This is a genomic window from Vibrio sp. 1F255 (assembly GCF_041439145.1).
Taxonomy (GTDB): Bacteria; Pseudomonadota; Gammaproteobacteria; order Enterobacterales; family Vibrionaceae; genus Vibrio; species Vibrio crassostreae_C.
The window spans coordinates 1-57,671 of record NZ_JBGONQ010000007.1; the positions used below are offsets into that span (position 1 = coordinate 1).

Annotated in this window: 51 protein-coding genes; 15 read left to right on the plus strand and 36 right to left on the minus strand. The window is 44.7% G+C overall.

The window, feature by feature from the left end:
* Window positions 1-109: 109 nt before the first annotated feature.
* Both ACED41_RS06075 and ACED41_RS06080 read right to left on the minus strand, forming a co-directional pair.
* Window positions 110-1,414 (minus strand): inosine/guanosine kinase, encoded by a 1,305-nt coding sequence (locus ACED41_RS06075; RefSeq protein ID WP_017060261.1) that lies wholly within the window; start codon window positions 1,412-1,414, stop codon window positions 110-112.
* Window positions 1,415-1,516: 102 nt separating this feature from the next.
* Window positions 1,517-1,786 carry a hypothetical protein gene (locus tag ACED41_RS06080; RefSeq protein WP_010439986.1) on the minus strand — a complete coding sequence of 90 codons (270 nt, stop codon included), beginning with the start codon at window positions 1,784-1,786 and terminating at the stop codon, window positions 1,517-1,519.
* A 204-nt stretch (window positions 1,787-1,990) separates the two neighbouring features.
* Between ACED41_RS06080 and mnmA the strand changes: the two genes are divergently transcribed.
* The 3 genes from mnmA (at window position 1,991) to purB (ending at window position 5,302) form a co-directional block, all read left to right on the plus strand.
* Window positions 1,991-3,127 (plus strand): tRNA 2-thiouridine(34) synthase MnmA, encoded by a 1,137-nt coding sequence (mnmA, locus tag ACED41_RS06085; protein ID WP_371724654.1) that lies wholly within the window; start codon window positions 1,991-1,993, stop codon window positions 3,125-3,127.
* Window positions 3,128-3,170: 43 nt separating this feature from the next.
* A complete protein-coding gene (gene hflD / locus ACED41_RS06090; protein ID WP_146491851.1) occupies window positions 3,171-3,788 on the plus strand; it encodes a high frequency lysogenization protein HflD in 618 nt (205 codons plus the stop codon).
* 143 nt (window positions 3,789-3,931) lie between these two features.
* Window positions 3,932-5,302, plus strand: a complete 1,371-nt coding sequence (gene purB, locus ACED41_RS06095) for an adenylosuccinate lyase (protein WP_017068077.1) — start codon at window positions 3,932-3,934, stop codon at window positions 5,300-5,302.
* Window positions 5,303-5,616: 314 nt separating this feature from the next.
* Here the strand turns inward: purB and htpX are convergent, their stop codons facing one another.
* The gene (htpX, locus tag ACED41_RS06100; protein ID WP_029235495.1) at window positions 5,617-6,480 is read right to left on the minus strand and encodes a protease HtpX; all 864 of its coding nucleotides are present in this window, start codon (window positions 6,478-6,480) and stop codon (window positions 5,617-5,619) included.
* A 276-nt stretch (window positions 6,481-6,756) separates the two neighbouring features.
* Here htpX and ACED41_RS06105 point away from each other — a divergent pair, with 276 nt between their 5' ends.
* Window positions 6,757-6,924 carry a hypothetical protein gene (locus ACED41_RS06105; RefSeq protein WP_017060256.1) on the plus strand — a complete coding sequence of 56 codons (168 nt, stop codon included), beginning with the start codon at window positions 6,757-6,759 and terminating at the stop codon, window positions 6,922-6,924.
* Window positions 6,925-7,038: 114 nt separating this feature from the next.
* Here the strand turns inward: ACED41_RS06105 and bioD are convergent, their stop codons facing one another.
* The 4 genes from bioD to bioB are packed head-to-tail and all read right to left on the minus strand — an operon-like array spanning window position 7,039 to window position 10,773.
* A complete protein-coding gene (gene bioD / locus ACED41_RS06110; RefSeq protein ID WP_017065314.1) occupies window positions 7,039-7,722 on the minus strand; it encodes a dethiobiotin synthase in 684 nt (227 codons plus the stop codon).
* On the minus strand, window positions 7,719-8,522 hold the full coding sequence (bioC, locus tag ACED41_RS06115; RefSeq protein ID WP_371724655.1) for a malonyl-ACP O-methyltransferase BioC: 804 nt from the start codon (window positions 8,520-8,522) through the stop codon (window positions 7,719-7,721). The genes bioD and bioC overlap by 4 nt, the downstream gene beginning before the upstream one ends.
* Entirely contained in the window at window positions 8,523-9,734 is a 1,212-nt protein-coding gene (gene bioF, locus ACED41_RS06120; RefSeq protein ID WP_017060253.1) for an 8-amino-7-oxononanoate synthase, read from the minus strand. It lies immediately after the preceding gene.
* A complete protein-coding gene (bioB, locus tag ACED41_RS06125; RefSeq protein ID WP_136974658.1) occupies window positions 9,721-10,773 on the minus strand; it encodes a biotin synthase BioB in 1,053 nt (350 codons plus the stop codon). Before bioB ends, bioF begins: the two co-directional genes overlap by 14 nt.
* Before the next feature lie 159 nt (window positions 10,774-10,932).
* On the opposite strand from bioB, the gene bioA reads away from it, so the two are divergent.
* Complete coding sequence (gene bioA, locus ACED41_RS06130; RefSeq protein WP_371724656.1) at window positions 10,933-12,210, plus strand: adenosylmethionine--8-amino-7-oxononanoate transaminase; 1,278 nt, start codon at window positions 10,933-10,935, stop codon at window positions 12,208-12,210.
* A 124-nt stretch (window positions 12,211-12,334) separates the two neighbouring features.
* On the opposite strand, the gene ACED41_RS06135 is transcribed toward bioA, so the two are convergent.
* From ACED41_RS06135 to lrp, 6 genes are all read right to left on the minus strand, one after another.
* Window positions 12,335-12,601, minus strand: coding sequence for a DksA/TraR family C4-type zinc finger protein (locus ACED41_RS06135; RefSeq protein ID WP_017060251.1), 267 nt, complete (start codon window positions 12,599-12,601; stop codon window positions 12,335-12,337).
* A gap of 221 nt (window positions 12,602-12,822) precedes the next feature.
* Window positions 12,823-14,130, minus strand: a complete 1,308-nt coding sequence (gene serS, locus ACED41_RS06140; protein WP_017060250.1) for a serine--tRNA ligase — start codon at window positions 14,128-14,130, stop codon at window positions 12,823-12,825.
* Between the two features lie 142 nt (window positions 14,131-14,272).
* Window positions 14,273-15,628 carry a replication-associated recombination protein A gene (locus ACED41_RS06145; protein WP_017060249.1) on the minus strand — a complete coding sequence of 452 codons (1,356 nt, stop codon included), beginning with the start codon at window positions 15,626-15,628 and terminating at the stop codon, window positions 14,273-14,275.
* 64 nt (window positions 15,629-15,692) lie between these two features.
* The gene (lolA, locus tag ACED41_RS06150; RefSeq protein ID WP_017060248.1) at window positions 15,693-16,289 is read right to left on the minus strand and encodes an outer membrane lipoprotein chaperone LolA; all 597 of its coding nucleotides are present in this window, start codon (window positions 16,287-16,289) and stop codon (window positions 15,693-15,695) included.
* 75 nt (window positions 16,290-16,364) lie between these two features.
* Window positions 16,365-19,535, minus strand: a complete 3,171-nt coding sequence (locus ACED41_RS06155) for a DNA translocase FtsK (RefSeq protein ID WP_171732194.1) — start codon at window positions 19,533-19,535, stop codon at window positions 16,365-16,367.
* 163 nt (window positions 19,536-19,698) lie between these two features.
* Window positions 19,699-20,193, minus strand: coding sequence for a leucine-responsive transcriptional regulator Lrp (gene lrp, locus ACED41_RS06160; RefSeq protein WP_004734558.1), 495 nt, complete (start codon window positions 20,191-20,193; stop codon window positions 19,699-19,701).
* Window positions 20,194-20,349: 156 nt separating this feature from the next.
* Between lrp and ald the strand changes: the two genes are divergently transcribed.
* The gene (gene ald / locus ACED41_RS06165; RefSeq protein ID WP_017060246.1) at window positions 20,350-21,474 is read left to right on the plus strand and encodes an alanine dehydrogenase; all 1,125 of its coding nucleotides are present in this window, start codon (window positions 20,350-20,352) and stop codon (window positions 21,472-21,474) included.
* A 155-nt stretch (window positions 21,475-21,629) separates the two neighbouring features.
* Here ald and ACED41_RS06170 read toward each other — a convergent pair whose 3' ends face one another.
* The gene (locus tag ACED41_RS06170; RefSeq protein ID WP_102393838.1) at window positions 21,630-22,832 is read right to left on the minus strand and encodes a methyltransferase; all 1,203 of its coding nucleotides are present in this window, start codon (window positions 22,830-22,832) and stop codon (window positions 21,630-21,632) included.
* Window positions 22,833-22,972: 140 nt separating this feature from the next.
* On the minus strand, window positions 22,973-23,947 hold the full coding sequence (cysB, locus tag ACED41_RS06175; protein WP_017060244.1) for an HTH-type transcriptional regulator CysB: 975 nt from the start codon (window positions 23,945-23,947) through the stop codon (window positions 22,973-22,975).
* A 322-nt stretch (window positions 23,948-24,269) separates the two neighbouring features.
* Here cysB and ACED41_RS06180 point away from each other — a divergent pair, with 322 nt between their 5' ends.
* A complete protein-coding gene (locus ACED41_RS06180; protein WP_102332954.1) occupies window positions 24,270-25,034 on the plus strand; it encodes a DNA repair protein in 765 nt (254 codons plus the stop codon).
* Between the two features lie 143 nt (window positions 25,035-25,177).
* Window positions 25,178-25,933, plus strand: coding sequence for a tRNA-(ms[2]io[6]A)-hydroxylase (locus tag ACED41_RS06185; protein WP_017060242.1), 756 nt, complete (start codon window positions 25,178-25,180; stop codon window positions 25,931-25,933).
* Between the two features lie 104 nt (window positions 25,934-26,037).
* Here the strand turns inward: ACED41_RS06185 and pyrF are convergent, their stop codons facing one another.
* The 11 genes from pyrF to ACED41_RS06240 all read right to left on the minus strand — a co-directional run bounded on the left by pyrF (window position 26,038) and on the right by ACED41_RS06240 (window position 37,641).
* Window positions 26,038-26,733, minus strand: coding sequence for an orotidine-5'-phosphate decarboxylase (pyrF, locus tag ACED41_RS06190; RefSeq protein ID WP_017060241.1), 696 nt, complete (start codon window positions 26,731-26,733; stop codon window positions 26,038-26,040).
* Window positions 26,734-26,857: 124 nt separating this feature from the next.
* Window positions 26,858-28,033 (minus strand): lipopolysaccharide assembly protein LapB, encoded by a 1,176-nt coding sequence (lapB, locus tag ACED41_RS06195; RefSeq protein ID WP_017060240.1) that lies wholly within the window; start codon window positions 28,031-28,033, stop codon window positions 26,858-26,860.
* A gap of 12 nt (window positions 28,034-28,045) precedes the next feature.
* On the minus strand, window positions 28,046-28,318 hold the full coding sequence (locus ACED41_RS06200; protein ID WP_017060239.1) for a LapA family protein: 273 nt from the start codon (window positions 28,316-28,318) through the stop codon (window positions 28,046-28,048).
* 129 nt (window positions 28,319-28,447) lie between these two features.
* Window positions 28,448-28,732 carry an integration host factor subunit beta gene (ihfB, locus tag ACED41_RS06205; RefSeq protein ID WP_017060238.1) on the minus strand — a complete coding sequence of 95 codons (285 nt, stop codon included), beginning with the start codon at window positions 28,730-28,732 and terminating at the stop codon, window positions 28,448-28,450.
* A 121-nt stretch (window positions 28,733-28,853) separates the two neighbouring features.
* Window positions 28,854-30,524, minus strand: coding sequence for a 30S ribosomal protein S1 (gene rpsA, locus ACED41_RS06210; RefSeq protein WP_010439921.1), 1,671 nt, complete (start codon window positions 30,522-30,524; stop codon window positions 28,854-28,856).
* 106 nt (window positions 30,525-30,630) lie between these two features.
* On the minus strand, window positions 30,631-31,311 hold the full coding sequence (gene cmk / locus ACED41_RS06215; protein ID WP_371724657.1) for a (d)CMP kinase: 681 nt from the start codon (window positions 31,309-31,311) through the stop codon (window positions 30,631-30,633).
* A 292-nt stretch (window positions 31,312-31,603) separates the two neighbouring features.
* Window positions 31,604-32,350 (minus strand): 3-deoxy-manno-octulosonate cytidylyltransferase, encoded by a 747-nt coding sequence (kdsB, locus tag ACED41_RS06220; RefSeq protein ID WP_017060236.1) that lies wholly within the window; start codon window positions 32,348-32,350, stop codon window positions 31,604-31,606.
* The gene (locus tag ACED41_RS06225) at window positions 32,350-32,529 is read right to left on the minus strand and encodes a Trm112 family protein (protein ID WP_004736429.1); all 180 of its coding nucleotides are present in this window, start codon (window positions 32,527-32,529) and stop codon (window positions 32,350-32,352) included. The genes kdsB and ACED41_RS06225 overlap by 1 nt, the downstream gene beginning before the upstream one ends.
* On the minus strand, window positions 32,510-33,517 hold the full coding sequence (gene lpxK, locus ACED41_RS06230) for a tetraacyldisaccharide 4'-kinase (RefSeq protein WP_029235494.1): 1,008 nt from the start codon (window positions 33,515-33,517) through the stop codon (window positions 32,510-32,512). The genes ACED41_RS06225 and lpxK overlap by 20 nt, the downstream gene beginning before the upstream one ends.
* A gap of 13 nt (window positions 33,518-33,530) precedes the next feature.
* Window positions 33,531-35,279, minus strand: coding sequence for a lipid A ABC transporter ATP-binding protein/permease MsbA (gene msbA / locus ACED41_RS06235; protein ID WP_017060234.1), 1,749 nt, complete (start codon window positions 35,277-35,279; stop codon window positions 33,531-33,533).
* A 31-nt stretch (window positions 35,280-35,310) separates the two neighbouring features.
* Entirely contained in the window at window positions 35,311-37,641 is a 2,331-nt protein-coding gene (locus tag ACED41_RS06240) for a DNA internalization-related competence protein ComEC/Rec2 (protein ID WP_102332956.1), read from the minus strand.
* Window positions 37,642-37,658: 17 nt separating this feature from the next.
* Between ACED41_RS06240 and ACED41_RS06245 the strand changes: the two genes are divergently transcribed.
* Complete coding sequence (locus ACED41_RS06245) at window positions 37,659-38,171, plus strand: DUF2062 domain-containing protein (protein ID WP_017060232.1); 513 nt, start codon at window positions 37,659-37,661, stop codon at window positions 38,169-38,171.
* A 205-nt stretch (window positions 38,172-38,376) separates the two neighbouring features.
* On the opposite strand, the gene lolE is transcribed toward ACED41_RS06245, so the two are convergent.
* From lolE to lolC, 3 genes are read right to left on the minus strand one after another with little or no spacing between them, the layout of a single operon-like run.
* A complete protein-coding gene (gene lolE / locus ACED41_RS06250; protein WP_371724658.1) occupies window positions 38,377-39,621 on the minus strand; it encodes a lipoprotein-releasing ABC transporter permease subunit LolE in 1,245 nt (414 codons plus the stop codon).
* Window positions 39,622-40,314 (minus strand): lipoprotein-releasing ABC transporter ATP-binding protein LolD, encoded by a 693-nt coding sequence (gene lolD / locus ACED41_RS06255; protein WP_017060230.1) that lies wholly within the window; start codon window positions 40,312-40,314, stop codon window positions 39,622-39,624. It lies immediately after the preceding gene.
* On the minus strand, window positions 40,307-41,515 hold the full coding sequence (gene lolC / locus ACED41_RS06260) for a lipoprotein-releasing ABC transporter permease subunit LolC (protein WP_102429154.1): 1,209 nt from the start codon (window positions 41,513-41,515) through the stop codon (window positions 40,307-40,309). Before lolC ends, lolD begins: the two co-directional genes overlap by 8 nt.
* Window positions 41,516-41,742: 227 nt before the next feature.
* On the opposite strand from lolC, the gene ACED41_RS06265 reads away from it, so the two are divergent.
* The 4 genes from ACED41_RS06265 to ACED41_RS06280 all read left to right on the plus strand — a co-directional run bounded on the left by ACED41_RS06265 (window position 41,743) and on the right by ACED41_RS06280 (window position 47,294).
* On the plus strand, window positions 41,743-42,312 hold the full coding sequence (locus ACED41_RS06265) for a hypothetical protein (RefSeq protein WP_017065300.1): 570 nt from the start codon (window positions 41,743-41,745) through the stop codon (window positions 42,310-42,312).
* A gap of 6 nt (window positions 42,313-42,318) precedes the next feature.
* Window positions 42,319-45,780 (plus strand): transcription-repair coupling factor, encoded by a 3,462-nt coding sequence (mfd, locus tag ACED41_RS06270; protein WP_017066779.1) that lies wholly within the window; start codon window positions 42,319-42,321, stop codon window positions 45,778-45,780.
* Between the two features lie 63 nt (window positions 45,781-45,843).
* Window positions 45,844-46,611 (plus strand): peptidoglycan binding protein CsiV, encoded by a 768-nt coding sequence (locus tag ACED41_RS06275; RefSeq protein ID WP_017065298.1) that lies wholly within the window; start codon window positions 45,844-45,846, stop codon window positions 46,609-46,611.
* 137 nt (window positions 46,612-46,748) lie between these two features.
* Window positions 46,749-47,294: a GNAT family N-acetyltransferase gene (locus ACED41_RS06280; RefSeq protein WP_017060225.1), complete on the plus strand. Its 546-nt coding sequence runs from the start codon at window positions 46,749-46,751 to the stop codon at window positions 47,292-47,294.
* Between the two features lie 111 nt (window positions 47,295-47,405).
* Here the strand turns inward: ACED41_RS06280 and ACED41_RS06285 are convergent, their stop codons facing one another.
* The 7 genes from ACED41_RS06285 to hinT form a co-directional block, all read right to left on the minus strand.
* Window positions 47,406-48,695, minus strand: coding sequence for an NAD(P)/FAD-dependent oxidoreductase (locus ACED41_RS06285; RefSeq protein WP_009847154.1), 1,290 nt, complete (start codon window positions 48,693-48,695; stop codon window positions 47,406-47,408).
* A gap of 512 nt (window positions 48,696-49,207) precedes the next feature.
* A complete protein-coding gene (gene ycfP, locus ACED41_RS06290; protein WP_009847155.1) occupies window positions 49,208-49,747 on the minus strand; it encodes an alpha/beta hydrolase YcfP in 540 nt (179 codons plus the stop codon).
* Window positions 49,748-49,855: 108 nt separating this feature from the next.
* Window positions 49,856-50,710 carry a phosphotransferase gene (locus tag ACED41_RS06295; RefSeq protein ID WP_371724659.1) on the minus strand — a complete coding sequence of 285 codons (855 nt, stop codon included), beginning with the start codon at window positions 50,708-50,710 and terminating at the stop codon, window positions 49,856-49,858.
* 205 nt (window positions 50,711-50,915) lie between these two features.
* A complete protein-coding gene (gene lpoB / locus ACED41_RS06300; RefSeq protein WP_004736264.1) occupies window positions 50,916-51,506 on the minus strand; it encodes a penicillin-binding protein activator LpoB in 591 nt (196 codons plus the stop codon).
* 86 nt (window positions 51,507-51,592) lie between these two features.
* Window positions 51,593-51,976, minus strand: a complete 384-nt coding sequence (locus tag ACED41_RS06305; protein ID WP_017060222.1) for a YcfL family protein — start codon at window positions 51,974-51,976, stop codon at window positions 51,593-51,595.
* Window positions 51,976-53,367 carry a COG3014 family protein gene (locus ACED41_RS06310; protein WP_371720824.1) on the minus strand — a complete coding sequence of 464 codons (1,392 nt, stop codon included), beginning with the start codon at window positions 53,365-53,367 and terminating at the stop codon, window positions 51,976-51,978. The genes ACED41_RS06305 and ACED41_RS06310 overlap by 1 nt, the downstream gene beginning before the upstream one ends.
* A 296-nt stretch (window positions 53,368-53,663) precedes the next feature.
* On the minus strand, window positions 53,664-54,014 hold the full coding sequence (hinT, locus tag ACED41_RS06315; RefSeq protein ID WP_017065295.1) for a purine nucleoside phosphoramidase: 351 nt from the start codon (window positions 54,012-54,014) through the stop codon (window positions 53,664-53,666).
* Window positions 54,015-54,291: 277 nt separating this feature from the next.
* On the opposite strand from hinT, the gene ACED41_RS06320 reads away from it, so the two are divergent.
* On the plus strand, window positions 54,292-56,283 hold the full coding sequence (locus ACED41_RS06320) for a methyl-accepting chemotaxis protein (RefSeq protein ID WP_371724660.1): 1,992 nt from the start codon (window positions 54,292-54,294) through the stop codon (window positions 56,281-56,283).
* A 197-nt stretch (window positions 56,284-56,480) separates the two neighbouring features.
* Window positions 56,481-57,647 carry a DUF1887 family protein gene (locus ACED41_RS06325; RefSeq protein WP_017065293.1) on the plus strand — a complete coding sequence of 389 codons (1,167 nt, stop codon included), beginning with the start codon at window positions 56,481-56,483 and terminating at the stop codon, window positions 57,645-57,647.
* Window positions 57,648-57,671 lie beyond the last annotated feature (24 nt).

The following is a 57,671-nucleotide window of genomic DNA, read 5'->3' on the forward strand; positions in this document are numbered from 1 at the left end:
GATTAGTCAAATATGGCGTCGTTGAACCTCAAGCTGATTTGATCAACAACGCCCTATCAGTATTAGAAACCAACTGATACTGATAGTACTACTGATTAAAGAAAGTAACTTATCTTTCCCAGTACGCTTCTTCTAGGCTATCTTCTCTTTCAGGAAGGCCACGAGATAAACGTGGAGAGTGTTGAACCAACACTTCATAGCTAGCACGGTTAGAATATTTACAAACTTGTGAGAACGAAGAGTACGTCAAGAATGAATGTTGGTGTTTACTTGAGTTTGGCACGTTTTCTTTGTGGTACTTATTAGCAGCCATATCATGTAATAAAGCTGATAACGCAGCATCACCTGCACCATTGGTATTTTTGATCTTTTCTGGTCCACCCATGTATGGCGCAATGTGCGAATACACTTTAGTTGGGTTTTCACATAAATCTTTATGCGCAGGACGGCTAAATTCAAAACGGTTGAATTCCGCAATTGAACCTGGAAGTAAAGGCAGTGACGTTTCACGCTTAGCTGCATCTTCTGTATAACCAGCCATAAATAGGCCAACAGGTCCCGCAGTACATAGAACAAGGTCTACCCAGTCTAGCGCTTTATCTGATGCAGCCAGTGGATCGCTTTCACCCGTTAACGCTTCAGCTTCGTCTTCATTCATTGCAACAACCGTTACGTGTTGCTCAAGGAAATCTTTCCAGAATTCTGGATCATCTTGAATAACGAACTTAGTACCTAGTGTAAGAACGACTGGCACATCGTATTTCTTCGCGTATTCGATCGCTTTCATTGTTGCTTCAGGCATCGGGTCGCCTGGCTTACAGCGAACTAAATAAGCCGTTAAAACTAAAGCAGAAGCACTTTTGAAGATTTTTTCAGGAATGCTTTCTGGTTTTAATTGGTTCATTTGTCCTTCGCTAATTGCGAAAGTACGTTCACCGTCTTCTGTAATTAATGCAAAGCAGCGACCAATTGCGCCATCTACCCCTTGTAAATGGTTCAGATCCATTCTGCTTGATGTATTACATAAATAGCGATAACCGTAACTACCAATCTTAATATCTTGGCTCATTACACCTAACAGTGTAGAACGGTCATCCGCTAGCACTGAATAGTTGTGTAATGTGTTACCAATTGTGCCACCAGCGTATTCATTGGTAATCAGGCACTGCTCTTTTAATTCTTGATACAAAGATTCAGCGGCTGCGTCGCCAATAACCAGTGAATGTCCCTTGCTCAAACCATACTTCTCAATAAGTTCAGAACTCACCTTTGCTTCAATATCCACCAATGTTTGGTCAATACCGATAATATGAGTGCGTGACATTCTTTTACTGCTTTGAGCTTGGCTCACTAGAGGATCACGAGCGTGAACCGGAAAGTAGTGCTTTGATTTACGTTGTCCAGGGAATTTCATAGGGCTAGTCTAAGTCAAGGGGAAATAGGTGGCGGATTCTACCGCGCTATATTTAACGCGGCAATCTTTCAAACTATAGCAAACGTTTGCTGAAGGTTTTTTTTATTCGCCTTCCATAAAGCTTAAATCAGGCAGCATGCCCAAATGCTCTGCGTAACGTTTTTGATTAAACTCCGCGCCGTTTTTCATAACGTCAAATACTTCAATTGCCAGTGCACATGCCATAGCCGCAATTGCTTCTTCACGTGGAGTGCCTGTCATCATTAAACGCATCAACGTCTCTTTCACTTTCACTGGTTCGCCATCTTCAAGCTGGTTCTCGATGATCTCAATCAGCTCTTCTTCTTGCATAAATTCATTTTGTTCAGACATTTTTTTATCTCAGGTCTTGGATTTCGAGCGACTATGCCACATATACTTCTGACATCCTAGCGACTCACCTCGCTCTCATGCGATTCTCTAACAAAGTCAGCGCACTATTTGTGCAAATGAAACTGTGATTCCGGTCTCGGATCTGTCACGGCGTTTCTCTTTCTGTTAGAATCTGCGACCAAGTAATAGTAACGGTGTTTAGACATGTCAGATATCAGCTCTGGAAACAGCGAAAAGAAAGTAATTGTCGGTATGTCCGGCGGTGTAGATTCGTCAGTATCGGCGTATCTTCTTCAGCAACAAGGCTATCAGGTAGAAGGCCTTTTCATGAAAAACTGGGAAGAAGACGATAACGAAGAATACTGCACGGCAGCTGAAGATCTTGCTGATGCTCAAGCGGTATGTGACAAACTAGGTATCCACCTTCACACTATCAACTTTGCTGCAGAATACTGGGACAACGTATTCGAATACTTCCTTGAAGAGTACAAAGCAGGTCGTACACCTAACCCAGATATTCTTTGTAACAAAGAAATCAAATTTAAAGCATTCTTAGAGTTTGCGGATGAAGTGCTAGACGCAGACTACATTGCGATGGGTCACTACGTTCGTCGTACTTTCCCAACTCAAGAAGAGCTTGATGCTGGCGTAAAACCAGAAATGCTACGCGGTCTAGACAGCAACAAAGACCAAAGTTATTTCCTATACACGCTAAGCTCAGATCAAGTGGCACGCAGCCTATTCCCTGTCGGTGAATTAGAGAAGCCAGAAGTGCGATGTATTGCTGAAGAGCAAGACTTGATCACAGCTAAGAAGAAAGATTCAACAGGCATCTGCTTTATCGGTGAGCGCAAGTTCACTGAGTTCCTAGGCAAATACCTACCAGCACAACCGGGTAACATCGAAACACCTGAAGGCCAAGTGATTGGTCAACACCAAGGTTTGATGTACCACACGCTAGGTCAGCGTAAAGGCCTTCATATTGGCGGCACTAAAGGTGGTGGCGGTAACGAAGAACCATGGTTTGTTGGTGAAAAAGATCTGAAGCGTAATGTTCTGATCGCAGTACAAGGTAAAGATCACCCTCTTCTAAAATCAGAAGGTTTGATCGCTTCTCAGCTTCACTGGGTAAATCGCACACCAATTACTGAAGTTATGACATGCACGGTAAAAACACGTTACCGTCAAACCGATATTCCTTGTACAATCATCCCAATTGATGATGAGAACATTAAGGTTATTTTTGATGAGCCACAGATTGCTGTGACCCCTGGTCAATCGGCAGTGTTCTACCTAGACGACGTTTGTCTTGGTGGTGGTATCATCGAAAAGCGCATCTAATCAATCAAACGATAAACGATAGAAGACAACTAGGAGTTACTACGTGGCTAATACACTTTATGACCGTACTATTGCTTTCGCCGGAATTTGCCAAGCTGTGGCTTTGGTTCAACAAGTAGCGAAAGACGGCCATTGTGATAAAGATGCCTTCGAAGCTTCACTCAGTGCCATTTTAAATACCAACCCAGCGAATACCGTGGGCGTGTTTGGACGTGAAGCGAACCTAAAGCTTGGCCTGGAGTGCTTAGTAAAAGGTATCGATAGTACTCCAGCAGGTAGCGATATCACTCGTTACATCATCAGCTTGATGGCGCTTGAGCGTAAGCTGTCTTCTCGCAACGATTCTATGTCTCAGCTTGGTGATCGCATTCAAACTGCAGAGCGCCAAACTGAACACTTTGATCTGTTTGACGAGCAAATGATCAGCAACCTTGCGAGTATCTACCTTGATGTCGTCAGCCCTATCGGCCCTCGCATTCAGGTTTCTGGTACTCCGTCTGTACTTCAGCAGACATCGAGCCAACATAAGGTTCGCGCACTGCTTCTATCAGGGATTCGAAGCGCTGTGTTATGGCGTCAAGTTGGCGGTAAACGTCGCCACCTTATCTTCGGTCGTAAGAAGATGATCGAGCAGGCTCAAATCCTACTAGCTCGAATGTAGTTTATTAGCTCGCGCCTCGTCGCGAGCTTGTTTTTTGTATCAACACAACTCTCACGCAAACGATTGCGCAATGTGCGTGACAATTGAGATTGTTACTGGTATAAACCTCTCAAAATTTAGAAAACTCAATTCAGGAGAACACCATGGAACTGTCAGCATTGACTGCTGTTTCACCAGTAGACGGCCGTTACGGAAGTAAGACTATTGCATTACGCAGCATCTTTAGTGAGTTTGGACTACTAAAGTACCGCTCTATCGTTGAAATTCGTTGGTTACAAAAGCTTGCAGCAACTGATGCAATCAAAGAAGTACCAGCGTTCAGTGCAGAAGCTAACCAGTTTCTTGATGAACTAGCCGCTAACTTCAGCGAAGAAGATGCTCTACGTATCAAAGAGATCGAGCGCACGACTAACCACGACGTTAAAGCGGTTGAGTACTTCTTGAAAGAGAAAGTTGCTGGCGTTCCTGAACTTCACGCTGTAAACGAATTTATTCACTTTGCATGTACTTCTGAAGACATCAACAACACCTCTCACGCGCTTATGCTTAAAGAAGCTCGTGACACCGTGATTCTTCCAGAAATCCGTAACGTAATTGATGCTATCAAAGCACTTGCGAACGAGTACCGTGATATTCCATTACTGTCTCGTACACACGGTCAGCCAGCTTCTCCTTCTACTATGGGTAAAGAGATGGCTAACGTTGCGTACCGTATGGAACGTCAATACAAGCAAATCGAAAACGTTGAGATCCTAGCGAAAATCAACGGTGCTGTAGGTAACTACAACGCACACCTTTCTGCATACCCAGAAGTTGAATGGCACCAGTTTAGCGAAGAGTTCATCACTGAATCTCTTGGCGTAACTTGGAACCCGTACACAACTCAAATCGAACCTCACGATTACATCGCTGAGCTATTCGATGCAATTGCTCGTTTCAACACTATCCTTCTAGACTTCGACCGTGACGTTTGGGGCTACATCGCTCTTGGTCACTTCAAGCAGAAGACTATTGCTGGCGAAATCGGTTCTTCGACAATGCCGCATAAAGTTAACCCAATTGACTTCGAAAACTCTGAAGGCAACCTTGGTCTAGCGAACGCAGTATTCAGCCACCTTGCACAAAAACTTCCAGTTTCTCGCTGGCAGCGTGACCTTACTGACTCTACGGTTCTTCGTAACCTAGGTGTGGGTGTTGGCTACGCAATCATTGCATACACTTCGACTCTGAAAGGTATTAGCAAGCTTGAAGTTAACCGCGCTGCGCTACTTGCTGAACTAGACAAGAACTGGGAAGTATTGGCTGAACCAGTACAAACAGTAATGCGTCGTTACGGCATCGAAAAACCATACGAGAAGCTAAAAGAGCTAACTCGTGGTAAACGTGTAGATGGCGAAGGCATGCGTGCATTCATCGATGGTCTTGAGATCCCTGAAGACGAGAAAGTTCGCCTGAAAGAGATGACTCCAGCGAACTACATCGGCCAAGCAATCGAGCTAACTGACAAACTGTAAGGTTCGAATTTCGAATCACAGAATAGACTAAGGCTTCCCATGTGGAAGCCTTTTTGTTGAGCGGAACAAAGTGTATTGAGCACAAGAGACGTCAGCAAAATAATACAAAGCAACCCAGTATCATTACCCTACTCATCTCAATCCGTGCGATATCAACCAATCAATATCGTAATGCTTCATCACCAGTAACCCTCTATCGCCAGACACCTATTCCTCGAATACTTACTGTCTTAGATGCCAAGATCAAAAAAGACCTCCCGAAGGAAGCCTTTCAAATGTATCTTGTCGATTAGCGACTGAAGAATACGTAGCGATTACATGTTACGTAGAGAAGCAATACGCTTGTCTAGCGGCGGGTGGCTCATTAGAAGCTCTGTTAGAGACTTCTTACCGTTGATACCAAATGCCATCATAGAACCTTCTAGTTGTGGCTCATGGCTCACCTTTAGGCGCTCTAGCGCTGCAATCATCTTCTCTTTACCTACTAGGTTCGCTGCACCTGCATCGGCATGGAATTCACGATGACGGCTGTACCACATCGTAATGAAGCTTGCTAAGAAACCAAATACCAATTCCAACACCATAGACACACCGAAGTACACCATCATGTTGCTGCCACCCTCTTCTTCGTTGTCATTCGACGCAACAATGTTGGCGATGAAACGAGATAGGAAGATAACGAACGTGTTCACTACACCTTGCATTAACGTCATGGTCACCATATCACCGTTCGCGATGTGGCTCACTTCATGCGCTAATACTGCTTCAGCTTCATCACGCGTCATGTTGTGCAGCAGGCCTGTTGATACTGCTACCAATGAATCGTCACGCTTAGCACCTGTCGCGAATGCGTTGATGTCTGGCGAGTCGTAGATCGCCACTGTTGGCATACCAATACCAACTTGTTGAGATTGACGGCTTACCGTCTCCATCAACCAATGTTCTGTTTCGTTACGTGGGCTTTCAATGACCATGCCGCCTACCGAGCGTAGCGCCATTTTCTTCGACATCATTAATGAAATGAATGAGCCGCCAAAACCAAATACCGCAGCCATCACCAATAAACCTGAGAGGCTACCGGGTTGCATACCTGTAACTGCGTATACAACATTAAGAACAACACTTAGTACCAATACAACCGCTAGGTTAGTTGCAAGGAACAACATTACTCGCTTCATTACTTATCTCCGCATGAAAGCTGTTTTTATAAACTTATTGTTATAGACAAGGTAGACAGCAATAGATTCCAACCTTGAAGACTTATACTTACTTATACATATAGTCTTAGATTAAGAAAACAAGGTTAAGCATTAAATTGCAACATTTGATTACGAGACCATATCCGAATTAAATCCACTCTATTAGACCTAAGTCGTATGGTGTCGATATAACAATCCGTTTACAGTGACTTCAGATGATTTATTGGCTAGTCCATGTACAAAAAGGAAAGGATCATGGTTGAAGGTACTAACACTCAAATGGCTATCGATTTACTGTGCTGTCACCTAGGGATTACTGAAGAAGAAGCGAAAAAGCAGGTTGGAATCCTAACACCGCAAACGGCACAGACAAAAATCACAGAAACTCAGCAAGCTTTAATGGGACTGACTAAAGAACATTAGTTCTAAGCTTGTTTATTAAAAGACCGGTTGTTTATCAACTCAAGGTCTAAAGGCTTAAAATAGCAAAAGGGCTGCAATCGCAGCCCTTTTCTTATTTAGTACATAACGTGGTAATTAAAGCTCAAGCAATGGCTGTACATTAATGTACTTGCCAATATTCTTAGACTTCGCTTTTGGTACGTAAGGGATCTCACCTAACTTTGGTGCACCTAGCTTATCTTCAAGCATCGCAATAATATCAGCGTAATGTTCAGTGCCTGGATTAATACGGTTTGCTACCCAACCAACTAAGTTTAGTCCGTCAGCACGAATCGCTTCAGCAGTTAGCAGTGCGTGGCTCAAACAACCAAGCTTAATACCCACAGTCAGTACCACTGGAAGCTGCTCTTTTTTAACCCAGCTAGACAAGTATTCATCATCTGAAACCGGTACACGCCAACCACCAGCACCTTCAACTAACACGATGTCAGAGTTTTGCTTATGCTCTTCCAGCTTTGCAGATAATACGGCTTCATCAATCACCACGCCGTCATGCTTAGCAGCGATGTGAGGCGATGATGGTAGCAACAACGCGTATGGATTGACGTCTTCGTAAGCAATATCTTGCGTCGCCGCTTCTTGAAGATGCAGTGCATCACTATTACGTAGTCCTTCAGGGGATTTTTCACTCCCTGCAGCAACTGGCTTGTAACCAATTGTTGATAAATCTTGTGCGGCCAAAGCTTGAAGAATCGCTTTTGAAACCACAGTTTTTCCCACTTCGGTATCCGTACCTGCAATGAATAATGCATCAATCATAATTGAATAACCCCTAAACAAACTTGATATGTTGCTGGTAAGAAACCTTGATGGTTCTTAAACTCTCGATATTCCCGATCAACAAGCTGCAACATGCGACGACTTGTTAAACCTTGTGAGCGACCACTTACGTGATTAGCGCCGATACCTTTAAGGTCGCGCATCAGTTCAAACGCAGTGTCGTACCAAACGGTGATGGTGGGCAAGTCTAGTTGATGAACGGTACAGCTAGATTGCGCTAACGCAATTTTTACCTTATTGATTGTAATAAAATGGTTAACGTGTTGATGTGCGTCAATTTTGGACCACGACTTTTTCAGTTCAAACAGCGACCCATCAAGCAAAGTTGAGAAAATAACACGCCCACTAGCCGCTGTAACACGCTTCATCTCTCTCAAAGGCGACGACAAATCGTCACACCATTGCAACGCAAGGCTAGAGAAAACGATGTCAAAGCACCCATCTTCAAACGGCAATTGTTCGGCATCGGCTTGTTGATATAAAGATACAGATGCACCACACCGCTTCTCTGCTGTTGCTAGCATTCCAACAGAAAGATCAGCGCAAACCACTTCGGCGCCTCGTTTTACAAGTTGCTCGGAGAAATAGCCAGTACCACAACCTAGATCCAGCACCTTAAAGCCTGACAGATCGCTGGGTAATTTATCCAGTAATCGGTGGCCAACATCGCGTTGAAATTCAGCGTGTTTGTCATAGGTTGTTGCCGCTTTACCAAAGGCTTCGGCAATCGCACTCTTATCTTGGCCAACGTAATTATGCACTACTGCTTCTTGTGACATTTACTGAGCCTCTTTATTTGATTCAAAGCTTGGATGGATACCCGGTTCAGTGCTTAAGTCGATGTTTCGTTCAATGGCTTGATGCAACGACCTGGTTAACTGGAGAATCTGTTTTGGGCTATGGTTAGCTGTTAACGTGATTCGTAATCGAGCAGTTCCAGCAGGTATGGCTGGCGGCCTTATTGCGGTCACCCAAACTTGGTTTTGCTTTAACTCTTCAGCTATTGATAATGCCGCTTGTGCTTCACCTATCACAAATGGCTTAATCGGAGTCTGAGTATCCACAAAGCCTTTCAAGCCGCTCACCTGCTCTGCATAGAGAGACCCTAACTCAGTCAGCTTTTCTCGGCGCCACTCTTGAGTTTGAGTCATCTTACAGGCATGAGATAAAGCCACCGCTTGTGAAGGTGGCATCGCCGTCGAGTACACATGATGACGAGCAAACTGAGTTAAGTAATCACCCACTTCTGACGAGCAAAGAATCGCAGCACCAGAAACGCCAAATGCTTTGCCAAAGGTCACCACCAAAATATCGGGGGAGATTTGTGCTGCACTGCAACTCCCAGCTCCTTTATCACCTAATACGCCGATACCGTGGGCATCATCAACCGCCAACCAACTGTCGTATTGATGAGTCAGGTTAGATATCTGGCTGAGAGGCGCTTGATCGCCGTCCATGCTGAATACGCCCTCAGTGACGACCAAGGATTGTAGAGATCGGCTTAATAGAGACTCTAGATGCTGCGTGTCGTTGTGTTTAAAGCGTTTCATGGTTGCATGAGAAAGCATCCCCGCTTCCATCAAAGAGGCGTGATTAAGCTTGTCTTGCAGCAGAGAGTCGTCTTTTTCGAGCAGAGAAAACAACAAGGCTTGGTTCGCACTGAAACCAGAACTAAAGAGAATCGCACGTTCAAAGCCCAACCATTCACACAGCTGAGCTTCTAAATTTCTATGAGCAGGACTAAAACCCGTGACCAATGGCGATGCCGCACTGCCAGCACCATAAAGGGAAAGCCCAGCTTGCCACGCCTCCACCAATTCAGGGTCGTTCGCCAAGCCTAGGTAATCATTACTCGAAAAATTAATAAAGCGAGAACCTTCGCAATTAAGCAAAGGACCATTACTGTTTTCGAGCACTTTAAGTTGACGAGTTAGCCCCTGCTCACGGCGTTGAACAAGGGCATCTTTGATACGGGATTTAAACAGTGGCATCGTAGAACATGTCATCTTTCGTTGGACGAGCAGCAACGCGCTCCACTACTTGATCTAACAGTTCGTTTTCTTGAATTTCATCAGGCTTCTGAGCCACTTGTTGGCTGTTGATGCCTAACTTCTTAAACAGCTGCATGTCCGTGTCTTCATCTGGGTTTGGCGTAGTCAGTAGCTTACAACCGTAGAAGATAGAGTTCGCGCCAGCCATGAAGCACATCGCCTGCATCTGTTCATTCATATTCTCGCGACCTGCAGATAGACGAACCGCTGACATTGGCATCATGATACGAGCAATCGCAATCAACTTAATGAAGTCAAAAGATTCAACATCATCGACGTTTTCCATCGGTGTGCCTTTCACTTTCACGAGCATGTTGATTGGCACACTCTCAGGGTGTACCGGAAGGTTCGCTAGCTCTACCAGCAGGCCTGCACGGTCATTGGTACTTTCGCCCATACCAATAATGCCACCAGAACAGATCTTCATACCGGCATCACGTACGTGAGATAGCGTATCTAAACGATCTTGGTAAGTACGAGTGGTGATGATGCTGCCGTAAAACTCGGGAGACGTATCAAGGTTATGGTTGTAGTAATCCAAACCTGCATCCGCTAACTCGCCAGCTTGATCAGGGGTTAACATGCCTAGTGTCATACAGGTTTCTAGACCCATACCTTTCACACCTTTGATCATATCAGTCAAGTGAGGCATATCGCGTTCTTTCGGGTTTTTCCACGCCGCGCCCATACAGAAACGAGTCGAGCCCGCGTTCTTGGCTTTTTGCGCCGCATGCAAAACACGCTCTACTTCCATTAGGCGTTCTTTGTCGACATCCGTTCGGTAGTGAGCACTTTGAGGACAATACTTACAGTCTTCAGGACAAGCACCGGTCTTAATCGATAGAAGCGTACTCACCTGCACGTGGTTGTGCTCTTGGTACTGTCTATGAACCACTTGAGCTTCAAACATTAAATCCATAAACGGTTTTTCAAGCAGCGCTGTTACTTCAGCAACTGTCCAGTCATGACGAACTTCCACGTGTCGATCCTTTTTTATTATTTGATGTTTCATCTCTATCAATAGAGATTGCATTTATGCTTGGCTAGTCTACCGACAAGCTTTAGACTGTCAACACATTGATAATATCAAAAGTTTACATGTGGTTATTTTTTAACCACACCAAGAATGGAAGTTACTATGGATCTCGCCTTTGATCGCCAGCATATCTGGCATCCCTACACATCAACGTTAACACCTCTGACCTGCTATCCAGTCACCAACGCAGACGGTGTTCACCTAGAATTAGAAGGCGGAAAACGAATTATTGATGGTATGTCATCTTGGTGGTCAACCATCCACGGCTACAATCACCCTGAGCTAAATGCTGCGGCTCACAGTCAAATCGATAAGGTTTCACACGTTATGTTTGGTGGTATCACCCACCAGCCCGCTATCGATCTATGTAAGAAGCTTTTGAATCTCGCGCCAAGTAATCTTGAGCATGTATTTTTGGCCGATTCAGGTTCAGTAGCCGTAGAAGTTAGCCTAAAAATGGCACTGCAATATTGGCACGCTAAAGGACAACCTCGTTCAAAGTTCCTCACACTAAGAGATGGCTACCACGGTGATACCTTTGCGGCGATGTCAGTGACCGACCCTGACAACTCGATGCACAGCCTCTACAAAGGCTTTTTACCGGAACATATTTTCGCTGATTCACCAAAAACAGGCTTTTGGGATGAGTGGAACTCAAGTGACATCGATAGTTTTCGAGAAAAGCTGGCAGCACACCATCAAGAAGTCGCAGCGGTGATCTTAGAGCCTATCGTTCAAGGGGCTGGCGGCATGCGCATCTACCACCCTGAGTTCCTAAAACAAGTTCGCTTGCTGTGTGATGAATTCAACGTATTGCTGATCTTGGATGAGATTGCGACCGGATTTGGCCGCACAGGGGAACTGTTCGCTTGTGAGCATGCCGATGTTCAACCGGACATATTATGCGTAGGCAAAGCTTTAACTGGTGGCTATATGACATTGTCAGCGACGCTTGCGAGTAAGGAAGTTGCTGACACGGTATGTGGCGGTGAAGCAGGCTGCTTTATGCATGGGCCAACCTTTATGGGCAACCCATTGGCTTGCGCAGTCGGTGCGGCAAGTTTATCCATCATCGAGCAAGGCCATTGGAAAAATCAGACTCAACAGATTGAACAGCTCTTTTCTGAGTTGTTACCACCGTTGCGAGAACATGAACTGGTTAAAGACGTGCGTTGGTTAGGCGCTATTGGCGTCGTTGAAACTCACACACCCGTCGATATGGAAGCCATTCAAGCTCACTTTGTAGAGCAAGGCGTTTGGATCCGTCCGTTTGGTAAGCTAATTTATATGATGCCTCCGTTTATTATCAAACCACAACATATTGAGCAATTGGTCGCTGCTATCGACACTGCATTACAAAATACTCATTGCTTTAAATAAGGCGTTTATTGCTCTAAACAAGAGCGACGATTATTTCTATATATCTTCATTAATAAATCATTTAATTAAACTAAAAGGCCTTACATAAAAGTAAGGCCTTAACTGCTTGAAGGTAACCGTCAGTTTAACGTAATTGGCTATCTTTACTTGCTCGACGGTTAAACAATGAATGTCGATGTGCGTCATGCTCTAATATTGACTGACATTCTATACACAAACGAACGCCTTTGATCGCGCGTCGTCTTTGTTCCGGAATCTCATCACCACACTCATCACAATAACGCAAACCCTCACCACCTCGAAGGTTTCCTCTTACACGAGAGATCTCATCATCAATGGTATTTTGTATTTGCTGGCTGACACTATCGTCACCAGCCCATCCTACGGCCATAAGCCCTCCTCAGTATTTGAACGAGAAAATCTATACCTACCGCGGTAAGAGCATATTATAGCCACATTTAAGGATTGTAATAATTATCAAAATCAATAAAACACTATTACACATAGGTAACAAAAATTATTTATTTCTCGCCACTGCACTATTCTATAGGCAATAAAAAACCCAGCCTGTTGGCTGGGTTTTATAAGTAACCTAATGCTTAATCAATCTAATTAACCGATGTGCGTTACGCCGCCCATGTATGGTTGAAGTACTTCTGGGATAGCAATACGGCCATCTGCTTCTTGGTTGTTCTCAAGGATAGCAACCATAGTACGACCAACAGCAAGACCAGAACCGTTTAGTGTGTGTACAAGTTCAGGTTTTTTCTCGCCTTTACGACGGAAACGAGCTTGCATACGACGCGCTTGGAAATCCCACATGTTTGAACAAGAAGAAATCTCACGGTAAGTCTCTTGTGCTGGAACCCATACTTCTAAGTCGTAAGTTTTCGCAGAACCGAAGCCCATGTCACCTGTACATAGAATCACTTTACGGTAAGGAAGCTCTAGAAGTTGAAGTACTTTCTCAGCGTGGCCAGTTAGCTCTTCAAGCGCTGCCATTGAGTCTTCTGGCTTAGTGATTTGTACTAATTCAACTTTGTCGAATTGGTGCATACGGATAAGACCACGAGTGTCACGACCGTAAGAACCCGCTTCAGAACGGAAACACGGCGTGTGAGCTGTCATCTTAAGTGGCAGTTCAGCTTCATCAGTGATCGTGTCACGAACCATGTTCGTTACCGGTACTTCCGCAGTAGGGATAAGCGATAGAGTCTTAAGAGGTACGTCACTTACTTGCTCAGTTAGCGGGCTTGTGTGGAACAAGTCTTCGCCGAACTTAGGAAGTTGACCAGTACCGTAAAGGCTATCGTGGTTCACTAGATACGGTACGTACATTTCTGTGTAGCCGTGCTCATCAGTGTGAAGGTCCAGCATGAACTGAGCAATAGCACGGTGTAGACGTGCAAATTTGCCTTTCATCACGATGAAACGAGAACCCGAGATTTTAACTGCGCTAGCAAAATCAAGACCGCCAGACATTTCGCCAAGATCGACGTGATCTTTCACTTCAAAGTCGTAAGTCTTAGGTTGACCCCAACGAGAAACTTCTACGTTATCGTCTTCATCTTTACCATCTGGCACTTCTGCATCAGGTAGGTTAGGAATAGACATTGTGATCGTTTCTAGCTCAGATTGAAGATCAGCCAATGCTACTTTAGCTTGGTCTAGTTCTGCGCCTAAGTTGCCTACTTCTGCAAGGATACGCTCAGCTTCTTCATGGTCGCCTTTTGCTTTCGCTTGACCAATGGACTTCGATCGAGAGTTACGTAACGCTTGTAGCTCTTCAGTTTTCATCTGAAGGGACTTACGTTTTTCTTCAAGTTCACGAATTGTCTCTACATCAAGGGTGAAGCCTCGACGTGCTAATTTTGCCGCTGTTTCATCCAGCTCAGCTCGAAGTAATTTAGAATCCAGCATTGCTAATCCTATGCTTTAGTTATTTGAATATTCAGTAGCTTGCTACTGAATCACTGCTAAACCCCTAAAACTGGTGTTATTTCGACCAATTTATAACGATTTAATTGAAATTTTATGACTAGGTAACGATATCCAAAAAAGACTACTTTTCATAGCGTTTTTGTGGGCTTTTTGCGTCCAAATCCGCCAGATAATCTAGCTTCTCGCCAATTTTGGTCTCTAAGCCTCGTTTTGTTGGGAAATAGTATTGCTTCTCTCCCATTTCAGGAGGCAGATACTTTTCACCAGCGGCGTAGGCTCCTGGTTCGTCATGAGCATAACGGTATTCTTGCCCGTAGCCCATGTCCTTCATCAAAGTTGTCGGTGCATTTCGCAAATGATGCGGCACTTCATATTCAGGAAGATTGTGAGCATCTGTTAACGCTTGCTTCCACGCGGTGTAAACGGCGTTACTCTTTGGTGCACATGCGAGATAAACAACCGCCTGCGCAATCGCACGCTCCCCTTCAGCAGGGCCAATGCGCGTGAAGCAATCCCAAGCCGACATCGCTACCTGCATGGCGCGAGGATCAGCATTACCGATATCTTCAGAAGCAATCGCCAGCAAGCGTCTAACGATATACAAAGGATCACAACCCGCAGCAATCATTCGTGCTGACCAGTACAAGGCCGCATCAGGGTTTGAGCCACGAATTGACTTATGAACCGCGGAGATTAGGTCGTACCAAATATCACCCTTGTTATCGAAACGAGCGACTTTCTCACCAGCCACTTCAGCCAACAACTGCAAGGTTATCGCTTTCTCGCCTTTATCGTTGTCTTCTGCCATGTCATACAGCAGTTCAAGGTAGTTAAGCGACATACGCGCGTCGCCGTTAACCAGTTCTGCAAGGCGATCTAAAACATTATCAGCAAAATCAACAGGCACATCACCTAACCCACGTTGCTTATCTTCAATCGCTTGGCGAATGACAAGAGAAATATCATCTGTGTTCAGGGACGTCAGTTTGTAGACACGCGCACGTGACAACAAAGCGTTGTTCAGTTCAAAAGATGGGTTTTCTGTCGTCGCACCAATAAAGGTCACGGTGCCATCTTCGATATGAGGCAGAAAAGCATCTTGCTGACTTTTGTTAAAGCGATGGACTTCGTCCACAAACAGGATGGTTCTGCGCCCTGCTTGCTTGTTCTCGCGCGCTTTTTCAATTGCAATACGAATGTCTTTTACGCCCGAGGTTACCGCCGATACACGTTCCACTTCAGCATTCGCATAGTTTGCTGCAACTTCGGCTAACGTCGTTTTACCGGTGCCCGGAGGCCCCCACAAAATCATCGAGTGGATATGGCCCGCTTCCAACGCTCTGCGAAGTGGTTTACCTGGGCCTAATATATGCTGCTGACCGATGTACTGTTCGACAGTTTCCGGTCTCATACGAGCAGCAAGGGGACGAAAATCTTCGTCCCCCGCAAAATCTAAGCTGTAATTACTCAATTGCAATCTCTTGATTCGTTGATGGCATTAATGCCTATCGACGTACTACCAAACGATCTGCTTGTTTAGATCAGTTTCTTTGGTCGTCGACCTCGACACCTTCCGGTGCCACAAAAGTAAAGCGGTCTGCTGCAGGTTTACCCAAATCAACATTGCTAAAGGTAAACTCACCTTTTTGACCGTCTTGTTCAATCACATTAAAGCCCTGAACAATGCCCTTTTCGGTGATATTAATCTGGAAGTCACCCTGATTAGAATCGACAGCAGTTGGCGTTAGCGTGAATTGGTTACCCGTTTGCGCCACATTATAATTATCCCAATCACTTTCTTGGTTACGTGTAAGCAGGACAAAAGGTGTCTGTGATGTCGCTTGCTCTTGCCAATAAATGCTCACTTGCTCAATGAACGGGCTGTAGTACCACAAGCTTTGGCCATCAGATACCAACAAGTTTTCATCAGGGAACGTGGTCTCCCAGCGGAACAGGCTTGGGCGTGCAATCTCTACCGTGCCCTCACCTTCCATAACAACATCACCATCAGGGCTGGTCACGACTTGTTTAAAGTCAGCGCTGAAGCCTGCGTTTAATGCCAAGCGGCTACTCAACTCTTCTTTCGGAGAAGCAAACACTGAGAAGCTCATAAATAAAAGTGCGAATACTTTTTTCATCAATAATCCTGTTAGAACATAAGTCGGTCATATTTTCGATTTGACCGACTGAATAGTTATGAGTTCCTACCGGAACTAATCTTTTGGTGGCGCTGGTGCTAAGACTTCTCGGTTACCGTTATGACCTGGAGCACTTACGATACCTTGAGCTTCAAGTTGCTCGACAATACGTGCAGCACGGTTGTAGCCAATCTTGAATCGACGCTGTACACCTGAAACTGAGCCACGACGTGAATGAACAACGTGTTCTACCACCTGATCAAACAGAGGATCGACCTCTTCATCACCTTCCATCTTCTCACCCGGAAGCAAGGTTTCTGGAGTTTGTTCGCCGTTGGTGATTTCATCAATATAGTTTGGCTTACCACGCGCTTTCCAGTTATTCACGACTGCGTGTACATCGTCATCAGATGCAAAGGCACCGTGAACACGAGTTGTATGGCTAGAACCAGGAGGCAAGTAAAGCATATCACCCATGCCCAATAGTGATTCCGCACCACCTTGGTCAAGGATAGTTCGTGAATCCGTTTTAGTTGATACCGTAAAGGCCACACGGGTTGGAATGTTCGCTTTAATAAGACCAGTAATAACATCCACTGATGGACGTTGCGTCGCTAGGATCAAGTGAACACCCGCCGCACGTGCTTTTTGTGCCAAACGTGCAATCAGTTCTTCAACCTTCTTACCAACCACCATGATTAGGTCGGCAAATTCATCAACGATAACCACAATGTAAGGCAGTTTCTCAAGCAATGGCGCTTCTGGGTCCATGCTGTCGCCCGGCTTCCACAGTGGATCGTGAATTGGGTGACCCGCTTCCGCTGCCATCTTAAGCTTATCGTTGTAACCTTTAATGTTACGAACGCCTAATGCTGACATCAGCTTATAACGTCGTTCCATCTCGCCAACACACCAACGAAGGGCGTTCGACGCATCTTTCATGTCGGTTACCACTTCAGACAATAGATGAGGAATACCCTCATAAACCGATAGCTCAAGCATTTTCGGGTCGATCATGATGAAGCGAACATCTTCCGGTGATGCTTTGTAAAGCATACTCAGAATCATTACGTTCACACCTACCGACTTACCAGAACCGGTTGTACCTGCAACCAGAACGTGAGGCATTTTCGATAGATCAGCAATAACGGCTTCACCAGCGATGTCTTGTCCTAGAACCACTGTCGTTGGCGATTTCGCTTCTTGGAACTGAGGGCTAGCAACCACGTCTGAGAAGAATACCGTTTGGCGACTCATATTCGGCAGTTCTAAGCCAACATAAGGTTTACCCGGAATCACTTCTACGACACGTACTGCCAATGCAGAGAGCGAACGCGCTAAGTCCATAGAAAGGCCAGAAATACGGCTTACTTTCACACCTGGAGCCAGATCAAGTTCGAATCGAGTGATTACTGGACCTGGGAAAATGTCGACAACGTCTGCTTTGATCTTGTAGTCCGCTAGCTTAGATTCAACAAGACGAGCAATTGCCTCTAGCGCATCACGGTCAATAAAAGTTTCACGCTTTTCAGGGTGGAATAACAATTCAAGCGTGGGTAATGGCTCAGCAGGCTTAGGTAAATTAACATCTTGTTGAACCAAGAACGGATTCTGCGCCGCTGCCATATTCGCTTGGGCTTCAGAAACAATGCTTTGGAATGCGGCGACATCTTGATCTTGATGCGCAGGTTCTTCTTCCGTTACTTCTTCCCAAGGAAGATCAACAGTTGGCTCTAGGTTTTGTGCTGTTGGCTGTTCAGGTTCTGAATGTTCTTCTTGATAAGGGAAAGGTTCAAACTGTTCTTCGATTAATGCTGCGTCAGCTAATTCAGCTTCAGCCTGTTCTGATTCAAGCTCTGAGCCCTGTTGGTAGCTTTGCTCTTCCGTAACATCAAACGGTGAAGGTTGTGCAGAGAAATCGTCTTCCACGGTTGCTTCTGGCTCGCCCATAGGTGAAGCGTATAAAGATTCAGGTTGAACATCTTCAGAACCAAATTCGCCATTTACTTGTGGTGAGCTATCTAATTCTGGTTCAGCACTTTTAAGGTCAGCATGAGCAGGGCCAACTTCTGGTTGTTCGTTCTGCATGTATTGTTGGTAAGCAACCTGAGAATCATGCGCGTCAACCTGATCTTGTTCTGCTAGGTCATCTTCATACATGGCCGCATTTTCTAGCTGCTCTATCGTTGCATTCAACTGTTTAGAGCGCTCAATACCTTCTTCTAGCGGTTCTTCTGGCGCTTGGTAAACAGCTGCTGCAGGGATCGTTTGCTCTGACTCAATTACCGCTTGAGGCTGAACCTGAGGTTCTTCATGAACAGGAGCTTCTTGTTTCGCAGGAGCATCGACAGGCATATGAATATTGTAATGACGCTTCGGCGATGCAGCATTGTCTCGCGCATTTGTCGCCACGTCTGCCGACTCATTGGTCGCAGAAAAACTCATCGCAGGATCTAGCGGATCATGCTCTGTTGATTCTTTGTTGCCTTCTATAGCAGGAACATCGCGGTAAGTTGGCGCTTGATGCTGCTGATGACGTTCTTCGATTAAATCGCGGTCTGCTGATTCTCTTAATTGAGGCTCAAGCAGCTCTTGGTCTTGGCCACGAGCCTTATTAACAGTAGACGTGAAAAATTTGATGGCACATTCACCCAACCATTCCACAATGCTTAGCCAAGAGATACCGGTTAATAGAGTGAAACCAGCACCCCATAAGAAAAGAAGAACCAGCGTACTACCAAGAACATTCAACGTTGGAAGTGCAAGGCTTGTTAAAACGTCACCTACCACGCCACCGGATGAAAAGTACCAGATGTCGTCAAAGTTGATATCCGCTAAACCACAACTCGTAAGAATTAGGATAGTCAGGCCAAGTAAGCGAGTGCCCCACAGCATGAAGTCGATCTGCTCGTCTTCATTACGTTTGCGGAATAAAACCCACGCAGCAACCGTCACTAAGATAGGCAGAGGGTAAGCCAAAGAGCCAAATACGAAGAAAAGCGTATCCGCCAACCAAGCACCTAGGTAGCCACCCGCATTTTGAATGTCACCACCCCACGCCGTTTGCGACCATGATGGGTCTGCAGGACTAAAAGTTAATAACGCAACGGCAAGTAGAATAGAGAAGAGAACACCGAGAATCAGACTGCACTCTTTGAGACGTTGAGAACCACTCAAACGAGGAGACTGAGGCTCTTCACTCGTTTTAATGATTGTTTCTACTTTATTACTGCTCTGCTTGAACATAAACCAACTTAATAATTAAACGGGATAAAAACATCTCGAGCGGCCAAAGCCGCTCGTTTCAATGAAACTACTGTTGATTTAACCATATCAAACAGAAAAACCCAATTCCAGAAAGCAAGAAAGCGGAACAAATGTCCGCTTTCTTTCATTTCACCAATTGTGACTAACGAGTTTTAATCACAAGTTGATTGGTTTGTTTCACTTCTTCCATTACTACGTAAGTTCGAGTGTCGTTTACGCCCGGTAGACGAAGTAACGTATCACCCAGTAGCTTACGGTAAGCACCCATATCAGATACACGTGTTTTTAGAAGATAGTCAAAATCACCCGACACTAAATGACACTCTTGGATGTCATCCAGTTTCTGCACAGCGGTGTTGAATTGTTCGAACACATCTGGCGCACCACGGTTCAACGTAATTTCAACAAACACTAAAAGTGAAGCATCAAGGTACTGTGGGTTCAGCAACGCTGTGTACCCAGTAATGTAACCTTGACGTTCTAAACGACGAACACGTTCAAGACATGGAGTTGGAGAAAGTCCTACTCGTTTTGAGAGTTCAACGTTTGAGATACGACCGTCTTTTTGCAACTCATTAAGAATGTTGCGGTCAATACGATCTAGTTCCTTGGACGGCTTCTTATAATTGTCTGCCATTTTTTATTCCACCTTATTACTTCCTTGCAAAAAAATATACTACAACTTTTTAATATTCAGTATCAAATTTTATCTAAACCTATCTATACTAGATATTAATTCGACAGAATTACCCTACACATAGATAAAACAACCAAAATAAAATGAGGAGTCAGGATGATCATTGGCGTACCTAAGGAAATCAAGAACCACGAATACCGCGTTGGTATGACCCCAGCTAGCGTGAGAGAACTAATCTCACACGGCCACCAAGTTTTTGTAGAAACCAATGCCGGTACTGGTATCGGTTTTTCAGACGATGATTACATCGCTGTAGGCGCATCCATTCTTCCTACTGCTGCTGACGTTTTCGCGAAAGCAGAGATGATTGTAAAGGTTAAAGAACCTCAAGCTGTCGAGCGAGCTATGCTTCGCGAAGGGCAAATATTATTTACCTATTTACACCTTGCACCAGATTTTCCACAAACTGAAGAGCTTATCAAGAGCAAAGCTGTCTGCGTAGCCTATGAGACTGTAACAGATAATATGGGTCGCTTGCCACTATTAGCACCAATGTCTGAAGTAGCTGGTCGTATGTCTATTCAAGCAGGTGCACAAACATTAGAGAAATCTAACGGTGGTTGTGGTCTTCTTCTTGGTGGCGTTCCAGGTGTTGAACCAGCAAAAGTTGTTGTTGTTGGTGGCGGTGTTGTAGGTGCTAACGCAGCACGTATGGCTGTAGGCCTTCGCGCTGATGTTACAATTCTTGACCGTAACGTAGATACACTGCGTCGACTTGATGAAGAATTCCAAGGTCGCGCAAAAGTGGTTTATTCTACTGAAGACGCCATTGAGAAGCATGTTCTAGAAGCAGACCTAGTAATTGGTGCAGTACTAATTCCTGGCGCAGCAGCTCCAAAATTGGTTACAAAAGAGCACATCGCTAAGATGAAGCCAGGTTCAGCAGTTGTTGATGTTGCAATCGACCAAGGCGGTTGTTTCGAGACTTCTCACGCAACCACTCACGCAGACCCAACTTACATTGTTGATGACGTAGTTCACTACTGTGTTGCAAACATGCCTGGCGCTGTTGCTCGTACTTCAACTTACGCACTAAACAATGCAACACTTCCTTACATTGTTAAGCTAGCGAACAAAGGCTACCGCGAAGCACTTCTATCTGATGAAGGCTTCCTAGAAGGTCTAAACGTTATTCACGGTAAAGTAACTTGTAAAGAAGTTGCAGAAAGCTTTGACCTTGAATACGTAGACCCAGCAGAAGCAATCGCAATGTTTAACTAATGATGTAATGACTAACTGAACGCAATAATCTTCTCGTTGAAGCGTTCAGTTAACTCATACACATTAAACAAAAAGCCAGTACGACATTATGTCGCGCTGGCTTTTTTGCATTAATGGATTTAGTTCGTAAAAACACGTAACAGTACGGTTTACCACTAGCGCTCGATTTTAACCCCATGAATCAATAGATTTCTTGGCGTAATACTGCGTTCACAGAACTCTTCAATCGTAGCTTCATAACCTTGCTCTTGCAGATAGATAGCGCGATCTAAAGCCAGCCATATCTCTAATGGTCGTCTAAAGACTTGTTGAACCAAACTCAGCTTTTCCATTTCCCAGAAAAGCGCTTCGCCTTGAATCAAATAAGAGTCAAAATCAATATCTGAGCCCAGCGATAGCTCTTTCACTTCAGATGCCCAACGGCAGAAAGATTCAAAACCCTCAGCTAACTCTGATTTTTTGATGCTCGGTACAGGAATGTATTCGTCAATGTTAAGTTCAGCCTTAAGCAACTGGCTGAAGCCTAGACGATAGCTCATCTCTAGTTGACGATGTCTTTTTACTCTTTCACCACCAGTAACGGTTTCTTGAAGCGGGATTCTCAAGTCGCTCTTACTTAACGTTAATGCTGAGCTTTTCGCGATAGAAGACATCGCTTGATAGTTTTCGTCTCGAATAAGATGATAACAACAAGGAGAAATAGTGACCGCTGGTAGCCCATGTGACACTGACTTTTTAACTAGCTCAACATGAAGATCACCACAAGCATGAAGGGCCACGGCATGTTGGTACGAATTAAACACGTCATCGGCCTTGTCTGAAAACGCATCTCCTTGAACAAAATCCATCGCTAACTTCTGGTCATCCGCAATCTTTTGTCCGCTTTCGCATAACGATTGCTGCCATTCAAAGCTAGTGACTTTTTGATCCGATTGCTGAGATAGGATTCGACCAAGAAAGCCTTTACCAGAACACCACTCGAGCCACTCTTTGCCATGGTGATGGCATAATGCAGCCTCGCCCATTGCGACAATTTGATGTAGCTTTCGGCCAGGAATACCATCAGCAGTACCACGTGGGAGGTCTAAACCAACCAAAGCAGTGTTATCGAACTGGATGTTTTGGGTAGCAGTTTCTAATTCAGGTAGGAAACGAGTCAGTTCCTCAATCAAAAGCTGAGGCTGCTCTTTTAAGGTTTGAATGCTTTCATTATCTAAGCTTTCTAACCAATCAACGAGTGGACGATTGACCTCTTTCCACGGCTGCTGTTGAGTTTGGCATAGGTGAAAAGGCTCTGAACGCCAGTAAATCTGGTGCTCTAGCAAAAATGAATCGAGTATTTTAAATCGTGAATGCATGCTTCCCCCTATGATGCGTGGATTGTAGGGGTAAGAGGTCGAAATGGAAAGGCCCGATAAAGAAAACGAAAACTAAAAGCCCAAAAGAAAAACGGCCTGCAAATACAGGCCGAATAAGAATCAAAATTTACACGATGAGATTAACGAACTGGCAGTTCGATATCTTTAAACATCTCTTCGATCTCTTCGTTCGATTTCAAAGAAATAGCTTGCTCAACCACAGGGCGAGTTAAGTGCGGTGCAAAACGCTCCATGAAATCAAACATGTAAGAACGCAAGAAGGTGCCTTTTCTAAAACCAATGCTGGTTGTGCTCGCACCAAATAGATGGCTCGCATCAATCGCAACCAAATCAGTATCTTGCTCGTGGTCAATAGCCATACTTGCAATTACACCAACACCAATGCCCATACGAACGTAGGTTTTGATTACGTCTGCATCGGTCGCAGTAAACACAACACGCGGTGTTAAACCTACTTTGTTAAACGCGGTATCAAGCTCAGAACGGCCAGTGAAACCAAATACATAAGTCACGAGAGAGTAAGCCGCAAGATCTTCGATCGTGATATTACGCTTCTGTGCCAGGGGATGATCTTTGGTCACGACGATCGAACGGTTCCAGTGGTAACAAGGCAGCATAATCGCATCTTGGTAAAGGTGTAGCGCTTCCGTTGCAATCGCAAAATTCGCTGTACCTTTAGCGACGGCTTCTGACATTTGGCTTGGCGTACCTTGGTGCATGTGAAGCGATACTTTTGGATAGCGCGCCGTGAAACCTTTAATCACATCAGGCAGTGCATAACGAGCTTGAGTATGAGTCGTTGAAATATTCAATGTACCCATCTCTGGATGTGTGTGTTCACCCGCTACCGCTTTAATGCTTTCAACGCGCGCCAAAATCTCTTGAGAGATACGAATGATATCCTCACCCGCTTGGGTAACCTGCGTTAGATGCTTGCCGCTACGCTCAAAAATCTGAATGCCTAGTTCGTCTTCAAGTAATCTAACTTGCTTACTAATGCCAGGCTGAGATGTGTACAAACTCTCTGCTGTAGCTGAAACATTTAGGTTATGGTTTACAACCTCAACAATGTACTTCAGTTGCTGTAACTTCATATCTAACCTCGTAATCCTTTACTCATTTCTGTGCTAACTTATTTGCAAAGAGAGCGTTATAGTCGCGTGTAATATAATTAATAGTTATAACGCTTCGAACACAAAAATGACAGGAAAATTGAGTTTTTCTAGCTTAACAAACGAAAACATCACTAACGCTTTGCAACCCAACCCTCATTCTCATACATTAGTTGGTAAGTTTTGATTGCCGATTTCGCTCAACAAGAGATAATCAGAAATTGCAATTTACGAGTGCCGATACACAATGGAATCGTGTATCCTCTCCAGTTAGCTATAGAAAATAATAAGCAGACTCAAATATATGAATATTGGTTTAATAATCGTCTTAGTAGCCGTTCTTTTGGTGTTAGTTTTAGGCTACAACATCATGCTTCAATATAAAGTTAAGGTAGAAACAGCGAAGAAACAGGAAGCTTCTCGTTATCTAACCATTATTGACGGTACAGAAGAACTGATTGGCAACGCTCATCACATGCCGTTTAGCCAAGATCTTCTTGTATGCTTAAACAATCGAATTCTTGATGCATTAGAAAACATGTATCAACTCGATCCAAAAAATAAGCAGCTTGACCAACGCATTGAAAGCGTAAAACAACAAATCACTCAGCTAAAAGAGAACTACAAAGGTGGCGAGAGTACCGCTTTCCGCGTACCAAGTAGTGACAAGCAAGCGATCATGATGCTTAAGTTAGTTAAACGCCTGCGTGATACGGTGCGCAACGAGCACAATAAAGGCCGTTTCGAGACTCAAGCTTATGTGGTTGAAAATGCTCGCCTAGAAACAATTCAAATCCGTATTAACATTGAAAATGTTATCAAACGTGCAAACGATTCGATTTCTCGCGGACAACCGGGAACAGCGATTCAGCTATTACGCAAAGGTATTGATGCTTTGGCGACTAAGAACGACTCGTACTCTAATCAAGCCAAAGAAAAGCTTCAACAGATGCTTAACGAGCTTGACCAGAAACGCCAAGACAAAAACGCTCAAGATTTGCAGCAGATGGAATCTAAAGAACGAGAAGACGATATGGATGCCCTCTTCGGTCAGAAGAAGAAATGGTAACAGTCTAACTCAACACTTAAAGGCCGCCTTATTTACATTAAATAGGCGGCCTTTTTTGTAGCTGTTGAATTTCCTTTCTCTGTATAGGGAGATCTCTTGAGCTGTGATAAAATCCCCGCATTATCAACAAACTTTCCCTGACCATGTATCAAGAATTACTCGCTCCAATCCACTCTTTTCTTAAAGCCGAAACGCCAGATTCATGGATAGATGAAGCCAAAAAGCCAGAAAATCTTCACATCATTCTACGCGATCACATGCTGTGTGAACTTAAGGCGGCACAGAGTGCTTTATTCCTTATTCGCAAGTACGCCGTCGATAAAGAAAGCGCGAAGCAACTGAATGAATGGATTTTGCCATACGAGCAATTTGCTTACCGTCGTATCGGAGACTTAGAGTCTCTGCGTGGTAAAAGCAACGTATCCAAGCAAATAACAGCGAAAGAAGGCTGTAATTACGGTGCTGACCTAATCGATAAGATGGTTTTACTGATCAAAGAAGAGCTGCATCACTTCTACCAAGTCATGGAGTTGATGGAGAAGAAAGGCGTGACTTACCAGCCAATCGAGGCGGGTCGTTACGCTAAGGGCTTGATCAAACAAGTTAAGACTTACGAGCCTGATGCTCTGGTTGATAAGCTTATCATCGGTGCGTTTATTGAAGCTCGCTCTTGTGAGCGCTTCGCTAAATTGGCTCCTTTCTTGGAAGAAGACATGGAGAAGTTTTACGTGTCTCTACTTCGTTCAGAAGCTCGCCACTACCAAGATTACCTTGAGCTAGCAGAACAGATCGCAGGGAAAGATATTTCAGAGCGTATTTCGCATTTTGCTCAAGTAGAAGCTGATCTTATCACTTCAGAAGACAGCGACTTCAAATTCCATAGTGGTGCTCCGGTTTAGGCTCCACACAGAACATTCAGTCCAGTTTAGACTAATCCAGACTAAAAAATTAAGGCCAGCAATTTGCTGGCCTTCTTTATTTATATCTCAATCCAAATATAGACTTAAGCAAGCGTACCGTTGATCTCTGCAAGTACAGCAGCAGGGTCTATCGCTTGCGTAATCGGACGACCAATAACAAGGTAGTCTGAACCTGATTCAATCGCTTTAGAAGGCGTCATGATGCGCTTCTGGTCACCAACATCTGCGCCGACAGGACGAATACCTGGAGTAACTAGCTTGAACTCTTGACCAAGTGCACCTTTAAGCAAAGAAGCCTCTTGTGCAGAACATACAACACCGTCTAAGCCAGAGTTTTTCGTTAGAGAAGCCAAGCGCATCACGTGTTGTTGTGGTTCAAGATCCAGACCGATACCCGCTAAGTCAGATTGCTCCATACTGGTGAGTACCGTTACACCGATTAACAGTGGACGATCTTTGCCATAAGGTTCTAAGATTTCGCGAGAAGCCGTCATCATACGCTCACCGCCACTTGCGTGTACGTTCACCATCCAAACACCCAGTTCAGCGGCAGCACGGACTGCTTTTGAACATGTGTTCGGGATGTCGTGGAATTTAAGGTCTAAAAATACTGAGAAACCACGCTTATGTAATTCACGAACAAATTCAGGGCCAAACAGGGTAAACATCTCTTTGCCCACTTTTAGGCGGCAAGATGCTGGGTCAATTCGATCGACAAAGGCTAACGCATCCGCTTGATTATCATAATCCAAGGCTACAATGATTTTTTGGTCGTTCATTTCATCTCCTAACGCAGTTAACTTTCTAAAAATTTCTAATCACCTAAGCAGGTGATAAATAACAGTCATAAAAATGCAGCCCGAAAGCTGCAATTAATAATTTGGTCTTAAAGTGACCACAAATCTATTCACCATCAAGCCCACGAATAGGCTTGATCGTCCCCCACCCTTTACATGAAGGGCAGTGCCAATACAAAGAGTGTGTCGAGAAACCACACTGACGACAACGGTAATGAGGCTTAACCTTAAGCTGTTCACCAACCATAGATTGAAGTGTGGTTAAGCTGTCTTTTGCTCGGCCTTCTTCTGCTTCCGCTAGGTGGTAATCGATTAATCGATAAAAACCTTTCATGGTTGGATTTTTAACAAGCTGCTTTGTCAGTAACTCTTGAGCAGAGCCTACATCTTCATGGTGAGCAACCAATTGCGCCAGCATCAGTTCGGCAGATACACCGGCTTTCTTCTGAATACACGCTTTGAGGAACTCGACCAATTGAGCTTCTTGTCCAAGCTTGTGGTAACACTCAGCAAGGGTTGGCAACACCTCACTGATAAAATCGATATCTTGTTCAAGTACCGATTCAAGGCAATCAATTGTCTTTTGGTAATCTTCGTTCGCTAAGTGGAACTTCCCTAGTGCGATACTTGCGCGAACACATTTAGGGTCTTCAGAAAGCGCCTTCTTAAAATGCTGAAGCGCTTTAGAACGATTACCATCGGCTTGTTCTTGCATTGCAAGCTCACACCAGAAATGCGCGACTGTGGCACGCATCTTCATTTTTTTCTTGCCGAGCTTAACTAAGATATTTCCGTAATGGATAGCCTTGTTCCACTCACGGGTCTGCTGATAAATAGCCACCAACTGCTGTAAAGCGCCCTCTTTATGGTCAGGTTCTTCTACAAGTTGTTCAAAGATTTTTTCAGCGCGATCAAGGAAGCCAGAGACCATGTAGTCTTTAGCTAATTGTTGCAGTGCGAGATTTTTCTGATCGAGGGTAAGCCCCGAACGAGAGATGAGATTTTGGTGAATACGAATAGCGCGGTCGACTTCGCCTCTTGAGCGGAACAAGTTGCCCAAAGCCAAGTGAGTATCGATGGTTTCATTGTCTACTTGAAGCAGTTCAATAAAGTGATCAACCGCTTTGTCAGATTGATCTGACAGTAATAGGTTCAAACCCGTCACGTATTGACGGGAGATCTGGTGTGATTGCTTTTGTTTTTCTTGCTGAGCGTTACGATTACCCATATACCAGCCATAAGCGGCTGCGATGGGCAAAAGTAAGAACAGTAACTCTAACATCAAATATAGCCTTTAAGCTTTAGTATCAGCAGGGACCTGCTTTGATTGCTTATTGAGTTGCTTCTTCAAGCGATGAATTTTTAGCTGAGACCGCATGTGCATATTACCAAAGACTAACCAAGCAAGGGCGAAGCCTGAAACGAATACAACACCTAATAAACTTGATAGGTGGAAGTCACCTTGCGCTAGCAGATAGTTGAAATTCACAGTTGTTTGGTTTTGAGAGCCTAAAGCCAGTGCAATTAGGAAAAGTGCGATAACGGCGACTATTTTTATAATTTTCATAGTTCATCACTCATTGGTTGGTTAGCTGTACGATTATGCAGGAAAATTACTAATCAGACCACCATATTATGGTCATAAAAAAGCGGCATACATTATAGTATGCCGCTTTTCTTAATTCCGATAAGTAGGCTACATTCCTGAGTTTACTCGTTCACGCAACTCTTTACCTGGTTTGAAGTGAGGAACGTATTTACCTTCTAACTCAACCTTGTCACCAGTCTTTGGGTTACGTCCAACACGAGGCTCACGATAATGCAGAGAAAAGCTGCCAAAACCGCGAATTTCGATTCGATCACCACTTTCTAGTGTTGAAGCCATATGCTCTAAAATGTCTTTTACAGCGTCTTCAATTTCTTTTGCAGAAAGATGCGTTTGCTCAGCGCACAGTCTCTCAATCAATTCAGACTTAGTCATAGTTACCCTCGTTGGTTTTCTTTTTAGAAATTATAGACCTATCGGAAAAATAAGCAAAAAAAAAGGAGCCTTACGGCTCCTTTCTTGGCTAGATAGCTATAATTCTCTTAATGAGAAGCTATTATTCGCCTTTAGCAGCTTTGAATGCGTCTGCCATTGCGTTACCGAACGCGCCTTCTTCAGACTTGTTCAGTGAAGCCATTGCTTCTTGCTCATCAGCTTCATCTTTAGCTTTGATAGATAGGTTGATTACGCGGTTCTTACGGTCTACACCAGTGAACTTCGCTTCAACGCTGTCGCCAACGCTTAGGATTAGAGATGCATCTTCGATACGGTCGCGAGAAACTTCAGAAGCGCGGATGTAACCTTCAACGCCTTCGATTAGCTCGATAGTAGCGCCTTTCGCGTCAACTGCAGTAACAGTACCGTTTACAAGAACACCTTTCTTGTTGTCAGCAACGTATGCGTTGAACGGGTCGTTTTCCATTTGCTTAACGCCAAGAGAAATACGCTCACGCTCTGCATCTACTGCTAGAACAACAGCAGAGATTTCGTCGCCTTTCTTGTATTCACGTACAGCTTCTTCGCCGGCAGCGTTCCAAGAAATGTCAGATAGGTGTACAAGACCGTCGATACCGCCTTCTAGACCGATGAAGATACCAAAGTCAGTGATAGACTTGATCTTACCAGTAACTTTGTCGCCCTTAGCTTGCATTTCTGCAAATGACTGCCATGGGTTAGCTTTACACTGTTTCAGACCTAGAGAGATACGACGACGTTCTTCGTCGATATCAAGAACCATAACCTCAACTTCGTCGCCAACATTAACAACTTTAGAAGGGTGGATGTTCTTGTTAGTCCAATCCATTTCAGAAACGTGTACTAGACCTTCAACGCCTTCTTCGATTTCAACGAAGCAGCCGTAGTCAGTTAGGTTTGTAACACGACCAGAAAGCTTGTGACCTTCTGGGTAACGCTTAGCGATTGCTACCCATGGATCTTCGCCTAGTTGCTTAAGACCTAGTGAAACACGAGTGCGCTCACGATCGAACTTAAGAACTTTAACTAGGATTTCGTCACCAACGTTAACGATCTCTGATGGGTGCTTAACGCGCTTCCAAGCCATATCTGTGATATGTAGAAGACCGTCAACACCGCCAAGGTCAACGAATGCACCGTAGTCAGTAAGGTTCTTAACGATACCTTTAACTTCAGTACCTTCTTGTAGAGTTTCAAGAAGTTCGTCACGCTCAACACTGTTTTCAGATTCGATAACAGCACGACGAGAAACAACAACGTTGTTACGCTTCTGGTCTAGCTTGATTACTTTGAACTCTAGCTCTTTGTTTTCTAGGTGAGCAGTGTCACGGATAGGACGTACGTCTACTAGAGAACCAGGAAGGAAAGCACGGATACCGTTAAGTTCAACAGTGAAACCGCCTTTAACTTTACCGTTGATGATACCAACAACAGTTTCAGCTTCTTCGCAAGCTTTCTCAAGTACGATCCAAGCTTCGTGACGCTTAGCTTTCTCACGAGAAAGTTGAGTTTCACCGAAACCATCTTCAACAGCGTCTAGAGCTACGTCTACTTCAGCACCAACTTCAACTTCAAGTTCGCCAGCAGCGTTCTTGAATTGTTCAGCAGGGATAGCAGATTCAGACTTAAGACCAGCGTCTACAAGAACGAAACCGTTCTCGATAGCTACTACAGTACCTTTAACGATGCTGCCTTGTTGGAATTCAGTTTCAGATAGAAACTCTTCAAAGAGTTGAGCAAAAGATTCAGTCATTATTTAATCTTCAATAATTAAACGTCCATGGGTATCCTACCGCATGGGGTTGATAAATTCGCCGGTCATCATCCTTGCGACCAACGTTCGTACTAGCTCGGCGAAATTACCCAGCCAGTTTCGATTCAATATAGTGTAGTGCTTTTTCTACTACCTGCTCAATATTCATTGAGGTGGAATCAAGCACTAGAGCATCCTCTGCAGGGCGAAGTGGCGCCACTGGGCGATTACGATCTCGGTCGTCTCGCTCTTGGATCTCGCTCAAAAGGTCGTCAAATTTAACATCTAACCCCTTCTGTTGCAACTGTTTAAGGCGGCGACTCGCACGCTCTTCAGCACTTGCATCTAAAAATATTTTCGCTTCAGCTTCAGGAAACACAACCGTTCCCATGTCACGACCATCTGCAACCAAACCAGGCGCAGCGCTGAATGCACGTTGACGACGAAGCAGTGCTTCGCGAACGCGAGGTAAAGCAGCAACTTTTGAAGCCGCCATGCCTGTCTCTTCTTTACGAAGTTCACTAGACACATCTTCACCTTCTAGGATAACCTTAACTAAGTCGCCTTCAGCAATAAACTGCACGTCTAAGTGTGTAGCAAGCGGTACTAAAGCATCCTCTGATTCAGTATCCACACCATGGTGAATTGCCGCTAAAGCCAATACGCGATAGATCGCGCCTGAGTCTAGAAGATGAAAGCCTAGCTTATCTGCTAGCAACATACACAGGGTACCTTTACCTGCACCACTTGGTCCATCAACCGTAATCACTGGGCTTTGAGAAGGCATCTTTTACTCCACGTTTTGTCGTAAGTTTTATTCTGTACTAGCGATTCGCCACTACTTTATAGGCGGCATATTATAGAGAAAAATTGGAACTCGAGCGAGGTAAATCTCAGATAATTCCGTGTTGATGATGCATAAACCAATGCAACTATCCCAATATCCGTTTGCTTAGGTCAATAAGACACACACGCGCTTTTCGATAGCGCACTTTTCGGTAGATAGAAAAAAGCCTCGCAATAGGCAAGGCTCATGATTTTTCATTTTGTAGAGCAAACAAGAATTCGCTCAAAGAAGCTTAACCAATAATAGCTCGAACCGCTTCTAGGTCTTCAGGCGTATCAACACCAGCCGCAGGTGCTTCCGCCGCAACGTCTACGTGGATTTTTTCACCGTACCAAAGTACTCGTAATTGCTCTAGGCACTCAATACGTTCAAGAGTGCTTGGTTCCCAGTTAATGTAGGTATTGATAAAACCCGCTCGGTAAGCATAGATACCAATATGACGAAGCAAAGGAGATTCCGCTGCAGTACCGTTGTTCGCGTAAGCATCGCGATCCCAAGGGATGGTTGCTCGGCTAAAATACAAGGCATAACCGTCTTTATCGGTTACAACTTTAACGGCATTAGGGTTAAACACTTCATCAGCATGAGTGATTTCCACACCTAACGTTGCCATCGGAGCTGTACTGTTAGCAAGATTGTTGGCAACCTGATTAATGATCGAAGGTGGGATAAGTGGCTCATCACCTTGAACATTCACGATAATATGATCATCAGGAATATTCATAACTTCAATCACCTCAGCTAGGCGTTCAGTGCCCGATTCGTGATTCGGTGATGTCATACAAACGGTCGCGCCAAATGCTTTAGCCGCTTTTTCAACTCGAGCGTCGTCGGTAGCGATAATAACGTTATCGGCACCCGCTTTCATTGACTGTTCGTATACCCATTGAATCATCGGCTTTCCACCAATGTCAGCAAGTGGCTTCCCTGGTAAACGGCTCGATTGGTATCTTGCAGGTATAACAACCGTATAAGACATTACTTACCCTCATCCATAGAAACGGTGCGAGCTTCAGGTTCTAAAAGAACAGGAATACCCTCTTTAATTGGGTAAGCAAGGCGATCAATTTTACAAACAAGCTCTTGCTTATCCTTGTCAAAAGTTAGTTTACCTTTACATACAGGGCAAGCAACGATCTCAAGTAGACGGTGATCCATAGTATTCCATAACCTCTTTTATTCTTTTTAAAATTTGCTGTTGCGAATCTTCATCGAACTGCGCAGAAACTGGAAGATACCACCAGTTATCTTGAGCATATTCTTCGCATTTTACAGCGTCTTTTTCTGTCATAATCAGATTCATACCTTTCTTAGCTAAGGCATGAAGTTCATCTTTATCAAAATCTTGATGATCGGCGAAACCCTGTGTGAATACCACATCACCATCAAGATCTTCCAATGTTTTAAAAAAGCGCGGTGGGTGGCCAATACCGGCAAAAGCAACCAGCTTCTGTAATTCAGCCACAGACCTTTTCTGACCAGTCTTTAGGTTAACCGCTTGGCTTGGAAGCAAAGACATCGAGAACTCTCGCCCATGCGCTTTACCGCCATTGTTAACCAAAAAGTCGACTTCATCTAAACGAGATACAGGCTCTCTTAACGGGCCTAAAGGAATTAGGCATTCGCTACCAAAGCGTCTTGCGCCGTCGATAACTGCAAATTCAATGTCGCGTTCAAGCGCGTAATGCTGAAGGCCATCGTCAGTGATAATCACATCAACACCTTTGCTCAGCAATGCTTTCACTGCGTTAGCTCGCACAGGGTCGACTGCGACTGGCGCACCAGTTCGCTTACGAATCAAGCGAGGTTCATCACCCGAATGCTCAGCTGGCGTATTTTCATTCAACACTAACGGATAGCTTGGTGCTTTTGCACCGTAACCACGAGACACAACTCCAGGTTTAAAGCCGTGAGCCTGAAGCATTTCTACTAACCAAATCACAACCGGGGTTTTACCATTTCCACCAGCGGTAATATTGCCCACAACAATAACAGGTAAAGGCGGGCGGTAGGTCTCTTTCTTCCCAGAGAGGTAAGCATCACGACGTTGACCACTAATCAATTTGAACAGCAGACTCAGTGGCCACAATAGCGGCCAGAGAAGATATTTCAACGGGTGATTGTTAAACCAAATCTTTTCGATCACAACAAAACCTAATTTATCCGCTGAACTGAATTCGGTGTAATTGTGCATAAGCACCATCATGCGCGATTAGCTCAGCATGTGCGCCCCTTTCTACAATATGACCATCATCAACCACTAGAATCTCATCAGCTTGCTCGATGGTAGAGAGTCTGTGTGCGATAACTAATACTGTTTTGTCTTTCTGCAGTTCTTCTAGTGCAGATTGAATCGCTCTCTCTGACTCAGTATCCAGTGCAGACGTCGCCTCATCAAGAATCAGCACAGGCGCATCTCTTAATAAAGCACGTGCAATCGCAATACGTTGTCTTTGACCACCAGAAAGGCTTGCGCCATTTTCACCAACAACGGTATCGATGCCATTTTCCATGCCTTCGATAAACTCACTTGCATGAGCAAGCTTAGCCGCGTATTCGATCTGTTCACGTGAATACTGTTCTTCTGCTGCGTAAGCGATGTTGTTAGCCACCGTATCGTTAAACAGATGTACATTTTGAGAAACGAGCGCAAAGTGCTCACGCAGATTTCTCAATTCGTAATCACGAATGTCGTGGCCATCAAGCTCAATTGAACCAGAGTCTACGTCATAAAAACGAGTGAATAGGTTAGCAATGGTACTCTTACCCGAGCCAGATCGCCCAACAAGCGCAACCGTTTTACCTTTCGGTATATTGAAGCTGATCTTATCAAGTGCTGGTTTCTCTGCACCGTCATAAGTAAACGTGACATCTTTAACAGCCACTTCACCCATTACAGTTTCAGGTTTCAACGTCCCTTTGTTTTGCTCGGTATCTAGATCCATCAAGCCAAATAGAGTCGTACTCGCAGCCATACCACGTTGGAATTCAGACGTTACGTTAGTTAACGCCTTTAGCGGACGTAATAGACCAAACATTGCAGAGAACACAACGGTAAACGTACCAGCAGTAAGCTCGGCTTTAATAGAATCGACACTAGCAAGGAATAGAACAACAACAATCGCAACTGATGCGATCATTTGAATAATCGGGTTAGCGGCCGCTTGAGCAGTGATTAACTTCATACTTTGTTGGCGCATTTGGTTACTAACTTTATCAAAGCGGTGTTTTTCTAGATCTTGACCACCGTAAGTTAGAACCACTTTATGCCCTTTCAGCATTTGTTCAGCTGAAGAAGCAACGTGACCCATGCTAGTTTGCATGTTCTTAGAGATCTTTCTGAATCGCTTCGATACGATACTGATCGCCCACGCAACCAAAGGCGCTACAGCAAATAACACCAAAGATAACTGCCAACTATTCCAGAACATCAGCGTCAACAAGCCTATAATACTTGCACCTTCACGGACAATACTGACTAACGCTTTACTGGTTGCTGCAGACACTTGCTCTGAATCGTAAGTAATTCGAGATAGCAATGCGCCTGTCTGTTCTTTATCGAAGAAAGAAACAGGCATGTGCATGAAATGGCTGAAAATCTTACGACGAATTTCCATCACCACATTGCCAGAGACCCAACTCAAGCAATAGGTTGAAACAAAGCCACTGACGCCACGAACGAACATCATGGCAAAGATAATAAGTGGAAGTGTACGTAAAAAGTCAGATTCAGCATTACCAAAGCCTTCATCAAGTAACGGCTTTAGTAAGGAAATCATATAGGTATCAGAAACGGCATTTATAATAAGCGCAATTACCGCAACACCTAGGCCGGCCTTATATAATCGAATATAAGTCCAAAGTCTTTTAAATGTGACCCAGGTAGTTTCATCTGTTTGTGTTGACATAGAATCGCTTAATTTTCTCACAATAATCTATCTATTCTACTCCCTTACGAAGCATCTGCCTATACCACTGCCTGCCTTGTTGTTCTCTAATCGCATGATATTGCCAACCTTCTTTGCTAAGAGTGATGGTTATTTGTCCGCTTTCTCCAGTATCTAGCCAAGTACTCCCCGCTTCCTGATAACGTTCAATAACAAACTCACTCGGTATTCCCCACTGGTTGCCTTTGGCAAGAGAAGCTATCGCCAGCTGAGGAGACACCGCCTCAATAAACGACTTAATCGATGACGAATCGCTGCCATGATGCGGAACCAACATAACATCACTCCTTAGCTGTTCTCCTTCACGAGCAAGTAACCACTCACTTACCAGTTCAATATCACCAGTGAGCAACATTGAGAAATCAGCACTATGATCTGAGATCTTGACCACACACGAATGTGGGTTATACGCCCTCTTTACTTGCTTAGGCGGCCACAACACCTCAAAAACAACATCTTGCCAGTTCCAAACCTCTCCAATAGTACATGTTTGAATATTAGACGGGGCTTGAGTGATAGATTGGCGTTCTTGAATAATGTTCTGACTGGTTCTTATCCACTTTGGCGTATAGTTCTCAAGTAATGCCGGATAACCACCAGCATGGTCAGAATCGAAATGACTCACAATCACGCCTTCTAATTCATAAATCCCCCGCTGATTCAAAGTAGGAATCAACAAAGACTCAACAACCGAGCCTCCTGGCCACGCATTGCCAAGATCATAAACAACAATCTGATTGTTCTTTTCCAAGACCAAAGACAACCCATGCCCAACATCCAAGATATCAATAGTTAGTTTGTCTTGCTGGGGTTTGCTGAACTCCCACCACAGCACAAACACTGCAGTTACCAATATCGATAATGTTCGCTTGAAATACCGACTAACAAAGCTCAAAAACAAGATAAGGAATACTGATAATGCAATCGTCTGATTATCGACTTGGATCCAAAATCGCTCAGAGAAAGGAAGACTAAATACGAGAGGCTCAAGCGATAAGTCGACTAACTTCCACAGCTGACTGACCAAATCATTGTCTAGCGCTGTTATACCAACCACGCCAGACACTGACTCCGATATTAAGCTTAGAAACATTGCCAGAAACAACAGCGGGATCGTCACCATCGATACCCAAGGCAAAAGGAACAAGTTGTAGAAAACAGAGACTAAACTGACTCCTTTGAAAAACAACATCGAGGAAGGCGCGATAAGGAATGTCAGCATCAGTTGAAGCTTAATAAGTTGGAGTGCGTGGTCGATAAATGTAAAGCTTGAAGCTGAGCGCTGAGTATTACAGGCGATATAGAAAACAGCGCCCAATGCACCAAAGGACAACCAAAAACTGCTCGACAAAGCTGAAAACGGCCAAATCAGCAGAACCACGCACACACTTAAAGTAACATACCGAAGCAAACTGATATTTTGCCCACGCCACAAGAAATAACTCGCGATAACGCACATCACCAAAGCTCTCAAAGTTGGCAGCGTGAATCCAGCAAACCAACTATAGAAATACGCCAAGCCGAGCCCGAATATTGTAGGTAACCAAAGAAATGAAGGGGAAAGTAACCTTAATATCTTGCCAATCTGATAGCCGATACCAAAGGCAATCCCAATATGCAGCCCCGAAATAGCCATCAAGTGAATCAGGCCACTGCTTTTAAGCATATCCCACCGCTGAGGCGGAATAAGGTCTCGATATCCAAAACTCAAAGCGATAATGAGATCTTGATTTGCCAGCAGACTTAACCTTTCAAGGCTGGCTTCAAACCATTGGGCGCGTAAGTTGGTGCTAGAATGAATTCGGTACTTGGTATCTGCTCTGTAAGTTGCATTGGCAACCACGCCAGCACTAAACAAGTACTTTTCTCGGTCAAAGCCGGCTTCGTTGAGTTTGCCCCATATCGGCTTTATTGAGGCCGATAAATAGACATCATCTCCAAGCGTTAGCTTGAAAGGAGTAAACAAACGCAATTTTATCAATTGAGGAAAGATTAATTTTTCGCCGCCAATTGATCTGACTACTATTACGCTTTCAAAACCGTGGCTATTTTCACTAAAAAGGCTAACAACCGACGCATTTATGGTAGTATTCTGCCCTGATTGGAATAAGCGACTCGTTTGTATTTCAATCGCATTCCCTAGGCAGATAACTAGTATCAATGCTGTTACTGGACCTCTTGCACTCCGGAAAACGCTATACTTTGTTGATGCTAGCAGTAACAACAGCATCAATGGTGCCCAAACCCAATGTGGCATCACAGGCCAGAAGCTGGCAGACACAACTGTCGCAGCAAATGAAATCAAGAACCAAGTGTTAAACAAGAGAGTAGCTTCCTCCTATGCCAAGAAAGTTTATCAAACGATTTATGCCTGACCATGATCTAATCAAGCGTCAGAAAGCATTGAAAGTTTTTGGCAATGTTTTGTACAACCCCAACTTATGGTGCCTTAATCGTCGCTCTGCGGCTGGCGCGTTTGCTGTTGGGTTATTCATGGCGTTTGTCCCTCTACCAAGTCAAATGATTATGTCTGCAGGCCTTGCTGTCGCATGTGGCGTTAACCTGCCTTTAGCTGTCGCACTTGTTTGGATCAGTAACCCGGTTACCATGCCTGTTCTCTTCTACTTTGCTTATAAAGTCGGGGCGTTTGTTATGCATGTGCCACCGCAAGCCTTCCATTTCGAATTGTCTTGGGACTTCATCTTGGCGCAAATGAGCACTATAGGGCCTCCGTTCTTATTGGGTTGTCTGATTTGTGGCGTGGTTTCAGCAATGATTGGCTACTTTGGTATTCGCGGTTTATGGCGCTACTCAGTAGTAAGAAGTTGGAAGAAGCGACAAGCAAGGCACTGAACGCCATTTCTTGTTATTCAATCTAACCTTGTATGCGCTTCACTTAAAACGTACACAAGTTAAAATCGGATGAGCGACTTACCTCTGCAAGATTGGCATGTAACGAAAGTCGTAAAGAACACGAATTGAATTCAATAAAAAAGGATCCCACTGGGATCCTTTTTTGTATCGACTGAAAACTGACGGCCTGTTATTTAGGCGAATGCTATTTAGAACTCAGCACTGAGGCTGGATTCAACTTCGCCGCGCGTGATGCTGGGTACCATGTCGCCAGTAAACTCAGCACAATCGCAGTGCCGGAAACCACAACAACATCCGTCATATCAAGTTGTGATGGCAAGAAGTCGACAAAATAGATATCACCGGACAAGAACTGGTGATCGACCAACTTTTCAAGTCCTTTGATTAGTGTCGTGAGATTAAGAGCGACTAGCACACCTATTGCACTGCCCACTAAACTGCCTAACACGCCTGAGAATACGCCCTGCCAAACAAAGATGCGCTTCACAAGGCCGTCTGATGCACCCATGGTTCTTAAAATCGCGATCTCTGATGCTCTGTCTTTTACTGCCATCATTAGCGTCGAGACAATATTGAAACAAGCCACACCAATAACCAGTACCATCACCAGATACATGATGGTACGAACGAGTTGGATATCTCGATACAAGAAACCAAACTTCTGCTGCCAGCTTCGTAGATACACATACACATCAAGCTGATTGCCCACTTCACGCACAATAGAGTTCGCGTTCAGCACATCGGTCACTGTTAAAGAGACTCCAGTTACCGCCTCACCTAAGTTGGCGTAGACCTGAGCATCACCAATCGGAATCAGAGCCAAGCTGTGGTCAATCTGGCCATTAAGCGTCAGCAAGCCAACAACTTTCACTCGAACACGCTTTGGCGCCTGAACCTTCACAGAACCGTTTACCGCTGGAATCATCAAAGTCAGATAATCACCGACTTTCGCACCCAGCACATTCGCTACACCAGAACCTAAGATGATTTGTTGTTGCCCTGCTTTAAACTCACTCCAAGCTTGCTTATCGATAAAACTCGACAGGCTCGATACTTGTTGCTCAAGTTGTGGGTCAACGCCGCGAACTTCAATTGCTTTGAGTTCTTTGCCCTTTTCAGCAAGCGCTGTAATTTTTACATAAGGCGCAGCAGCAACGACTTTATCGTGCTTAACCGACTCCTCAATCACGTGCTCCCAACGAGTCACAGGCTCATTCACGCCTTCAAATTCACCATGAGGAATGACAGAAAGTACTCGTGATTGAAGCTCTCGCTCAAAGCCATTCATCGCAGATAAGCCGATAATGATCACCGCGACACCAACCGCAATACCAATGGTCGAAGACAATGAGATGAACGACACCATCTTGTCTCGTTGTTTCGCACGGCTAAATCGGCCGCCTATCAATAGAGATAAAGAGGAAAACACTTAGCTCTCCTCTTTTTCTACGTTGACCAGTAAACCATCTTGCATGTGAAGTTGGCGATCCATCTTACCGGCAAGTTCACCATCGTGAGTCACGACCAAAAAGGCAGTATCGTATTCACGGTTCAGTTCACGCATTAAGTCGTAAATAGACAGTGCGGTGTTATGGTCAAGGTTACCGGTTGGTTCATCCGCCAACACTAGCGCAGGCTTATTCACCAATGCACGAGCAATCGCCACACGTTGCCTCTCGCCACCAGAAAGCTCTGAAGGTCGGTGGTCCACGCGGTGACTCAACCCAACTTTGTCCAACAAACGTTGTGCTTCTTGCTTTGCTTTAGCGGGCTTTTCGCCGCCAATCAATAACGGCATCGCCACGTTTTCTAAAGCTGAAAAGTCAGATAGAAGATGATGGAACTGATACACAAAGCCAAGATGCTGGTTGCGAAGCTTCGCCTGCTTATTCGAACTCAAAGATGCTAAATCTTGACCAAGAAAACTCACACTGCCCGCAGAAGCATCGTCTAATGCGCCTAAGATATGCAGTAAGGTACTTTTGCCCGAGCCAGAGGTACCGATGATTGCTACTAGCTCACCCTTTTCGATGTCAAAGCTGACTCCCTTGAGCACCTCAGTATCTAACGAGCCTTCACGGTACGTTTTACGGATATCATTACATTGAAGAAAATTACTCATAACGAAGGGCCTCAGCAGGTTTCACAGACGATGCACGATAAGAAGGGAATACAGTGGCAATCAGGCTAAGTGCAATAGCCAGAACCACAACAACAGCGATTTGAATTGGGTTAATCAAAATTGGTAACTGACCACCAAACGAGAATAGAGCAACACCCATCGCCTCTAAAATAGTATTAAGGTTCATCGCTAGAGCAACGCCTAACACACCACCAGAGAGCGCACCAATCACGCCACTACTTGCGCCTTGAACCATGAAGATCCCCATGACTTGACCATCAGTCATGCCTTGGGTCTTAAGAATCGCGACTTCAGACTGCTTCTCCATCACCACCATGATAAGTGCTGAGATAATATTGAAAGCAGCAACACCGATGATAAGCCCAAGCATTAAACCCATCATGTTTTTTTCCATACGAACGGCTTGGAATAGCTCACCTCGTTGGTCTCGCCAGTCGCTCCACAACCAACCTTCCGGTAATGGCTGAGTTGATAACTCTGCGACTTCAAACGGGTCTTCAAAAAATAGTCGCCAACCTGAAATAGTGTCTGATTTATAACGCATCAAACGCCCAGCGTCTTGGATGTCTGTCACCATCAGTTGAGCGTCGATATCAGAACCTGTATTGAAAATACCGGCAACGGTGAAATTTCGTTGGCTTGGAATACGACCTAATGGGGTGTATTGGCTAGCGCTGGTCACCATCAAGCGAACTTTGTCACCCATAGATACCTTCAAATTTCTCGCCAAAGTATGACCGAGGAACAACTGATATTGACCCGCTTTAAGTGAAGACAATCTGCCCGCAATCAAGTGGTTCTGAAGAGGGTCATCTGAATTGGGTTCAATGCCAATTAACAAACCCGCAGATAATTGAGCCGGACTCTGAATCACTGCCTCACTGCGGACAATCGGTTCAACGTGACCATTAAGCGAGATTTGCTCTGCAAAATTAGGCGCTTGGGCAGAAAGAGAGGTAGTGCCACCTTGCTCATAAACCACCGCTTGAGGAAGAACACCAAGAATTCGGTCTTTTAACTGCGCTTCGAATCCATTCATTACCGATAAAACAGTAACCAAAGACAGCACACCAATGGTGATACCTGCCGTCGACATATAAGAAACAAAACGGCTAAAGCGATCACCTGAACGGCCTTTCAAATAGCGTAGGCCAACAAACAACGAAATAGGATGAAACATACTTTGAACCATCTAAAGGGGATGCGGGTTAATGTAACGGGTATTGCTGTTACTGTGTAGGGGTTAATTGAAAATATAGAGTGAATTAACTCAATTAGTTAGGCTTGAAAAACAGAACCTTGTCAAATTGCCAAATTTCAAACAACTATTTGAGACTTTCAATTAACTGACCTTGATTACTGCGGCCACATAGCGATAATCAATAGATCACTTCAAGGAACTAACGCATGACAGAACAAGAGTTTTTCACCGTTCACCATAGCCTTACCGCTAATATTGAACCAATGGACAGCGGCTTCACTTTACCTTCTCAAATTCAATTCGAATCTGAGATCCCAGCACCATTTGTGGTGGCAAGTGAATTTAGCCAATTGGATCTGTTAGCTGACAGCGCTCGAGCGGAACTGAAAAACAGCGACTTGAAGAATGTCACCAGTTTATTGGATGCACAAAACTCAAAATTAAACCTCTTGTTGAGCTTTATGTTATCGCAGCAAGATGATGAGAAATTTCGCACTCACACCTATTCATTTGGTGCGAGTCAGTTTTCCTGCTTTTCAAAAGCAGACATCGAACCGGGTCGCTTAGTAAAAGCCAAACTTTTTCTAGAGCACCCAGCTGCAGCCATTTATTGCTACGCAGAAGTATTTGCTAGCGAGGCGAAAGACTCAGGTTTCGAAATCAAATTTAAATACGCTCATCTTCGCGATACCGACCAAGACCTGCTAATTAAAGCGGCACTTTATCAACAACAGAAACTCTTGCGTCAACGCTCTCTAGACCGAGATAACAAGTAAATTAACATGACCAAAAAATCCATATTTACACTACCTAAACTTAAAGGTGCCGGTGACAAAAAGCACATCGGTAACCTAGTCGGTTCGTCTCTCGCTCTTGCCATTGCCAAACTCGCAGAGCAACACAACAGCCATACCGTCTTGGCTGTACCCGACCCACAAGTGGCGCTTAAGCTTCAATCTGAAATTGAACAGTTTACGGCACATGAAGTCGCATTATTCCCTGACTGGGAAACGCTGCCATACGATAGCTTCTCGCCGCACCAAGAGATCATCTCAGATCGTATCGCACGCCTTTACGCACTGCCAACACTAAAAGATGGCATCACGATCGTTCCGATCAGCACGTTATTGCAACGCCAGTCACCGCGAGACTTTTTGCTACAACACACGTTAATGGTGAAAACGGGCGATCTCTACTCGCTTGAGAAACTGCGCCTACAGCTTGAAAAGTCAGGCTATCGCTACGTTGATCAAGTGTTTGGCCCAGGTGAATACGCAAGTCGTGGTTCGATTCTCGACCTGTTCCCGATGGGCAGCAAAGACCCGTATCGTATCGATTTCTTCGATGATGAGATCGATACCATTCGTACCTTCGATCCTGAAAACCAACGTTCTATTGAAGACATCTCTGAGATCCGCCTGCTGCCTGCTCACGAATTCCCAACCTCGGAAACGGCAATTGAAGATTTCCGTATTCGTTGGCGCCAACAGTTTGATGCCCGCCGCGAACCAGAATCGGTTTATATGCAGGTATCTAAAGGCACATGGCCTGCTGGTATTGAGTATTGGCAACCACTGTTCTTCGATCACACAGAAACCTTGTTTGATTACGTTGCCGATGAAGCGCAACTGCTGATTCTAGGTGATGTCGAGACTGCAGTAGACTCATTCCTAACGGACGTTGCTCATCGATACGAACAGCGCGGTGTTGACCCATTACGGCCACTTCTCACGCCTGAACAACTGTGGCTGAAGAAAGACGAGCTGTTCGCACACTTCAAACAGAAGCCACAAGTCAATCTGAGCTTAGATTCAATTGAAGAGAAAGCTGGACGTACCAACCTTCCGGTTGTGTCTCTTCCTGATCTCAGTGTTCAGCATCAAAATAAAGAACCTTTAGCTAACCTAAGAAAGTTCACAGAAGCCTTCGACGGCAAAGTAGTATTTTCGGTTGAATCAGAAGGTCGTCGTGAAGCGCTGAGTGAACTGCTTCGTGGTATTAAAGTACGACCAAGCGAAGTTGAAAACCTCGATGCCTCAATTAAAGGCAAAGACAAGTTCAGCCTCATCCTTGGCTCTGCTGAACACGGTTTTATCCATGAAGAGCAAAACATCGCCCTTATCTGTGAAAGCGACCTGTTGGGTGATCGCGTTGTTCAGCGCCGTAAGAAAGACAAGAAAAGCGTTAACAGCGACACTGTAATTCGTCACTTAGCCGAACTTAAACCGGGTCAACCTGTTGTTCATATTGACCACGGTATTGGTCGTTACATCGGCCTGCAAACACTTGAAGCGGGTGGTATGAAAACAGAATACGTAACGCTTGAGTATCAAAATGATGCCAAGCTCTACGTACCTGTTGCTTCTCTGAACTTAATCGGGCGCTACTCTGGCGGCGCTGAAGATTCTGCACCACTGCATAAACTCGGTGGCGAAGCATGGCAGAAAGCTCGTAAGCGCGCCGCAGAGAAAGTCCGTGACGTTGCAGCCGAACTGCTTGATGTTTACGCTAAACGTGAACTAAAACCTGGCTACAAGTTTGTACTCGACCGTGGCCAATACGCGACCTTCAAGTCTGGCTTCCCGTTTGAAGAAACGGATGACCAAGCAATGGCCATCAATGCTGTTATGTCGGATATGTGCCAAGCCAAAGCCATGGACCGTTTAGTGTGTGGTGATGTTGGTTTTGGTAAAACAGAAGTCGCAATGCGCGCAGCATTCGTTTGTACCGACAACAGTAAACAAGTAGCCGTGTTAGTTCCAACCACCCTACTTGCTCAGCAACACTTTGAAAACTTCCGAGACCGTTTCGCCAACTTGCCGATTCGTGTTGAGGTTCTATCCCGATTCAAATCAGCTAAAGAGCAAAAACTAATCATGCAAGATGTCGCCGACGGTAAAGTGGATATCCTAGTCGGGACTCACAAGCTGCTTTCGAGTGATATTAAGTTTAAAGACCTTGGCTTGCTGGTTGTCGATGAAGAACACCGATTTGGTGTGCGTCAGAAAGAGAAAGTGAAAGCGATGCGTGCGGATGTCGATATTCTAACGCTTACTGCGACACCGATCCCGCGAACGCTGAACATGGCAATGAGTGGCATGCGTGACCTTTCGATCATCGCTACACCACCCGCACGACGCTTGGCAATTAAAACCTTCGTTCGCGAGAGTGATGATGCCATCGTCAGAGAAGCGGTGCTGCGTGAAATCATGCGTGGTGGCCAGGTTTACTTCCTACACAACCAAGTCGACACGATTGAGAAAACAGCAGAGTCATTGCAAAAGCTGATTCCAGAGGCGCGCGTGACTGTAGCTCATGGCCAGATGCGAGAGCGCGAACTGGAACGCATCATGAATGACTTCTACCACCAGCGCTTCAACTTACTGGTGTGTACAACCATCATTGAAACCGGTATCGACGTACCAACGGCAAATACCATCTTGATGGACAGAGCCGATAACCTTGGTTTAGCACAGCTGCACCAATTACGTGGTCGTGTAGGTCGTTCGCACCACCAAGCTTATGCTTACTTGTTAACGCCACACCCTAAAGCAATGACCAAAGATGCGATCAAGCGATTGGATGCGATAGCTTCGCTCGAAGACTTGGGCGCAGGCTTTACCCTAGCAACTCACGATTTAGAGATTCGTGGTGCGGGTGAGCTGTTGGGTGATGAACAGAGTGGTCAAATCCAGTCGGTTGGTTTCACCTTGTACATGGAGATGCTTGAACAAGCGGTTGAAGCGTTGAAAGAAGGTCGAGAGCCTTCGCTTGATGATCTATTGCGTGAACAAACTGAAATTGAGATGCGTCTGCCTGCACTATTGCCAGACGACTATATTCCAGACATCAACACGCGTTTATCAACATACAAACGTATTGCGAGTGTGAGTGACACCGACGAATTGGCAGAGTTGAAAGTCGAGCTGATTGATCGCTTCGGCCTTCTGCCTGATGCAACCAAGAACTTGTTATCAGTTTCTGAGCTAAAATTAGCCGCAGCGTCTATCAAAGCGAAGAAAATTGAAGCCCACGATAAGGGTGGATTCTTAGAATTCTACCCGGATGCTGACATAAACCCGACCTACCTTGTTAAACTGTTGCAATCTCAACCGCAAAAGTTTTCAATGGAAGGACCAACAAAGTTCAAGTTTACGATACCATTGGTCGACAGACGGAAGCGAATTCAATTTGTTAGTGATTTATTGGGCGAATTCAGACAAAACTTGCTGCCTTCAGCATAAGACCCAATCCACTTGCACATATAAATTATCCAGCCGGTAGTTCGGCTGGAAGACGGAGTAAAAATGAAAAGACTGATCCCACTGCTACTATTGTTCGTCTCACTGCCAAGTTTGGCGCAGAGACAATTTGATATAGAAGTGATCATTTTTAAGCGCGCTGTTGATGCAGAGAAGGTGAACGAATCTTGGCCAAATACACAGCCTAAGATTTCACTTGAACGCGTTGGTTCATTTCAAGATACCCAATACCGAGCAAAGAAAGGCGTTCAAATGCTACCTTACTCGGAATACAAGTTAACGCCTCAGAAAGACAAGCTACGTAAACACGCTGGCTTTGAAGTTCTGATGCATACCGCTTGGCGTCAAGGCGACCAAGGTAAGAGCTCGGCACCTGTTTTCCATATTCAAGCAGGTAAAGATTTCTCTAAACAGTTTAATGCTGATGGCTCTGAAAAAGGCGCAATCACTGCAGGCAGCGCTGATGGGTTCCAAGAAGAGACCATTGATAAGCCACTCTACGAATTAGACGGCAAGCTGCAAATCTACGTTCAGCACTACCTATACGCTGAAACGACATTAGATTTAAAAGCGCCAAGCGTTCGTGAAGTGACTCTACAAGAGCAACAAATTGAGCTAGATTCACCAGTAAGTGGCGCAGAAAGCAACGTCCAGGTAGGCAATCTAACTGAAATTTCTCCGACGGTTGAAGTCCAAGAGTTCCTTAAGAGCTACCGCATGGACCAAAAACGTCGTATGCGCAGTACAGAAACTCATTACCTTGACCACCCACTTCTTGGAATGGTGATTCAAGTTAGACGTGTAGCGCAGTAAATTACTTGCCGATTCGGCTATAATTATATAAATAATTCAATCCGCCCTCCTAGTGAGGGCGTTTTATTAAGTGCTATCTATCTTTATTCTGTACTGACTCTCTTTGCTCAGTACTTACACGTTACTTGGTACGCTCTATGAGCCCTGAATTTCAGATCAACACACAAAATCTTAGCCTTAAAATCATTGAGGCCTCAGATGCTCAAGAATTTTCTCAGCTGGTTAAGTCCTCCCCTAGCTTGCTGCCATGGGTCGACTGGTGTCATAAAGAGTTTTCTATCGTCGAGGCCGAGAAATTTATTCTGGCAACTCGCCTGAACTGGGTGAAAGCCGATGCGTTTGGTTTTGGCATCTTTGAACGAAAAAGCGATAAGTTAGTCGGTATGGTTGCCATTAATGAGCTTTACCACACCTTTAATATGGCGAGTTTAGGTTATTGGGTCGGTGATGACTTTCAAAGGAGAGGGATCGCCAAAGAAGCGATGTTCGCCCTATTTGAATTTTGTTTCGCGCAACTCAAGTTAACGCGTTTGGAGATTGTCTGCGATACCGAGAACCTACCCAGCCAAAAGTTGATCGAGAAGTGTGGCGCTGAGCGAGAAACCATTGCCCAGAATCGATTTCTGTTTAACGGTAAGCCGAAAGATGGCGTGGTTTATTCTGTGCTACCTCCAACGTCTTAACAGCAGAAATGAGTTCAACACCTGCGATAATCCATAATCGACACGATCAAAAAAGAGCTCCGAAGAGCTCTTTTTTATTATCAGCGTAATGCTCTGAGAAGGCTTACCTGATTAGTGAAGCTTTAGGTTTGGACGAAGTACACGGTTAATACGACCAACCAGCATCATCAGTGATGTTTTGATTAAGCCGTGAAGCGCCATCTGGTGCATGCGGTACAAAGAGATGTAAACCACACGAGCAATACGACCTTCGACCATCATCGAGCCTTTCGTCAGGTTACCCATCAAGCTACCTACCGTAGAGAAACGGCTGAGTGAAACTAGCGAGCCTTTGTCTTTGTAGATGTAGTCTTTCAGGTCACGACCGTTCAACTTAGCAATGATGTTGCTGAATGCACAGCTTGCCATTTGGTGAGCCGCTTGTGCACGTGGCGGAACGAATGAACCGTCTGCTTGTGTACATTGCGCCAAGTCACCGATTGCAAAGATGTTGTCATCCAGTGTTGTTTGCAGCGTGTTCTTCACAACCAACTGGTTGATACGGTTGGTTTCAAGACCACCGATATCTTTCATGAAATCTGGTGCTTTGATACCTGCTGCCCATACCATGATTTGAGCTGGGATCTTGTCACCATCTTTGGTTGTTAGGCCGTCAGAATCCGCCTGAGTCACCATCGTATTCGTACGAACGTTCACACCAAGCTTGGTTAGCTCAGAGTGTGCTGCACTTGAAATACGAGGAGGTAGAGCTGGAAGAATACGCTCACCCGCTTCAACTAGGTTTACGTTCAGCTTGCTTGAATCTAGGTCGCCGAAGCCGTAAGTACGAAGTTCTTTAACGGCGTTGTGTAGCTCTGCAGAAAGCTCTACACCAGTTGCACCAGCACCAACAATCGCGATGTCTACCGTGCCTTGACCGTTCTTAGCGTGAAGCTTTAAGAACTGATTGTTCATTTCTGTACGGAAACGGTGTGCTTGCTCTGGGCTATCAAGGAAAATACAGTTGTCACGAACGCCTGGAGTGTTGAAGTCGTTTGACGTTGAGCCTAGCGCCATCACTAGAATATCGTATTCAAGTTCACGGCTTGGCATCAGCAGTTCACCGTGCTCGTCTGTAAGCTCGCTTAGTGCAATCACTTTACGCTCACGATCGATGTCGTTCAGGCTGCCCATTTGGAAATCGAAGTAATGGTTTTTTGCGTGCGCACGGTAGCTTAATGCATCAACACCTTCATCCAGTGAGCCCGTTGCTACTTCATGAAGTAATGGTTTCCATAGGTGGCTTGCTTTACGGTCTACCAGAGTAATCTGGGCACGTTTCTTACGACCTAAAGTGCGGCCTAGCTTAGTGGCTAGTTCTAAACCACCAGCACCGCCGCCTACTACGATAATTTTTGTCACAATGACAATCCTCTACAAAATGAATAAATGGGGTTCGGCTCGATTACTCCAACCGATAAATTCTATGTATCTACTCGGCCTTGAATGCGAAGGCTGTTACAAATTGGGTTACCGCGAAAAAGAATAACGACAGCTCACCGAGTAGTTAGAGGGGTTACAAACAACAAATAATGGTTTGTTGCTTTGCTCACGTGGATATAAAAGGTGACTACCTGAGAGGCAGAACACAAATTATGGGCAAGTTTTTTCACTCGCTCTCAATTTTTTTTGATATTTGTCAAAATATTTTGCTTGGGAACATTATATATAGCAAAAAGATGACCGCAACAAAAAAATCCTTACCCTCAATGAGGATTCGCGACTAATTAGTTAACGTTTGAGCAAACTGATCTATAAATGCACAAACCGACCGATAAAACATATACAACTACTTTATCAATACCAATCTCTAAGATTCAGATGTGAAAAAGCAGCACTCATTGAGCACTGCTTTTATAAAACATCTGGATTGATTAAGCGTTTTTGAACGCTTTCATTGCTTGAAGATGTTGAGAGATCTTTTTGAATTTATGACTCTCTTTTTCGTCCCAGATGACATCATAATAATCTTCTAACGCGGCAGCTGTTTTGGTATTGTCGTGAATCTCATCTTCACGAGAAAGCACCACTAAACAGCGACCTTTGTTCTTCATACGATATTGAGCAACACACTTAGTCGCGATGTCTTCGTACTCTTCCGGACGGTCAATTCGACCTACCATGTTGTTCTCAGGGTGCAGATTCGGGTTGAACACCACCTGCTTAATACCACATAAGAAACCAATACGTTCAGACCAAAAACCACCTAAGCCTACACCACAAATGATCGGATGCGGGTCATCGGATTGCTCTATCACTTTATGCACTTCTTTTAGCAAATGTTGCATATCGTGTTTTGGATGCAAAGTACTGTAGTTGATGAAACGAACGTCATCATCAATGAATTGCAACTGCAGTATTTTTTCGTGATTGCCCGGGCTAGTTGAGTCGAAGCCATGTAGATAAATAATCATTAGTACCTCCTTGTTGAATATTGGTACGTTTTAATTAATCTAACATGAAAAATAAGGTTTTAAAGGGAACACGAACGAAATTATATTTTTCACTTCCTAAACGTGATCCTAGCTACATAAAGTGTGACTCAGCGCCTCTGCTTCACGCAGATAACTTTCATCGCCCCAGAGCTGATGAGCAAGCAAAGACCACAGCATCGCCATCATTTGGCTTCTTGGTAACCATGCTTCTACCCCATCAAGCCAAGGTTGGGCATCATGGATGCCTCGCAGCTGACAGTACTTGTTAACGGCTTCAGCAACTGGTAATCCTGCAACAGCAATGGTCAACGTAAGATCAAGTCTAGGGTCAGCTAATGCTGCATATTCCCAATCAATAATCTTAATCCCATCGCTATTTCTCACTAAGTTATAACCACCTAAATCAAAATGGCACAAAGACAGGTCAACATTTGGGATACTTGGAGCCACGCGCCACTCTTGATAAATCTTGGTGCAGGTTTCAGTCTTATGAATCGAATCAAGTTGCAGCCAGTAATGATCGACTCGCGCTGTGAAACTGAACGGTTGGAGCGGCAATCGCGCGGTGTTAACCAAATGCACCGAGATCAGAGTCTTCAACAAATCATCAAGCTCTAAGCCTTCGTAAAGCGTCTCACCCGCAATCCATTCAACCAATAAGCCTTGCTCATTGACCACTATTGGACTTGGTCCAATACCTAGACGCTCAATTGCGGAAAGCACTTGATACTCTTCATGACGAGAGATAAAGAAGGCTTTGGTGATGGGAGTGATTGGACGCCAAACATACGCAGTGCCATCGGCTAACACCAACTTCCAACATCGATTAGTCAACCCGCCGGTCAGCGTTTGAGTTCTAACAGGTGGCTCAGAAAAGTAACCATCAAGCGAACTCAAACTGGTATCAAGAAGCTTAGCCTCAGACCAAGAAAAAATTGCCATATTTACTCCCTATAAACGTCTTAACTGCCCTATAAACGTCTTCATTTCCCTACAAAAAAGACACTGACCAAAAGCCAGTGTCTCTTCATAAACAGCACATCATGCACTGCATTGGCGTGTGACCAAGCTATGTGTGGCCAAGCTATGCGTTGCCAAGACTAGACGCGGTCAAAACTGGCTGCGTTTAGTTGGCAAGTAAGCGAAATTAAAGGCCTAGTAGGCTCTTGGATTGTTGCTTACGGATTTCAGTCTCGTCAGCCCATTCAATCAAGCCAGACTCAAGATCCATTAGACGCATCGTCATTTTGTAGTAAACGTCTTCGTCGCTACCGTCTTTCTTAACGATGCTTGATAGGTTGCCGTACAGCATGTATTGAGCACCGACCATTTTACCGAATTGAATTGCTGAGCTTTGGTTTACAAGCTCATCATTATTTTGGAAGTTCAATTGGTCACGAACAGACTCTACACGGTCCATATCAACGAAACGGAACTTACCAGAATTCAGCATTTTAGTACTGATAGTGTCAGTGATTGACTCAGTATCGATGTGCTCACTTGTCTTGTTCTTGATTCGCTCTACGAACACGATTGGACGTTGCTCACGAGTAATGTAAGACACTGAACCAGACGCCATCATGCTATCGACCATTTCACCCGCAATCGTTTGAAGGTCAGTTGAACCGAAATCGATTGTCGTGGTTTCTACTGCTTGTGCATCACCGTAGCTTACCTTGTTTGAACAACCGCCTAAAATAACCGCTAAACCTAGTAGCGCAACGACACTCTTTTTCATTTTGTTTCCTCAACTTATCACTGAGCGGGGTTACCCACACTCTTAAATTCTTGTATTTACGAATCATGAGACCCGTTTAATCTAACTTACTGCTCTCGGAACTGGACTCTGAACTGAGTCGCTTTCGGGTTTACCGACACTTCCGACAACGAAATACTTTCAAAACCACGAACAATCGCTTGCTTCCAAGGACCTTGTTTAAGGTTGACCTCAAGCCCGGCATCGTCGTACCAGTAAAAACGATAAAGAATATGTTGATCGCCTTTATAGTTACTGTTTAAACGAACGATTCCTCGCGTATGACCGTCGACCAGATCGGTGCGAATATCTTCAACCTGTAAACGGCTGCCCAATACCTTGTCACCAAAGAAAACGTTCTGAGTCAGACTATCGACCCTTACGCCAGCTGTATTATCAGCACAACCAGCCAGAGCCATAACCGCTGCTAAGCTCACTAACCACTTTTTCATTACAGCCTCCCTAGCTGTTTATGCCACATTGTTGCATTGTTTCCTTGTCGAGAAATCCACACCAAGGTGGTCTGCCCTCCTCGAATATCAAAGTCGTACGTTTTAGCGCCCGCTTCCAACGTATATTGACCGCTGTTTGCTACAAACGTGCTGCTCTTAATCTCTGCAGGTAATGATTGCCAACTACGAGTGTCTGGTTGCTCTGTCAGTGTGTTCCACACGTTGAACAGAATATTACCGACATCATCGCCTTTGGTTGCCTCTTTACGAATGCGATCTTTCGCGACTACACGTAGCGCTTGGCGAATAACAATGCTCGTCATACGTTCAGATAGATCGTTCTGCGCCATCGCGTTTACATCAGTGATCAAATGTTCTTGTAGCGGCTGTCCGCTGATTCGCAAGGCAGAAAAGCGCTCTACGTTTTGACTTGGGTAATATGGCAGCGCAAGAGAGTATATTGCCCCCTGATCGCGACTGTCATAAACAGGTAAATCCAGTCGCCAACTGTCCATAGCTTGTACAGCGCTCTGCTCTTGAAGAACAATCACTCGCCCTTCACCTGCACTAAGTTTAGAAGATTGCTTATAGCGTTTTTCTAACGTCGCTAAATCTTGTCGCATCCCTAAACGAGCGGCTGTTGCCATGGTTCTATCGATGATTTCTTGGTTCTCTGGCATCACAGCCAAAGCACGACGATAGTCAACGTAGGCGCTGTTTAAGTCATTTGACGCTTCATAAAGCAGACCAGACAAGAACATCAGATACGCATTCTGTACTGACTGCAGCTTTTTACCCGCATCAGGGTAATTAGCAAGGATGCTACCCACATTGGCAGACAAGCCTTGCTTCTTCGCATCGCTGGCTGCTTTGTCTAATTCTGCTTCGCGTTGCTTCTTCGCTTGTTCTTGAACTTGGTTGGCGCGACGCATTTCGATCACCGCACCTTCTAAGTCGTTTTTCTTGAGGTAATTTAAACCGAGATATAGATGAAGAAAGCCCAACTCATAATCGGCTGGCACATACTCGGTAATATTGTCATTCACAGCCAACGCACCCACACTGGTTGCACTGTCTGAGATTGAGATCACGGCTTTGCGTTGCTGCTCAGTAACCGCCTGATCAGCCACTTCAAACGAAGCCTTACTCTCAGGGTATTTTTGATCCAGCAGATTAATTCTGCCTCTTTCAAAGTTATCAAGGATGTCGCCTGCCGCGTAATCTGGTAGCTCTTGCTGAGCCTCTGAATAATCTCCAGATTTAACGGCTTGGTAGATCGCTTTGTTTTGTGCGCTGTAATGACTGAACAGGCTTCCTGCAGACATACTCGCACAACCTACGGTCAACGCCGATAACAGGGCAATGGAAGCGAATCTAAACTGTTGCTTCACTTATCGTCTCCGTGCATGTTTAAAATGCCTACTTTATTAGGGTCAGCTGACCTTTAATGGTCTCATTATCAAAACGAAACGCGTTGTAAAAAGGATCTCAAGCCAGTTGAAACCCTACTGATTTAGCCTCTGCCTAAGCGATGCCGACATTCAGACAACAGATAGAACTTAAAGTTGGCATACAAACTACAAATTTTCCAACTAACTACTTGTGTTAACCCACTAATGAGCGCGTTTAAACTAGCTCATTAGCTTTCATTAACTCGTTAGCTTTTCATTAGCTCATTAACTTTTTATTAGCTCATTAATAGGGGGCCAAGTGGACGGCCGCCAACCAAGTGCATGTGAATATGATAAACCTCTTGGCCACCGTGAGAGTTACAGTTCACGATAAGACGATAGCCATCTTCTGCGATGCCTTCTTCTTTTGCTAACTTACGAGCAACAGTAAACATGCGCCCCATCATCGCTTCATCTTCGACTTCAACATCGTTGGTTGTCGGAATCAGCTTGTTTGGGATGATTAGGATATGGCTTGGCGCACGAGGGTTAATATCGCGGAATGCGGTTACTAAATCGTCTTGGTATAGTAGATCTGCTGGGATTTCTTTGTTGATGATCTTAGTAAAAATGGTTTCTTCAGCCATGTTTCTCTCCGATAAAACATTTATTTTTTAATGCTTTGAGTATGCGCTATGCCGCATCAAACCACAATAAATCTGCTTTAAAGCATAATAAAAAACACCGTTCAAATCAAAGAAAACGAGCCTTAGCTCTCAAGAATGGCATGTTGGTTATAACTGAGCGTTATTTTTGACGTATGCGTCATAAAACGCGTAAGCCGAGCTCAATAGAATGCTGACAATTTTGTTAGTTTTACTTTGACCTGACATTAGGTCTGCATTTTTATTTAGGGAGAAAGCCATGAAGGGATCTGTGATCAAGCGTATGTACGCTGGTTTCGCACTGATCATCATCATGTTCGCAGTCACGATAACCATCATGATGAACAGCATGAATCAGATACACAGCAATTTTGAGAGTGTCTCAGAAACCTCATTGCCACTTGTTGCGCTTTCAAATCAAACAAGTGTTCAATTGCTTTCTGCTGATAAGTCATTCAAAGATTTCTTAACCACACAAAACGCTGAACGCATGTCTGCAATGCGTACAGAATTTGCTGCATCACAAAACTCGTTTTCAGAAGTTCTCGGTAGTTTAGAAGCGGCAAGCCAAAACAATGCTTCACTTATTGAACGTATCGCGCAATTAAGAGCAATGGAAGAACGCTACTTCGCCGAAGCTGACGAAGCGATGAACAACTACGTTGCGATGTTCGAAGCGCAAGAACAAGTGCAAAAAGCCTCTCGTGACTTCCAACGTTTACATTCAGAATTAACCGTTGGCATGAAAGAGTACGTCGCCGACCAAAAAAGCATCTCTGTAAAAGTGATGGCAAAGAGCTACTTCATTAAACTGCAAGATGCAGAAGTCATCACCTCTGATGCACTTGCGAGCTCTGATGTTGCCTTCGTTCAGAAAGCCGTTAACCAAAACAAAAAGGCCGTTATTCATCTTAACTACGCTTATCGCGGCCTATCAACACAACTACCAGCACTTAAAAATGTCTTCGATGAGTCGGTTCAGAAGTTCACCAAAGACGTTGGTCAGAAAGGTGGCGTACTAGACAAACACAACAACTACCTACAAGCCAAACAAGCGTTGTACGTGAACATCGCTAACCTAGCTCTAGAAGTTGACCAAGCGATGGCTGTTTTGGACTCATTCAACGTGACCGCTGAAGAGCAACTTAACTCATCACTCGCTGACGCAAGCAGCATCTACGACAAAGGCCTATTCAACGCGATTGCCATTGGCATTGTTGTGACTGTGTTCGCTGCTGCGATTGGTTACCACATTGCACACAGCGTACGAGAGCCATTAACTCGCATCCTCGGTACATTAGAAGGTCTAACTGAAGGTGATATGACTCAGCGTATCGATATTCGCTACGACAACGAATTCAGCCGCGTGAGCCGTCACATCAACACCTTGGCTGACAACCTGCACAATATCCTTGTGAAGTTGAATGATGCTTCAGATGACTTAACTAAGACTGCAAGCGTCAACCAGAAGACGTCATCTGAAACGCAGGCTCAATTGAACAGCCAACGTGAGCAAACCGCGACTGTTGCGACCGCAATGACAGAGATGTCTCATTCTGTACAAGAAGTGGCGAACAGCGCGCAAAGCTCACTCACCATGGTTCAACAAGTAGAATCGGCTTCTGAGTCTGGTCGTCAGATCATGAACACCAACATCAGCACCATTAATCAGCTTGAAGTTCGCCTTACTGAATCAGTGGGCGCTGTAGGCGAGCTACAACAGATGAGTAGCCAGATTGGTTCAATCCTTGACGTTATTCGTGGTATTGCTGAACAGACCAACCTACTTGCACTTAATGCGGCAATCGAAGCAGCGCGTGCAGGTGAACAAGGTCGTGGTTTTGCAGTCGTTGCCGATGAAGTACGAGTGCTAGCACAGAAGACCACTCAATCAACCTCTGAAATCGAGACTATGATCAGCAATCTGCAATCAAGCTCGAAAACTGCAAGTAACGTAATTGAAAGCTGTATGAGCGATATGGACATGTCGGTTCAACAAGCTTCAAGTGCAAACAGTGCGATGGAAGAGATCCAAGCCTTGATTCTAGAGATCAGCCACATGAGTACACACATCTCTCAAGCAGCCGCTGAGCAGAGTGAAACGTCTGGTGATATTGCACGCAACATCGAAGACATCAACCACATCGCAGATAAGAGTTACCAAGCGATGTCTTCAATTGCGGAGGCAAGCCAAAACCTAACAATTTTGGCGAATCAGCAAGGTGATTTAGTACATCAATTCAAACTATAGATAAATGAAGAATCGATAGATATTTAGTGAGATTGTTGAGACTTTTTACCCAATAGTGGTGACTAATTGAGCTAGGGCAACTTTTATCAAGGGTTGCCCTTGTTTTTTATGAGCTTTGTCATTATATGATTATTAAGGCTTGCTGCTTCCCGTTTTTTCTTTCACCTTTATGAGCGAGCCGCTATTAAGGAATTTATATGGCTGTTCATGTTGGCATTATCGATCAAGACCCCATTCGCTTGCTCACCCCATTACTTGATAACCGAACGGTCAGCACTCACATCGTGTTTATCGGTGACAAAAATCAAGTCAGTATGTACAAACGTTTAGACAGCGTTTTGCACAAGCGCGACATTACGAGTGAGTTTTTCGAAATTCCGACCATCGTAAATACATCTGTCATTAAAGAATCTATCCAAACCCTTGCCGAAGACCTCAAAGCACGCGGTCAAGAAGTGAAGCTCAACGCAAGTTGTGGCCTCCGTCACCGCCTACTTTCTGTGTACGAAGTATTCCGTACTTACCACTGGCCAATCTTCGTGGTTGAACCAAATAGCGACAAGCTTTGCTGGTTGTACCCTAATGGTAAAGAAGACGCACAAGTTCAAGACCGCATCACTATCGACGACTACCTAACTGTGTTCGGTGCTCGCGGTGAATTCAGCGATGTTCAGCTGTCTCCGCAACTGGATCAGAAACTTTATGAACTGGGTGAACGTTGGGCAAGTAACGCACTCGAACTAGGCCCTGGCCTTGCGACATTGAACTACCTAGCAACGACCTGCCGTAAAGAACAAAAACTTGATGTAGGCCTATCTGAGAAGCAACAAGGCTATCGCGAGCTCAACATGCTGCTGAGCGATTTGGTTGAAGCTAAAATTGCGACTTACGACAATGGTATTTTGACCTTTGCCAACGAAGACGCGCGCCGCTTCTCAAACGGTGAATGGCTTGAAACATTGGTTCACAGCACAGTTAAGCAGATCCAAGATGACATGCCGACCATTCAAGACCGTTCTTTGAATGTTCAGGTATACCGTCAACTGGGTGAACGTGAGGTTCGTAACGAGCTTGATGTTGCCTCTGTGGTGAACAATAAGCTGCACATCATCGAATGTAAGACCAAAGGCATGCGTGATGATGGTGATGACACCTTGTACAAACTGGAATCGCTTAGAGACCTGCTAGGTGGCCTACAAGCACGTGCAATGTTAGTGAGCTTCCGCCCTCTTCGCCATAACGACATCACACGAGCTGAAGATCTTGGCCTTGCATTGATTGGCCCTGACGAATTGAAAGATCTTAAAACACACCTAACGGCATGGTTTACAGCTGCGGGTGGCAGTGAAGATCTAGAGTACTAAAAACCAATAAGCTCATGAGAGCTC

Coding starts and splice junctions, on each gene's coding strand:
- ACED41_RS06075 (WP_017060261.1), bottom strand. CDS start 1,414: ATGAAATTCCCTGGACAACGTAAATCAAAGCACTACTTTCCGGTTCAC.
- ACED41_RS06080 (WP_010439986.1), bottom strand. CDS start 1,786: ATGTCTGAACAAAATGAATTTATGCAAGAAGAAGAGCTGATTGAGATC.
- mnmA (WP_371724654.1), top strand. CDS start 1,991: ATGTCAGATATCAGCTCTGGAAACAGCGAAAAGAAAGTAATTGTCGGT.
- purB (WP_017068077.1), top strand. CDS start 3,932: ATGGAACTGTCAGCATTGACTGCTGTTTCACCAGTAGACGGCCGTTAC.
- htpX (WP_029235495.1), bottom strand. CDS start 6,480: ATGAAGCGAGTAATGTTGTTCCTTGCAACTAACCTAGCGGTTGTATTG.
- ACED41_RS06105 (WP_017060256.1), top strand. CDS start 6,757: ATGGTTGAAGGTACTAACACTCAAATGGCTATCGATTTACTGTGCTGT.
- bioD (WP_017065314.1), bottom strand. CDS start 7,722: ATGATTGATGCATTATTCATTGCAGGTACGGATACCGAAGTGGGAAAA.
- bioC (WP_371724655.1), bottom strand. CDS start 8,522: ATGTCACAAGAAGCAGTAGTGCATAATTACGTTGGCCAAGATAAGAGT.
- bioF (WP_017060253.1), bottom strand. CDS start 9,734: ATGCCACTGTTTAAATCCCGTATCAAAGATGCCCTTGTTCAACGCCGT.
- bioA (WP_371724656.1), top strand. CDS start 10,933: ATGGATCTCGCCTTTGATCGCCAGCATATCTGGCATCCCTACACATCA.
- ACED41_RS06135 (WP_017060251.1), bottom strand. CDS start 12,601: ATGGCCGTAGGATGGGCTGGTGACGATAGTGTCAGCCAGCAAATACAA.
- serS (WP_017060250.1), bottom strand. CDS start 14,130: ATGCTGGATTCTAAATTACTTCGAGCTGAGCTGGATGAAACAGCGGCA.
- lolA (WP_017060248.1), bottom strand. CDS start 16,289: ATGAAAAAAGTATTCGCACTTTTATTTATGAGCTTCTCAGTGTTTGCT.
- ACED41_RS06155 (WP_171732194.1), bottom strand. CDS start 19,535: ATGTTCAAGCAGAGCAGTAATAAAGTAGAAACAATCATTAAAACGAGT.
- lrp (WP_004734558.1), bottom strand. CDS start 20,193: ATGGCAGACAATTATAAGAAGCCGTCCAAGGAACTAGATCGTATTGAC.
- ald (WP_017060246.1), top strand. CDS start 20,350: ATGATCATTGGCGTACCTAAGGAAATCAAGAACCACGAATACCGCGTT.
- ACED41_RS06170 (WP_102393838.1), bottom strand. CDS start 22,832: ATGCATTCACGATTTAAAATACTCGATTCATTTTTGCTAGAGCACCAG.
- cysB (WP_017060244.1), bottom strand. CDS start 23,947: ATGAAGTTACAGCAACTGAAGTACATTGTTGAGGTTGTAAACCATAAC.
- ACED41_RS06180 (WP_102332954.1), top strand. CDS start 24,270: ATGAATATTGGTTTAATAATCGTCTTAGTAGCCGTTCTTTTGGTGTTA.
- ACED41_RS06185 (WP_017060242.1), top strand. CDS start 25,178: ATGTATCAAGAATTACTCGCTCCAATCCACTCTTTTCTTAAAGCCGAA.
- pyrF (WP_017060241.1), bottom strand. CDS start 26,733: ATGAACGACCAAAAAATCATTGTAGCCTTGGATTATGATAATCAAGCG.
- lapB (WP_017060240.1), bottom strand. CDS start 28,033: ATGTTAGAGTTACTGTTCTTACTTTTGCCCATCGCAGCCGCTTATGGC.
- ACED41_RS06200 (WP_017060239.1), bottom strand. CDS start 28,318: ATGAAAATTATAAAAATAGTCGCCGTTATCGCACTTTTCCTAATTGCA.
- ihfB (WP_017060238.1), bottom strand. CDS start 28,732: ATGACTAAGTCTGAATTGATTGAGAGACTGTGCGCTGAGCAAACGCAT.
- rpsA (WP_010439921.1), bottom strand. CDS start 30,524: ATGACTGAATCTTTTGCTCAACTCTTTGAAGAGTTTCTATCTGAAACT.
- cmk (WP_371724657.1), bottom strand. CDS start 31,311: ATGCCTTCTCAAAGCCCAGTGATTACGGTTGATGGACCAAGTGGTGCA.
- kdsB (WP_017060236.1), bottom strand. CDS start 32,350: ATGTCTTATACGGTTGTTATACCTGCAAGATACCAATCGAGCCGTTTA.
- ACED41_RS06225 (WP_004736429.1), bottom strand. CDS start 32,529: ATGGATCACCGTCTACTTGAGATCGTTGCTTGCCCTGTATGTAAAGGT.
- msbA (WP_017060234.1), bottom strand. CDS start 35,279: ATGTCAACACAAACAGATGAAACTACCTGGGTCACATTTAAAAGACTT.
- ACED41_RS06245 (WP_017060232.1), top strand. CDS start 37,659: ATGCCAAGAAAGTTTATCAAACGATTTATGCCTGACCATGATCTAATC.
- lolD (WP_017060230.1), bottom strand. CDS start 40,314: ATGAGTAATTTTCTTCAATGTAATGATATCCGTAAAACGTACCGTGAA.
- lolC (WP_102429154.1), bottom strand. CDS start 41,515: ATGTTTCATCCTATTTCGTTGTTTGTTGGCCTACGCTATTTGAAAGGC.
- ACED41_RS06265 (WP_017065300.1), top strand. CDS start 41,743: ATGACAGAACAAGAGTTTTTCACCGTTCACCATAGCCTTACCGCTAAT.
- mfd (WP_017066779.1), top strand. CDS start 42,319: ATGACCAAAAAATCCATATTTACACTACCTAAACTTAAAGGTGCCGGT.
- ACED41_RS06275 (WP_017065298.1), top strand. CDS start 45,844: ATGAAAAGACTGATCCCACTGCTACTATTGTTCGTCTCACTGCCAAGT.
- ACED41_RS06280 (WP_017060225.1), top strand. CDS start 46,749: ATGAGCCCTGAATTTCAGATCAACACACAAAATCTTAGCCTTAAAATC.
- ycfP (WP_009847155.1), bottom strand. CDS start 49,747: ATGATTATTTATCTACATGGCTTCGACTCAACTAGCCCGGGCAATCAC.
- ACED41_RS06295 (WP_371724659.1), bottom strand. CDS start 50,710: ATGGCAATTTTTTCTTGGTCTGAGGCTAAGCTTCTTGATACCAGTTTG.
- lpoB (WP_004736264.1), bottom strand. CDS start 51,506: ATGAAAAAGAGTGTCGTTGCGCTACTAGGTTTAGCGGTTATTTTAGGC.
- ACED41_RS06305 (WP_017060222.1), bottom strand. CDS start 51,976: ATGAAAAAGTGGTTAGTGAGCTTAGCAGCGGTTATGGCTCTGGCTGGT.
- hinT (WP_017065295.1), bottom strand. CDS start 54,014: ATGGCTGAAGAAACCATTTTTACTAAGATCATCAACAAAGAAATCCCA.
- ACED41_RS06320 (WP_371724660.1), top strand. CDS start 54,292: ATGAAGGGATCTGTGATCAAGCGTATGTACGCTGGTTTCGCACTGATC.
- ACED41_RS06325 (WP_017065293.1), top strand. CDS start 56,481: ATGGCTGTTCATGTTGGCATTATCGATCAAGACCCCATTCGCTTGCTC.